Raw genomic sequence first — 44,181 nt, forward strand, 5'->3', positions numbered from 1 at the left:
CGGCATCAGCACCGCCAGTTCGGCCCGCGCGCGCGCGGCCAGTTCGACGCGCGCGCGCTGCTGCTCGGCGCGGTAGGCCGCCGCCGCCCTGGCCTGCAGGGCGGCGCGCAGCTGTTCTTCTTTTGCCTGGCGGTTCAGTTCCGCATCGGCCGCGCGCCGTGCCAGCAATTGCTGGCGCAGTGCTTCCTTGCGGTCGCGCTTGGCCGCGTCGACAATGGCGCGGTCGGCCTTTTCCTGCTCACGCCGTTCGCGCTGGCGCACCAGCTGGGCCGCCGCTTCCGCGTTCGCCTTGCGCTCGGCCGCCTCTCGTTGCTGCTGATGCTGCTGCTGCTGATGATACTGCTGCTGCTGCTGCTGATGATACTGCTGCTGCCTCTGGCGCATTTCTTCCTGCGAGCGCAGCGCCGCCTGCGCCGCGGCCGCCTCTTGCGGCGTCGGGCCGGCAGCAATGCCCAACTGGCCGAGCAGTTCGGCCACCGTGCCCGGTCGCATCCGCGCCTCATGGGCGAAGCCGCTCTTGAGCACCTCCCACTGGCGCTCCAGCAGCGCGCCCGGGCGCGAAGGCTCGTGCCCCGCCGTGCGCACGCCGTCGAACGGCATGCGCCCCTCGACCATCTGGTAAATCATCACCGCGACGGCGTACACGTCGAGCCCGCGCGCCGGTTCGCGCTGGTGGACGCCGGCCTCCGGCGCGCGGTAGCCGGCGGTGCCGGAATTGGCCGGGGCTTCCAGTCCGATGCTGCTGGCGCCCGATCGGGCGCGCGCGGCGATGCCGAAATCGAGCAGCTTGACCTCGCCTTTTTTAGTGACGAACACATTGGCCGGCTTGATGTCGCGGTGCACCAGCCGGTGTTTGTCCCATGCGTACTGCAAGGCCGCAGCGATCGGTTCGAGCAGCTGCGTCGCGCGCGTCAGCGTAATCGGGCCTTCGCGCGCCAGCAGGCTGTCGAGGTCCTCGCCATCAAGGCATTCCATGATGATGAAGTAGCTCATGGTTGCCGGGTCCTGCGCCCATTCGTAGACCCGCACGATATGTTCGTGCGCCAGCCGGCGCGCCTGGGTCGCTTCTTCGATCAGCAGCCGGGCGTGGGTCGCGCTCACGGTCAGCTGCGGCGGCAGGATCTTTAGCGCCACGCAGGCGCTGTGTCCCAGTTCGGCATGGGTCGCCAGGTCGGTCGCCTCCCACACCTGGCCCATGCCGCCCTGGGCGATCAGCCGCTCGAGCCGGTAGCGGCGGTTCTGCGGGCCGATTTCCATGCCGGTCATCAGGCCGAGCTCGGTCCCCTGGCGCGCCAAAATTCCACCCGGCATCGGCGCAACCGTGCCTGCCGGCGGCGCGTACTGCGCATCCAGGATGGCGTTCTTGCGGCTGTCGAATTCCTGCTCGCTCAACAGGCCGTCGTCAAGCAGGGCGCGCAGTTCGCGGATCTTGTCGCGTGCTGTCTGCATCTTTCCGGTCAAGGTGGCAAGGCTGCGCCGCACTGCGCGCAAAAGCGGCCGGCGGCCTGCCCCACGTGGCCGTTGGCGCATTGGCGCGGTGCTGCCGCCGCCGCCGCCGCGCCGGCGATTGCCGCGCCCACGCCCACACCGAGCTGCGATTGCGACGCCAGCGCCGCCTTGTTGACGTCGTTCTGCAGGCTCAACAGGTCGAGCTGGTGGCGCCGGTCCTTGTCGACCTCGAGGTCGCGCCGCGCCGCTTCACTCTGATGCCGTTCGTCGGCCATGCGCGCCGCCTCCTGCGGCGTGACGCCGTTCGATGCCGCCACCACGCCCGACAGCGCCGCCAGCTGCTGCGGGCTCATGGCGGCATGGACCTGGGTTTTCATGTAGTCGGCCAGCGCGGTGGCGTTCGGCGCTGGCGCCAACGCCACCTTGGCCGTGTCGCTCATGGCGCCGATCGTCTCGACCCGCGCCACGTCGATGCGCGCCATGTCGGCCAGGTGCGCGAGGTGGGCGAACTTGTCTTCGCGCTCGTGCTCCAGGCGGCGCAGCTGCTGCTGCCATTCGGCTTCGTGCGCCTGCCGTTTCATCGCGTGGCGGGCCTGTTCGCCGTCGAGCGCCAGTTGCTGCGCCTGGCGCGATTGCATGCCGTCGGCCTCGATCGTGCGCAGCAGCTTTTCGTACTGCGCGATCGACTCGGCCTGCGCACCTCCGCGCAGCAGCTCGCGCTGGCGTTCGAGGGCCGCCTGATCTTCCCATTCCTGCACCCGCTCGGCCTCGCGCTTGTGGGCCGCATTGACCAGCGCGATCGACTGCCACCCGGTCTTGTGCGCTTCGGCCTCGAGTTCGGACTGGCGCCTGGTCGCCGCCTGCTGGCTGGCGTGCAGGCCTTCCAGTTCGGAGCGCTTGCGGGCCTCATCTTCGATGAGCATCGCCTGGGCGACCTTGTTCTCGATCTGCTGCTGCAGCAAACGGTGCGAAAACCGCTGCTGCGCCATCTGGCGCGCTTCGAGCGATTCCTGCTGCGCGATTTCCAGTTCGGTGCGCATGCGGATTGCGGCCACTTCGCGCAGGTGGGCCCAATCGTTCGACTCGTCGCCGCGCGCCGCGCCTTTTTTCGCCAGTGCTTGTTCGAGTTCGGCCAGCACGTCGCCGGCGCCGCGTTCGATTGCCTGCTTGCGGTTCTTCGCCTCGACGATGCGGCCGTACAGGTCGATCTCGCGGGTGCGGATCGCCTGCACCCGCTCGGCATTTTGCAGCGACAGCTCGGCGCGCTCGATCGCCTCGTCCTGGCGCAGCTCCGCGCGGCGGTAGCGCAGCCGGCTATCGCGCTCCTCGCGGCCAATGCGCTGCCATTCGGCGGCGTCGTACAGCTCGTCGAGCTGTTTGGCGTGCTCGATCAGGGCGCGGCGCTCGTCCGCCACCAGCCACAGCGTGCCGATGCGCTCGCGGTTGGCGTCGAATTTATCGTGCCGCAGCGAGAGCGTATCGACCTGCGCCACCGCCAGGCCGTAGTGCGACAGCCGCAGCTTGAGCGCGCCCTGCAGCCGTTCGTCGAGTTGAAGGCGCAGTTCCGGGTTGCCCGTCATGTCGCGCAGCGACTGGCCGGCGACGAATTCGGCCGCCAGCTGGCGCACCGACGGCGCCAGCAGCTCACGCAGGTGCTCCACGGTGACGGTGCCGGGCAAGGTCATGAAATGGCGGGCGAAAGCGGCCACCTGCTCGATGCGCACGCTGACGGTAAAGTCGGCCGACAGTTTCAGGTATTCGGCGCTTTGCAGGTCGTCGAAGGCAAACACGACCGGCAGCGCGGCGCTGCGCGTGATCAGGATCTCGGCGTGGTCGTCGCGCAGCAGGTGATTGAGGCGGGTGAAAAATCCTTCAATTTCGTATTCGCCCTGCGGCACTTCGGTGGCCTTGTCGGCTTGCAGTATATAGGCGCGGGTGGTGGCCGGCACGCGCAGTGTCTTGACGAACAGGCCGGAAAGTTCGCGCACGCCGAAAAACACCGCCAGTTCGTCCGCGCCGGCAATCCAGCGGTTATCGCGCAGCACCGGCTCGTTGCGCGGCGCGCCCAGGGTCAGGCCGCACTGGGCGCAGTAAGCCGCTGCACCGCTATTGCTGTGCTCACAGCGCGGGCACCTGATGCCGCCAAATCCAAACATCTGGAACATATCGAACTCCTGGTTATTCAATCGTCACAGCTTTTTTTGGCGATAGCGCCCTGCCCGCTTCGATTTTAGCAGGGGGGCGCTCGCCACGATTGTTCAAATGATGCCGATCCGCTCGATGCAGGCCACGCTGGCGCCCTTTTCGGCCGCCGCCTGCACCAACGCTTCGATCGCGCCTGCCCATGCCGCCGGCAGCAGGATCCGGTCGCCCGCCACGGCGTGGCGCAACATCAGCGCGCACTTCGGCTCGCAGCAGTCGACCGGGTCAACCCGGCCGGCGTGCCAGGCCGACGAGCAGCCGGTGGCGATGATGCGCCCGCGCGGCATGAATTCGCGGCCGCGCGCCAGCCGGTCGGCCATCACCAGCGCCAGTTCAAACGAATTGCCATGGAAGCTGCGCTGGCCGAAGCGCACCACGCTGCGCCAGCGCCCCAGGCCGCGCGGATCGAAATGACGCGCGCCCACCAGCGCCCGGCGCACCGCCAGCTGCTGGGTGGAATCCAGGCCTGGCACTGCAATGGTGTCCTCTTCCTCGCCGCCCTCGCGTACCAAAGGATAGACGCTCACCTCAACCCAGCACAGGCTGTCGTTGATGCCGCCGCTATGCAACGGGAACCAGGCGCGCGCCGTTGCCACCGCCGCCGCCGCGTCGACCTGGCCGGTCAGCATGCCGAGATGGGCCAGTCCGTCCGGCCCGCCGAGCAGCGCATGCGGCGGCGCATCGATGGCGTCCCGGCCTGTGACGCGGCCAAGCTGCCATTCGTCGGACCAGCCGTTGGCCAGTACCGGCGCTTGCGGCCGGTAGACACCGCGCACCATGCGGTCGGCCAGCACCACGGCCAGTTCCCAGTCGCGTTCATGCGGGCCGGGCCGGCGGTCGATGCTGATGACGACCTGGTCGCGGCTGTCGAAGCACGCCTCGGTGAGGCGCGCCAGGCGCACTACGGTGAGCATGCGTTCGGCCAGCATGGGTGCGCCGGCCGCACCGCACTTGACGTCGGCGCGGTCGAGGCGCGGGCGCCGGGTGGCAGTCACCGTCAATCGCGAGCCGTCGGCCAGCAGGCTGCGGCATTGTGCAGTATCAGGCAGGCCGCTCATGCCGGCTGGTTTTCAGTTGCGACCATGCGCCGCTCGCCGAGGTCGTATTCCAGGTTGGCGACGATCCGCGCGCCATCGTCGAACAGCGCGTCGAGTTGCTGTGCGCCGGCGATCTGGACGCGTGCCAGCAGCGCCCAGGCTTCGTCGAGGGCGGCCACCGCGCGCCGGCTGTGGCCGATGCGACGCAGTTGCTCGTGCTTTGCCAACGCCACACCGGGAGCGGACAATTCGAGCGCCGGCATGGAGGACACCGCCAGGCTGACCAGGTCGAGCCGGCGCAACAAGTCCTGGTGGCGGCGAAACAGCAACTGGCCCGGCGGCAGCACCGCCAGGCGCAGCGCGCACATCACGCACGGCAGTTCGAGGAACAGGCGGCGCAGCGCGCGCGCGTCGGACAGCGGGTCGGAGGCTGCCGCAAGCGCACGGGGCAAGGGCAAGGACAGGGACAACTGCGCAACCGGGGCCTGTTCCAGCGTCCGCGCCATCAGCACAGCGGCGAAATCGACCGATTCGCCGAGGTCGACCGGCACGCATTCTTCCACCGTGACGCCGAAGCGCATGTACAGCAGCTGGTTGAAGCCGGCGCGAAAAGCGTTCCATTCGGTGAGTGACGTGCACGGCGGCAGCTCGAGATTGCCCTGCGCCAGCGCGCGCTGGAGGGCTGCCTCGACCGCCTGGCAAAAGTGCGCCAGCGCCAGCGGGCCGTGCGCTTCGCTCGCCAGGAACAGGTCGAAGCGCTGCTGCGCCACGCGCGGGTCGGCACTGTCGACGGCGAAGCCGACCCGCAGGCCAAGTTCGGGCGCGGCGCCAAACGGCACCAGGTCAACCGTGTAGGGGCCGGGATGGAACGCGTAGGCGGCTTCTCCCGGCGCCAGTTGCAGTCGGCTGCCCTCCTGGGCACGCCGGGTACGCCCGCCACTGTCGATCACCACCGCGACGCAAGCGGCGGGAACGGCGCAGCCCGAGTGCACCGGCATGGCGATGACGGCCGCGCCCAGCGCCGACATATCGGCCGGCGCGGCGCGCTCGGGCCACTTGAAGATGGCCTTCATCGTCGCCAATGTACTCATCGTTTGATTGCCCGATACCTTCACGCCCTCACCGCTTCGACCGCGAAGCTGGCGCCGCACAGCTGGAAGTGCGCCATTGGTGACAAGTCGAACGGCCAGGCGTTCTCGCATTCGCCGTCGGCGTCGAGGCGGCCTTGCAGGATGATGGCGCCGGCGCCGTCGCGCACCAGCAGCATCGGCTGCTCGCGCATCAGCGCTGGGGCGAACGGCGCGTCGGCCGCCAGCTTCAGGATCACCTGCCAGAGCGCGCCATCCTCATGCTGGACGAAATGCAAGGCCCAGTGGTTGTCGTCGGTGACCAGTTTTTCGAGCGCGGCGCCGGTGGCGGCCGCGCGCAGCATGCCGCCGCTCGCTTGCCAGGCGTGGGCCGACCGGGCGCGTTCGATCGACAATTGGCGCAGGCGCCGCATGGTCAGGGGCGAGCTGGCCAGCGCGGCGCGCTCATTGGGGTTCAAGGGGCGGCTGCCGTCAAGGGCGGCGGCCAGCACGTCGTCGGCCAGCATCATGCGGTCGCCATCGACGCGCTGTCGCAGCAGCAGTTGTTCGCGCAGCTTGTGCGCCAAACCGGATGGTGTCGTCAATTGATTCGCCGTCAAATCGTTCTCCTTCATGGCCGCGCCGCCGCCAGCAAGGCGGCGATCGCGGCATCGCGCCGTTTGCGCAGCGTCGGCAGCGATAGCTGGTCGAGCGCGGCCAGTTGCTGCATCGTGGGCAGCTCGCCGGTCGCCGGGTCCAGCCATTCGGCCGGGTAGCTGTCGTCCTGCGAGCCGAGCATCTTGAGGTACACGGCAAGGCGCACCGGCAGCGAGTCACCCGCCATTATGCGCGCGCTCCAGCTGCCCTGGTCCTGCGCGGCCCTCGCCAATTGCATGAAGCGGGGGGACAGTGAAACACTGGTGGCAATGCTTGCAAGCCGCTCGTCATCGGCGTCATCGTCATGGCAAACCTCCGGTTCGCCGTTTTCCAGGTCGTCCACGATAACCGGCAATATCCGGTCCGCCTCAACGCTTGCCTCCTGTGCGCCTTCCGGTTCAGATTCACCCAGCACGCGCGCCAGGTCGTCGAGCCACCCGGCAGCCTCAAAACCGTCCTGTTGCCAGTCGCAGTCGCGGTTGGCCGACAGTTCCTCGTAGTCGCCGATTTCGCGCAGCATGGCGCCGATTTTATCCGGATTGTTTTTTAAGCTGGCGAAGCGCTTGGAGCGCGTGTGCAGCGGCCCTGCCGTGCCAGTAAAACGTTGCTGCGATTCGCTCCAGCGGATCACCCACTCGGGCCGGCAGGTCGCGATCGACTTCATCTGGCGCACTTCGATGGGAGCGGCGGTCAGTTCGCGCGCGAGGATGGCGCCGACCTGGTCGGCGTTCTGCCGCCAGCCGTCGAACATGCGGGCGATGTCGCCGTAGGCGGTATCGAGCATGCGGTAGGCATAGATCTTGTTCGGACTGCACGCCCGGCCGCAGGCAACCTGGTAGTTGTCGGCATCGACCTTGTCGCGCAGGACGGCGAACATGTCGTTGACCTTCTTGCGCAGGATCGCCTCGCCGCCCGGCCTGGCCCAGAACGCCCCGGATTTCTGCTGCTCGCTGGCGACGGCAGTGGCGAACGCCGCCCAGTCGCCGCGCCTGGCCTGCAGTTCGAACAGCAGGGCGAGCGCCAGTTCGAGCACGCTTTCGCCATAGCTGTTGCCGGGCGCTTCGGCGCGCGGCGAGCGGCCGGCAACGCGCAGGTAGCCGCAAGCGAGGTCGACGAATTCATCCACCCCTTCCCACAGCCGCGCCGGGTCAAGCCGGGCGAACGCCGGCAGCGAGCACTGCCCCAGCAATTTGCGCACTTGTTCCCACCCGTGCTCTTGATACCGGGTTCCCGGCAGGCGCATACCTTTCCTCGTCGCGTTGATGGTGATGACCGGTCCGCCGCACAGCGGACCCATCAAAATGATGCCATACAACGGCGCGGGGAAGGCGCGCTGGAACGCCCTATTTACCCTTCTGTTCCCGATTCTGTTGATCCGGCCCATGCTGCCGCCCCTGGCTTGACGCCAACACCGCCGCCACAATTGGCGCGGCATGTTCGCCGCCGGTGCTCTCGGAATGACTGACAAACGCGGCAAGCGCCAGCCGGTGCGGTTGGCCAGGCAGGCTGCCCGGCTCGATCCAGCCGGTGAACCAGACGGTGGCAAGCTCGCTGGCCCCCTTGGCGCCCTTGGCGCCAAGGGGCGAGGTGCCGGTTTTGCCAAACAGGCCACGCCGCAAGGCGTCGAAGCGCGCGCCGCGGAAGGCGCCGGCGGCGGTGCCGACATCGATTACGCCCTTCATGCCGGCGCGGATGCGGTCGAGCCGCACGCCAAGCGGCGCCGTCAGGCCTGACGCTGCCGGGCGATTGTCAAGCGACAGCAGCAGGCGCGGCGCGATCACCTTGCCCTGGCCAACCGCGCCGGCCGCCAGCGCCATCTGCAGCGGCGTGGCCTGCATGCGCAATCCGATCGACATCTGGCGCAATTCGTGGCGGCTGTGGATCGGGTCGATGTTCGAGGCGCTTGCCTGCAACGCGTCCCACGCCGCCCATTGGTAGTCGGGCGGCAGCAGGCCGCCATCGAGCCGCAGCTTTTGGCCGAAGCCGAGCCGGTGCGCCATGCCGACGATCGGGCGCACGCTGTCGAGTGCTCCCGGCTCGAGCGGCTGCAGGTAGGGCGCGCCGCCCTCGGCGCGGCCGAACAAGGTAAGGTCGCTCAACTCGGCCGACCAGGCGAACCAGGTATTGAGGCTGTAGGTCAGCGCCTGCGCCAGGCCCAGCCTGCCGGCTTCGGCGCGCCGGTCGAGGTGCTGGCCCCGGTAATTGGTGATGTGCGCCAGCCCGGTTGCGGTGGCGCCGGCCGGGTAGCTCGACGAGCCGGTGCGAAACGCAAAACCCCGTTCGCGCGCCATGCCGTTGATCGCCGCCAGCGGCATCCCCCCAAGCAGCGCGTCGATCCGCGGATCGCGCAGGGCCGCCTGTTCGAGGCCCAGCGCGCTGATCACCTTGAAGGTCGAGCCGGGGCTGGAGTTGGCGCCGCCGTCGTGCTGGAAGGCCGGTAAGCGCAAGGGGCTGCGGGCCGGGTCCATGCGGTCGAAATTGCGTACCTCGTTCCAGTTGGCGGCGCTGACAGGGGCGCCGCCGGCGCCGGCGGCGGCCAGCACGTCACCGGTTTCAAGGTCGACAATGACGATGCCGGCGTGGCGCCCGCTTGGCGGCGCCACGCCGCCGCTGCAGGCCTTGCCGTCCCAGCGGCCGCGCCGCATGCCGATGCAGTCCAGCGCGCCCTGGCTGGCCGCCTGCAGTGCCAGGTCAAGCGTCAGCCTGGCCGCGTGCGGCGCGCCATCGGATGACGGCAGCCGTGCCAGCATGCCGGCGATACTGTTGGCGTGCTCGAGGCGAATGCCCAGCAGCGGCGCCAGGCCGGCGTCGATCGCTGCCGGCGTCGGCGCACCAAAGCGCCACAGCGGCACGCCGTTGCGGTCATCCAGCGTGACCTGGGAGCGCGCCGCCGGCCGCGCGCTAGTGGCCATGGTTGCTGCCGTTCCAGCCGTTCCAACCGTTCCAGCCATACCAACCGATACAAGCGGCTGCCAGTCGAGCCGCCCTTCAGCCACGTGCAAGTGGCGGTACTGCTGGTCGCCCGGCAATGCCAATACTGACATGTCGAGCGCGCCCGCTTCGAACGACACGCTGCGCGCGCCGGGCAGCAGCGCGAACGTCAGCACCTGGGCGGCGCCCCCATGGGCACAGGCGCGCCCGGTGCAGGCATCCCGCGCGTGCAGGATGCGGGCGCCCTGCACCGCGCCGGCGCGTCCGATCAGCATCAGCTGCAGCGTTTCGCCGCCGCGCGCCGGCTGCGCCAGGGCCAGCGTGAGGCGCGCGGACTCGGCAGCGTCGGGCCAGCTGTCGATCCGGCTCCATGGCGCCCAGCCCTGGCCGACGGCGGCAAACAGCCGGGATGCGGCGGCCGGCATCGCAGCGCTGCTCGATACAGCAGCCGCGCCCACGCTGGCCTGCCACTGCGGCTGCGGCTGCGGCTGCGGCTGCGATTGGCGGCCTTCTGGCGCGCGCCATGCCAGCAGGCGCTGTTCGTTATTAAAGACCCGCACCTGTTCGCGCACGTAGCCGCCGTCGGCCATGCGGTGCAATCGCTCGAGCAGTTTGACGGCGCCCGCGTCGAGCGTCACCTGGTCCCAGCCGGCGAGCTGGCCGGCGCGCCCTGGCGTTGGTGCCGCCCTCCAGGCCGGCAGGTCGCGCGGCGCCAGTTCGGCCAGGCCGCCTGGGCCAAGCCGCACCATGCCGCGTGCGCGCAGCGCCTGGAACAGCGCCTGGTCTTCGAGCTTGCCGCCGGCCTCCAGCGGCACCTGGTAACGGCCGGCGCCCAGCCACGCGCTGACCGGCTCGCCGCTGGACGGGTAGGCGCTGACGTATGCCTTGCGGTGCGCCCCACTTTGCCCGCTGGCGAGACTGCCCGGTACGCTGCGCACGACCCGCACCAGCAGTTCGCCCGCCTGCGGGCAGCCGGCGCTGGGGCGGCGCTGGATATGCAGGGCGGCGTCAGGCCGCCATACCAGCCAGCCGCCGCGGCGCAGCGCCGCCTGGCCTTGCGCGCCCTGCACGAGCTTGCCCCTGGCGCCGTCGCCGATCCAGCGCACCGTGGGGTCGGCGCCGTCCCAACGCAGCTGCAGCGGCGCCGGGGTACCGGCAGCGTCGGCGGCGAAATCGCCCGCCACATCACCGCTCACCAGTACCCGCGGCATGTCGCGCGTCCCGGGACCGCCGACCGCAACGGTGTGCGGCGCCGTTTTGCCGCGCGCCACCCAGCCGGCGACGTCGTCGAAACCGTCGCCGATCCGCAGCGGCAACAGGCGCCGGCCGCGCATCTGGCCGCACAGGTCGATTTTGACGGCCGGCGCACTTTGGGTGGCGGCGGCGATCAGCAGCGCGCCGCCGTCGACTTCGGCCAGCGTGATGCCGGTTTGGTCGGGGACGCTAAACACGGCGCCGGGCGCCAAAGCCGCCTGGAACTGCGCGGCCGGACGCGCGCCGGCGGCGCCTGCCGCCCGTACCAGGCCGCGCGCATGGCTGCCGATCAGCGTCGCCCCGGCGAGCGCCGCCACCACGCCGGCAACGGCAATCCAGCGCGCAGCCGGGGTGGACACGATGGACACGATGGACAAACCGGGCAACGCACGCGCCTGCAAGTTGCGCGCGCGCCGCCAGGCGGTGCGCTGCGCGCGGGCCGCTTCAACCACATGTCGGATCAAGCCTGGCATTGTTTCCCCGTCTGAAAATAACCGGCCGTGCCGGTGCGCAAGCCGCCTGCGCATCCTTAGCGGGGGGCAGCCGAAAAGCCGGGTCCGCTGTGACGTTTCGTCGTCTTTTTTTGCAGGCCGGTGCGCCGATCCTGCGCCTCGTCGCAATCGGCTCGCGATGGCGCGGGCCAATGGCTACAGTGCTTGCATCGGAACCCCACATTGAAAGGAAACAGCATGAACGTCCTGAAAAACTTTGAAGCCGTGTTCGTCATGGCCCTGGGTGTGGCGGCCGGCGCCAGCTACTTTGCACAGTCCGCCGACGCGGCAGCAAACCCGGCGGCAGCGGTCGCTGCCGCGACAGCGATGAATACAATGATGAGTACAACGATGAGTACGACAAACATCGCCACGCCGTCGACGATGGCGGTCGTTACCGTCGCCGGGAAACGCATGAACGCTATCGAAAAACAGCGTTCGCTGGAAGACGAGCGCCGGCTGGTGCAGGGAGCGCCGACGAGACGCTTCGGTAACGCGCTGTTTCGATAGGCGCCCAAGCGATTTCCATCACTTGTTTCAGTTGTAAGCAACTGCGTCAATTGTCCGGATCGACGGTTCAGCTTGATATATTGAACCGTTGGCTTTACGACGGAGAAAAAATGAAACGCACACTCACACTCGCTACCATGATCACGCTCGGCGCCGCAGCCTGGATGCCGTTGCCTTCGATGGCCCAGATCGGCCTAAATCTGGTCATCAACTCGGCCCCGCCGGCGCCCCGTTTTGAAACCGTGCCGGCAGCGCGCCATGGTTACGTCTGGGCGCCAGGCTACTGGAACTGGGATGGCCGCCGTCACGCCTGGCTCGCCGGTCACTGGGAAAATGCGCGCGACGGCTATCAGTACCAGGGCAGCGAATGGCAGCGCGACGGCGACGGCTACCGCCTGCGCGCCGGCAGCTGGCAGCCGGTGGCGACGCAAGTGCGCTACAACGACATCCGCATGGCGCCGCCGGCGCCGCGCTACGAGCGCATTCCGCGCTCGCGTGACAGCCACGTATGGCAGCCGGGCTTCTGGGACTGGCGCGGCAACCGCTACGAGTGGCGTTCCGGCATCTGGGTCGCCGAGCGTCCCGGCTACGTCTACTCGCAGCCGAACTGGCAGCAGCGCGATGGCCGCTGGTTCATGGAACCGTCGCGCTGGACGCCGCGCGGCGGCCGCGACCGCGACCATGACGGCGTGCCCGACCGCCTCAAGCACAACGGCCATCGCGACCACGACCGTGACGGCGATGGCGTGCGCAACCACCGCGACGACCGTCCCGACAATCCGCGCCGCAACTGACGCGGCATGAACAAGCGCCTTCGGGCGCTTTTTTTGGCCACGACATGGCCACGACATGACCACGACATCGCGCTGGCAATCCAGGCGCAATATCGGGTAAGCTGCCGCATGCCCGATTTCGCCCGCCTCCAGTCAGCCGCCCTCAAATCCGAACTGCGCGCCAGCTTGCGCCTGACCAGCCGCACCGGCTGCTCGCCCGAGGCGGCGCTGCGCACGACGCTTGCGGCCAGCGCCGGTGCCGGCGCAGGAGCCGACGCCGACACCGTCGATGCCGCACTGGTAAAAATGCTGGCCGCGCGCGACGCACTACGGCTAGCCGATTGCGCGCGCAGCGCCGCCATCGCGCGCAATCGGGCCGGCCCGCCGGCGGCGTGGCGCGGCTGGTTCGACGGCTCGGCCCAGCCGAATCCCGGCGCTTGCGGCATCGGAGCGCTGCTCAAGGGGCCGGCCGGCGAACATGTTGCGATTTCGCGCGCCGGCGGCTACGGCAACAGCAGCGAGGCGGAGTACCGCGCCTTGATTGCGCTGCTTGAAGCGGCGCTCGACTGCGGCGCCCATGACGTGACCATCTACGGCGACAGCAAAGTGGTGATCGACGACATCAACGGTCCGTTCGCCGGCGCCGTCGTCTCCTTGCTGGACTACCGCGCGGGGGCGCTGGCCCTGATGGCGCGGCTGCCCGCCGTCAGCGTGCGCTGGATCGCACGCCACAAGAACGGCGAAGCAGATGCCCTCTCACAGCGCGCCGGGCGCGCGCTTGCCTGCAGCGACCGCCCCGGTGCATCCTGACTTGCCAATGCGCTAATATATGGTCCTGACCGCTGCCTGATGCAATTCATCTTCATGCCGATGCCGAGCGCCATCAATGGGGCGTGCGTGCGGCGTGCGGAAAAGTACAACATCCCGGCTTGCCCCGTTATAATCGCGCATCGTCCAAGCCAGAGGCCTCACCGTGTCCGATCGCATCAAAGTTTTGCCGCAATATCTGCTGCCGAAGCAGGCCTTGACGACCTTCGCCGGCCGGGTCGCCGGCGCCAAGGGTGGGGTCTGGACTACCAACCTGATCCGTTGGTTCGTCGACAAATACGGCGTCAACATGGACGAGGCGGTAAATCCTGACATCGCCAGCTACAGCAGCTTCAACGAATTTTTCACGCGTCCGCTCAAACCCGACGCGCGTCCGCTGGCGCAGGCCGATTTCATCTGCCCGGTCGACGGCGCCATCAGCCAGTTCGGCCAGGTCGACGACCACCAGATCTTTCAGGCCAAGGGCCATAAATTCACCACCGCCGAACTGATCGGCGGCGACGCCAGCCTGGCGGCCCACTTCCAGCACGGCAGCTTTGCCAATCTGTACCTGAGCCCGAAGGACTACCACCGCCTGCACATGCCGTGCGATGGCCGGCTTGAGCGGATGATCTATGTGCCCGGTGCGCTGTTCTCGGTCAATCCGACCACTGCGCGCGGCATTCCCGGCCTGTTTGCCCGCAACGAGCGCGTGGTGTGCGTGTTCGAGTCGCCCGAACACGGCCCGTTCGTGCTGACCCTGGTCGGCGCGACCATCGTCGGCAGCATGGAAACGGTATGGCACGGCGCGGTCAATCCGACCCGCCCCGGCAAAGTGTGCGAATGGGATTACCGCGGCCAGGACATCGTGCTGAAAAAAGGCGCCGAGATGGGCCGCTTCCTGCTCGGCTCGACCATCATCATGCTGTTCAGGCAGGACACCATCGCCTTTAATGCCGACTGGGCGCCGCAACGCACCATCCGCCTCGGCGAGACAATGGGCAACTGCCCGCGATAACAATCGGCAGCGGGCGCCTACCCCAGGCGTTTCCTGACGTCTTCGCAGCACAGCACTTCCATCATATCGAGGAAGGCGCGCGTCTTGGCCGGCATCAGGCGCCGGCCGGGAAATACCGCCCAGCCCGTCACGGCCGGCAAGTCCCATTCGGGCAGTACCCGCACCAGCTCGCCTTTCTCCACGAACGGCGTTGCAAACAGGTCCGAGCTGGCGGCGATACCGGCGCCGCTGCAGGCAATGCGGGCCAAGAGGTCGGGCGAGTTGGCCGTCATGCGCACCGGCAGTTCGCGCGACCACTGCGTCTTGCCGCGGGCAAGCAGCCAGCCCTGCGCGCCGCCGTTGCGCGACAGCAGGCAAAGTAAATCATGGCGCAGCAGGTCGTCGGGCGTCTCGGGCAGGCCGCGCGCGGCGATGTACGACGGCGCCGCATACAAGCCCACTTTTTCAAACGCCACCCGGCGCGCCGCCAGCGATGCATCGTCCGGCAGGTCGCCCATGCGAATGGCGATGTCGAAGTTTTCCGCCACCAGGTCGACCCGGCGCGGCGACAGGTCGAGCTCCAGCGTAATGGCCGGATAGCGCGCCATGAATGCGGTGATCACGCTCGTGAGGCCCAGGTTGGCGAAGTCCGACGGCATCGACACCCGCAGCCGCCCGCTCGGTTCCTGCTGGCGGTGCTGGACCAGGGCGCCGGCCGCCTCGACTTCCTCCACCACCTTGCGCGCGTGCTCGAGCAGGCTGGTGCCGAACTCGGTGAGCATCAGTTTGCGCGTGGTCCGCTGGAGCAGCCGCTCGCCCAGTTTCGCTTCCAGCAGCGCAATGCGGCGCGACACGGTCGACTTCGGCAAATCCACCCGCTGCGCCGCCTTGCTGAAACTGCCGGTCTCGACAATTCGCGCAAACAGCAGCAGGTCATTCGGTTCGACATCCATTTGATTATCCCGCTGGTTGAATAATGTTATCCATTTTAGCGTCTTTCAAATTGATTTTGGAACTGCTAAAGTGTTCTTCATCCGGTTCCAGCACCTACCACACTCAACACCTTGGAGCGACACATGAACATCCTGCAAATCAATTCCAGCGCCCGCAGCACCGGTTCCGAGTCCACCCGCCTTGCCGACAAGATCGTTTCCGGCCTGACCGCCGACAACGCCGGCGCGCTCGTCACGCGCCGCGACCTGGCGTCGCAGCCGCATCCCGCCATCGACGAAGCGGCCCTCGGCGCGCTGTTTACGCCGGCGGACCAGCGTACGTCCGAACAGGCGGCGCGAGTCGCCCTCGACGACGCCTTGATCGCCCAAGTGCTAGCCGCCGACGTGATCGTGATCGGCGCGCCGATGTACAACTTCGGCATCACCACCCAGCTGAAAACCTGGTTCGACGCGATCGCCCGCGCCGGCGTGACGTTCCGTTACAGCGCGAGCGGCCCTGAAGGCCTGCTCAAGCACAAAAAAGTTTTCGTCACCCTATCGCGCGGCGGCGTGCACCGCAACGGCGCGAGCGATTCGCAAGTGCCGTACCTGATTACGTTCCTCGGCTTTTTGGGCCTGACCGACGTCAGTTTCGTGTACTCGGAAGGCCACGGCCTGGGTCCGGAAGCGGTCGCCAAGGCAAAAGCCCAGGCCGACGCCGACATCGAAGCAGCACTGGCGTAAGCTTCGCCAGCGCCGCTGCCACCGCTGCTGCCACAACGCTCACCAGGAGAACATCATGACAGCACAGTTAAACCTGAACTCGAGTGCCAACCGGGTTGCCAGCACGCGCGCAATCGAACGCCTGGTCACCGGGCAGTTCGTGACGGACGGCGCCGGCGTGCGGATCAACCGGGTGCTGACGCAAACGCTGCAGCGCCGGCTCGATCCGTTCTTGATGCTCGACGCCTTCGGCAGCGACAAGCCGGGCGACTACATCGCCGGCTTTCCGGAGCATCCGCACCGCGGCTTCGAGACCGTCTCGTACATGATCGCGGGGCGCATGCGGCACAAGGACAGCGCCGGCCACGAAGGCCTGATCACCGATGGCGGCGTGCAGTGGATGACGGCCGGGCGCGGCGTGGTGCACTCCGAAATGCCGGAGCAGAACGACGGCCTGATGGAGGGCTTCCAGCTGTGGCTCAACCTGCCCGCCAAGGACAAGATGCGCGCGCCGTGGTACCGCGACATCCCGAACGGCGAGATTCCGCGTTTTACCACCGATGCGGGGGTGACGGTGCAGGTAATCGCAGGCCGCAGCCATGGCGTCGAAGGGGCGATGCAGCGCGAGGGCACCGAGCCGTATTATCTCGACATCGAACTGCCCGCCGGCGCCAGCTTCGAACAGCACCTGCCGCCAGGGCACAATGCGTTCCTGTACGTGTTCCGCGGCGAAGTCACGGTCGATGGAAAGGCAGTGCCGAGCGCGCGCATGGCGATCCTGGCCAATTCGCCGGACGCCGAGGGCGTGCGCATGCAGGCGTCTGAAGCGAGCCGGGTGCTGCTGATCGCCGGCCGACCGCTGGGCGAGCCGATCGCGCAGCATGGGCCGTTCGTGATGAACACGCAGCAGGAGCTGCTGCAGGCGGTCGAGGATTTCAGGGCGGGACGGTTTACCGGGTGAGGGGTGAGGGGTGAAGGGTGAGGTGCCGGAGCTGGCCGCTAGCGTTTTCAGCTACACTACCGCCATGCTGATCCCCGCCCTCCTCAACGCCCTCGCCCACGTCAGCCGGGTCTGCGGATTCGACACCGTCGATTCCTTTCCGCCCGGCCACCAGTATGCGCGCACGCGCTGGAACCCGGCCTACTTCGACATTGCCTCCGACATGAAGCCCGAGGGCATCGAGCGCGCGCTGTGCGAGTCGATCGCCAATACCCCGCTGATCTTCGCCCACATCACCCATCCGACGCCGCGCATGCAGCGCGCGCTACTGGCGGTGATCGACACCCGGCTGCGCCGCTCGTGCGCCAATCCGCTCGACCTGGTGGGGTTGCTGGTGCACGCCTACCGCAGCCCGGCCACGCCTGACGCCATGCCGGGCCTGCGCGCCACGATCGAAAGCAGCCAGTTCGACGCCCATGCGGTGCTGGCTTTTCTCGGCGCGATGCCGACCACGTTCGACATCAGCGATATCGGCAATCTCAGTCAAATCAGTGCGCCTGCGCGCTAAGCGCGGCCGGCGGGCGCAGGCTTGTCGGCAGGTAGCGCTCGCGCAGCGCCATGAACGGCGTCTCGACCAGCCGGTACAGCAGCCACCCCGATACCAGCGACAGCGCCAGCGAAACGCCGATCGCCACCAGCGAATCCGGCCCGTAGCCGCGCGCCGCCAATGGCGCGCTCGCCAGGATGCAAACCTGCTTGTGGGTCAGGTACAGCGCATACGCCCACACGGCCAGGTTCTGGGCGCCGGGAATGCGCATGCTGCGCAGCAGCGAGCGCTCGCCCAGCGCGGCCACGATCAACAGCGCAAAGCCGAGCGCCAGCATCGGATAGCCGAACACCGTCATCGCGAAACTGTAGCGATGCGACAGCAACGATGCGAAGGCGATGGCAAGCACCGCGCTGCCGGCGCCGAGCGCCAGGTTGCCATGCGCGGTGAGGCGGCGCCACAGGCCGGCATGGTAGTTTTTCAGCAGCGCGAGGGCGATGCCGGCCACCAGTTCATCGAAGCGGCAGAACGTCGAGTAGTAGATATATTTGTAGTAGTGATTGATCGCTAGCGCATTGCCGTCCACCAGTTCGCGCCACAGCACGCCGCGCACCAGCATGCCGATGACGAAGGCGGCCGCGATGGCGGCCCAGGCGAGGCGCAGCGAACTTCGCCGCGACCCGCACAGCGCGATCAGCAGCGCGCAGGCCGGCAGCAGCAGGTAGAACTGCTCCTCGATGCACAGCGACCAGGCGTGCGAAAACGCCGTACCCGGCTGGAGGTTGATGTTTTGCGTGAAGGTGAGGAACTCCCACAGCGGCGGCAGCGCAAGATTGCCGCGAAATGCCGGCGACAGGAAATACAGCGCCAGCACAAAGTAATAGTTCGGCAAGGTACGCAACAGGCGGCGGCCGTAGAAAGACGTCAGCGACAAGCCTTGCCGGCTGCGCATCGCCGCAAAGATCTGGTTGCCGATCAGGTAGCCGGACAGCGCGAAGAACAGGTCGACACCGACCCAGCCGATCTTGCCGACCCAGCCGAAAGTGTCGGCGCCGCTGACGAACAGCACGTAATGGTGCAGCACGACCAGCACGATCGCCAACGCGCGCAAGGTGTCGAGGCCGTGGTTGCGCGAGGAAGAAGAATAAACGGTCATGCTGAGCCGGGCGAAAAGAAGCGCAAATCATGCCACGCCGGCCCTGCGCACGCCAGCGTTTCTTAATTAACTAAGCACCCCCTATTCGATAGCTTGCCTTTGGTCATTACTGCACCTGTTCAGGTAAGAAACAATCCTCATTTGTTTAATTCATACCGAGGAGGCAAAATGGCAATTGACGCATATCTGCAAATCGACGGAATTAAAGGCGAGTCGCAAGACGACGCGCACAAGGAATGGATCGAAGTGACGGGTGTTCACTGGGGCGTCCATCAGCCTAGAAGCGCGACGGCGTCGACCGGGTGGGCACATTGCCGAGCGCGCTGAACTGGCGGATATCTCATTCTCCAAACTGGCCGACCTGTCATCGCCCGTTCTCTTGCAAACATGCGCAATGGGCAAGACCCTTCCAAAGGCGAAAATTGAGCTATTTCGCGCTGACGGCAAAGGGTCGCGGGTGAGGTATTTCGAAATTGAATTAGAAAATGTACTCATCAGCTTGGTTAAACCGCATTTGGGAGGAGCCGATTCGTACCTGACCGAGAACGTCAATCTCACATACTCCAAAATCAAATGGAAATATACGCAGCAGAAAATCGGCGGCGGTCCTGGCGGTGCCACCGTGGGCGGCTGGGATTTGGCATCCAACAAAATCGCGTGAGGCAAATTATGACAGTCGATATCGCTAAATTTACAAAGGAGCTGTACCGCGCCGCCGACAAGAAAGGGTACGGCAAAAGGCGGTGTGGGGAATATGTCCGAAAGGCGCTACAAGCCGGTGGCGCGAACTTTAATGGCTCTTACCCGGAAACTGGCAAGAATTACGGCCCGAAACTGCTGACGCTGGGGTTCCATAAAATAACGGTTGAAGATCCCGACTCGTTCAACTTCATGCAGGGCGATGTGATGGTTATGGAACCGTACAAGGGCAGCACAGCGGGCCATGTGGCTGGGCGTTCTCAAAAACGATGGGCATCACTGGGTTTCCGATTTCGTCCAGCGCGATTTTTGGGCTGGACCAAGCTACCGCATACAAAGGCCAAAATATGCCGTTTACCGTTATTAAGCATGCGCTCGTTGCGGCGCTATTCGCACTCTCTAGTGCTGTTGCGGCGGGGGACAAGCTGCCGCGATACCTGAATGAGCCTGTTCTCGGCCTGCGGCTGGACGCTGGCGTAAAGCTCGACCGCCTGCCCGATGAAGTTCGCGCCCTGTGCTCGCGAATCGCCGATGACGAAAGCTCGACGGTCCATATGTGGATCTTCGCCCAAGCCTCCGATGCCGGCGTAGCATACTACGTAGCGTCCGGTTATTCCAAGATGCGCTATCCCGTTCCAGGCGAGCCGAAGTATGAGCTAATAGTACGCGGCGGCCTATACTTAGTAACAGGGAACAAGTGCGTAGACGATCCGGCCGACGAATCGTTCGAGGCGCGGGACTTCAAGCAAACGCCACTACCAATCCTGCAACAACTTTCCACAGATTTGGCGGCGCGACTCGTTCGGGCGGTGGGCGGCGCGGAGCGGTTGCGCACTGAAATTAAGAACCAACATATAGACTTTGACCAGCTTTCGCCGGAATTGCAAGTCGCATTCAAGCCATATGTTACTGCAACAAAATAGGCAATTTTCCGGCGCCAATGCCAGCAGCCATCAGCGATCAGCCATTAGCTGGGTTGACGCCGCCCAGCCGGTGGTGCCGCCGCAACTGACGAACAGCACGTCACCTGGCACCACTGCCACGCCGATGGTCACGCGGTTTCCGCGCACGCCAGCGTTTCCCGATAAAATGTCGCCACCGACATTTTAGAGGAATGGCCAGCCATGACAACCGCAACCGCACGCGACCTGCAGTTCAAATCGATCACTTATACTGGCTTGGGGCTTGGCCCGCGCCTGATCATCACCGGCGCCGTGCACGGCAACGAGACCTGCGGCACGGTGGCGATTGGCCGCATCATGGAAGAAATCGATAGCGGCAAACTCTTGATCGCCAACGGCAGCGTGACGTTCGTGCCGGTCACCAATCCCCTCGCCTACCGGCTGGTGCGACGCTCGGGCGAGCGCAACCTGAACCGCAACCTGTTCCCGAACCAGAACCCGCAAGACTTCGAAGACCAGGTCGCCAACTGGCTGTGCCCGCTGCTGGCGCAGCACGACGTGCTGCTCGACCTGCATTCGTTCAATGCCGACAGCGAGCCGTTCGTGATGGTCGGCCCGACCAACAACGATGGCCCGCTGCAGCCATTCCAGCATGCCGACAAGGAACGCGCGCTGGCGCGCCGGCTCGGCGTGCACCGCTTCGTCGATGGCTGGCTCGCCACCTATGGCCAGGGCGTGCAGCGGCGCATGAGCGACGCTTCGCAGCTCGAAACCGTGCTGCGCTACGGCGTCGGCACCACCGAATACATGCGCACCACCGGCGGCTACGCCCTGACGCTCGAATGCGGCCAGCACAACGACCCGGCGGCGTCCGGCGTCGCCTACCGCGCCATCATGAACACGCTGGCATTTTTAAAAGTGATCGACGGGCCCGAGCCGCAGCCGGTGGCCTTCGACCGGACGGAGGCGCTGTCGATGGTGGTGGTGCACGACAAGATGGACAAGGGCGACAGTTTTGTTCGCACGTGGGCCAGCTTCGATCCGGTGGCCAAGGGCCAGCAGATCGGCGTGCGCGCTGACGGCACGCCTGTCACGTCGGAGCTCGATGGCCGCATCCTGTTCCCGGACACCAATGCCGGCGCCAACCAGGAGTGGTATTACCTGACGCGCGCCAATCCGGATTTCGGACGCTGAAGCAGTCGGCGATCAGGCCTGGCCCCTGGCGCCGCGGATCAGGACCAGGTTGCGCAGGTAGATCGCCACCCCGAGCACCTGCCCGACGATGAACACCGCGTCGCGCCGGTAGACCGAATACGCCAGCAGCACCAGTGCGCCGGCAATGCTGAAATACCAGAACGACTCCGGGATCACGCTCTTGCGCTGGCGCTCGCTGTGCAGCCACTGGATCAAGAAGCGCAGCATGAACAGGGCCTGGCCGCCGAGGCCGAGCAGCAGCCACCACAGCTCATTTTTGTCCATCGAGTCCTCCTTTGAGTTCGCCTTTGGCAGGGCTCATGCGAGGCAACATCAGGTACATCTCGCAGGCGCCCCACGCCAGGCAGACCGCGCCAAGCGAGCGTTGCAGCGGCAATACCTCGGGGATGTGCACGTGGTGGCTGACCAGCAGCGCCGCCGCCACCAGCAGCAGCAACAGGGCGGCGAGAAAACCGCCGGTGCAGGCGGTTTTCCATTGATAGCGCGCGTACAGCGCCAGGCCCGACCATGCCGCCAGCCAGCCGCCCAGCATGCCCCACAGGATGTCGACCGGCCAATGCACGCCGACCATCACGCGCGACAGGCTCACCAGGACCGCCAGGGCCAGCAGCGCGCCGCGTATCAGCGTGCGCCCGGGCAAGGACATCACCCAGATGCCGGCGATGGCGAAAATTGCCGCGGCATGGCCGGAAGGGAAGGACACCGCGCGGAAGGCCGGCCCGCTCTGGAAGAACTGCTCGGGCGACAACACCGCCAGCGGCCGCGGCATGATGACCACCTGTTTGAATACCTGCACCCACAGTACGGCGAACACGGCGGCAATCAGCGCGGCCCAGAAACAGCGCGGCGAACGCCGGATCGACGGCAGCACCAGCGCCAGCGCAACGGCGCCGTCGCCCAGCAGGGTCAGGTTCAGCCACAGCGCGTCGTCGAACCGTTGGCCGAACCCGTTCAGCAGCACGAACAGGCTGCGGTTGGTGGCGCTGACGGCGAGCATGGTAATGAGCAGCAGCGCCACTGCGGGCGGCAGCCAGGTCCAGGGCGAGCGGCTGTCGGGAAACAGGTGGCGAGGCAAATGCGGCTGCATGGCGGCCTTACGGAAGTATCTTGATCAGTACGACGCCGCCCTTGCGGTACAGCACGTCCACCCGGCCGAGCGCGGCCAGCGCGCTCACGCGGGTGAGCACGACGTCACCCGGACGCAGCGCGACGGCGCGCTCGGTGACCTGGCCACGGTAGACGCTAAAGCTGGGCACGTTGAATTGCCAGGTGCGCACCGGCAAGCCGGCCTCGCGCGCAAACAGTGCCGCTTCCTTTACCGGCCCCTGCTGCAACTGTCCCAGCGCCGGCAACAGCAAGGTGCCGACCGCAACCGAACACAGAAAACCGCAGGCGACCAGTTTTTGCCAGGTCTCGTAGCGCGGCAGCGGCGCCAGGGCCAGCGCCAGCGCCGACAGCAGCAGCAGCGACGACGCCAGCCGGTAGCCATTACCGAATACGCCAGGCTGGGTCAACGCTTCGCGCATGTAGGGGTTGCGGACGCCGGGACCGAAAGCGTCCAGCGCCGCCGGCAGCGCGGCCACAGCGCCGAGCAGCAGCAGCGGCGGCACGAATGCCAGAACGCGCGAGGCCAGCAGGTGGCGTCGCATGGCCATCAGCACGAACAGCGGCGTCACGCCGTACAGCAGGTAGTGCGGCAGCTTGGTACTTGCCACCGAAAAGAACGCCAGCACGAACAGGAACCAGCACCACAGCAAGGTGTCGAGCGGCTTCGCACGCATGGTGAGGATGGAAGGCAGGATGCGCAACAACAGGCCGGTGTAGGGCAGCACCAGCAGCAGGCAGACCGGCAAGTAGTACAGCAGGTTGCCGCGGTGGCCATGCAGCGGCGCCATGAAGCGTAGGGCGTTGTGGCGCATGAAGAAGCCGGCCAGGAAGGCGTCGCCCTGGCGCAGGTATTCCAGCAGGTACCACGGACCGGCTACCGCCAGCAGGATCAGCCAGCCGACCGGATCAAACACGGCCTGGCGCCACTCGCGCAGCTTGCCGTGCAGCGCAAACGCCAGGCCGCTGGCGGCGAACGGGATCAGCAGTGCGACCGGCCCCTTGGTCAGCATGCCGAGCGCCATCCATAGCCACGCCCGGCGCCGGTAGCGCGCCAGCGGCTGCGCCGGTGGTTGCGCCATATAGCGGTAGATGTCGAACATGGCCAGCGCAAGAAACAAGTTGAGCAAGGCGTCGGCGGTGGCGCCGCGCCCGATCACGTTGACGCCGACGGTGGTAGCGGCGATCAGCGCGCAAGCGCAGGCAGTGTCGCGGTCGGCCTGCTGGCGGGTGAAGGCGAAAATCGCCCCGACCCAGCCGAGCGCCGCCAGCGCCGACGGCAGCCTGAAGGCGAACTCGTGCACGCCGAACAGCGTCACGGAGAGCGCCTGCAGCCAGTAGATCAGGATCGGTTTGTCGAACCTTGGCTGGCCATTGAGCCAGGTGGTGACGAAGTCGCCGCGCTCGAGCATCTCGCGGGTCGCTTCGCTGAAGGCGCCCTCGTCGACGTCGAACAGGGGAAAGCCGCCCAGCTGGTTGAAAAAGCCGAACCAGACGGCCAGCGCCAGCAACGCCGGCAGAGCCAAAGGCGCCGGCGTGCTGCGCGCCGCATGGCTGGTGGCCCGCGCTGCTGGTGTGCCGACCAGTGTGCCGACCAATACGGCAATCTTTTTCACCGCAGGTCCCTGGCGTGGATCGAAGGCTCGTTGATGGCAATGCTGCCTAACACTTCACGTACCGAATAGGTTTTGCTGTCGCCCGACTCGTAATAGGTGCGTGCCAGCATCTCGGTGACGATGCCGGTACAGGCGAACTGCACGCCGATGGCGATGAGCAGCACGCTGAGCATCAGCAGCGGCCGGCCGGCGATCGATTCGCCGCCCCACAGCTTGTGCCACGCCAGGTAGCCGAGGGCGGCGCCACCAACGCCGATGCAGGCAAGCCCGATGCGGCCGAAAAAATGACCCGGGCTGGCGCGGTAGCGAGTAAAGAAATACACCGACAGCAGATCGAGGATGACGTTGAAGGTGCGCCCAAGGCCGTATTTGGAGCGGCCGTGCACGCGCGCGAAATGGCTGACCGGCTCTTCGCGGATGCGCGCCGCCGAGGTGACGGTCGCCATCCAGGTTGGGATGAAGCGGTGCATTTCCCCGTACAGGCGGACCTGGCGGATCACCGAGCCGCGAAAGATCTTCAGCGAGCAGCCGTAGTCGTGCAGCCGGACCCCGGTGACGGCGACGATCAGGCGGTTGGCGCACCACGACGGCAGCTTGCGCAGCCACAGATTGTCGCGTCGCTGCTGGCGCCAGCCGACCACCAGGTCGAGGTCCTCGTCGATCAGGCGCCGTACCATGCGGGCGATGTCGGCCGGATTGTTTTGCAAATCGCCGTCCATGGTGGCGATGATGCTGCCCTGCGCCATGTCGATACCGGCCTGCATTGCCGCAGTCTGGCCGAAACGGCGCCGCAGGATGACCGCGCAGAGCTGGCCGGGGTTGGCGGACACCGCCTGCGCCACGCGCTCGGCAGTGCGGTCTTCGCTGCCGTCGTCGACCAGGATCAGCTGCCACGGCATCGCCTGCTGGCCAAGCGCGGCCTGCACCTGCGCCACCAGCGGCGCGACGTTGTCTTCTTCGTTAAACAGCGGCACCACCAGCGACAGGCGGTGGCTGGCGCGCGCTGCCCGCGGGCCGATAGTGGCGCTAGTGCCGGCAAATTCTTCCATTCGGAGCTTCCAATGCATTGTCGAACTTCGCCATCGCAGGTGCACAAGCTGCCATGTTCACCGCCCCCCGGACAGCGCGTGCGATCCACCTCAATCGAACGGCGGATTCGCCGAAATGTCGATGTTCGGCAAGCCGGCTGCGGCCGATTCATCCAAGAAAAATCGCCCGCGGCCTTATACAAAGATAACTAAAAAGAAGAATCATGGGATACGACGAATTTGCGCGCCGCGCGCGCTGGCTTGCGCACTGATTGTTGGCTGCGGCATCAACGCCGCTGCCGCTGACAATCACCGTGCTGGCGCAAGAAAGCATTGCGCCGAAATGGGTGATGGAAGACGGCACAGCGCAAGGGCTGTGCCCGGACCTGATGGCGGCGATCGAACGGATCGAGCCGCGCGTGCGCTTTGCCGGCTACCAGCAGGCGCGCTCGCTGCTGGTGATCGAGGATGCACTGGAAACCGGCAGGGCCGGCGCCGCCGCAGCGTGGCGGTGCGGCTCGAGGTGCCGCTGTACGAAGTGAGGCATCGCCTGGCGGCGGTTGGCGGCGACGCCCAGGCGGTCAACAATGTCGACGACCTGGTGCGGCTCAAGCCCTTGATCAATACGGCCCGCGGTTCGGCTTACATCCTGCAACTGAAAGCGCGCGGCATCGCCGTCGACGACAGCACCGGCGACAGCGTCGTCAACCTGCGCAAGATCATGGCTGGCCATGGCCGCTACACTTACATGAACGAACTAAGCCTGTTGCGCCTGATCCGCACCGAACGTCTCGAAGGCAAAATCAAGATGCTGCCGGCCGTGTTCAATGCCGAGCCGGTGTATTTGTGGGCCAGCCTGAAGTAAGCGCGATAACAGAAAACAGGAAAAACGCGCATCGCCATCAGGCCGGCGTCAGCACCTTCAAGCCGATGATGCCGGCCACGATCAGCCCGATCGACACCAGGCGCAAGAGACCGGCCGGCTCACCGAGCAGCATGATGCCGACGATGACGGTGCCGACGGTGCCGATGCCGGTCCACACGGCGTAGGCGGTGCCGAGCGGCAATTCGCGCAGCGCCAGTCCGAGCAGCGCTATGCTGGCGGCCATGGTCACTGCAGTAAACACCGACGGCCACAATTTGGTAAATCCGGCGGACTGCTTCAGCCCTATCGCCCACGCCACTTCGAGCAAACCGGCGAGTAACAGGATGATCCAACTCATGGACAACTCCTCGATGCTGGCAAGGCTTGCCTTACCAGCGGTAAAAGAGGAAAACTTACCACACCGGGCCGCAGCCAGCAAGGCGCGCCGATCTACGCCATAATTCGGGTCAAAATCGAACTCGACCATTACAGTGCCAGGGAAAACCGCATGAAGCAGACGATGACGGGCGCCGACATCATGATCGCGCTTGGCGTGGTGACCATCTGGGGCGTCAATTTTGTGGTGATCAAGATCGGCCTGCAAAACCTGCCGCCGATCCTGTTTTCAGCCTTGCGCTTCCTGTTCGCCGCGCTGCCGCTGGCGTTCTTCGTCAAGCGCCCGCAGACCTCGGTCAAGCTGGTGCTGGCCTACGGCCTGTTTCAGTTCGCGCTGCAATTCACGCTGCTGTTTACCGGCATCCAGCTTGGCCTGCCGGCGGGACTGGCGTCGCTGGTGATCCAGCTGCAGGCTTTTTTTACGATCGGCCTGGCCGTCCTGATGCTCGGCGAGCGGCCGAAAAGCGCGCAGCTGCTGGGCGCACTGGTGGCCTTCGGCGGCATGGCGCTGGTGGCCATCCACCTCGACGGCAAGGCGACCCTGGTCGGCTTCGTGCTGGTGGTGCTGGCCGGGATGTGCTGGGCGTTCGCCAATATCGTCACCAAGAAAATGGGCCAGGTCGACGCGCTGTCGCTGGTGGTGTGGAGCTCGCTGGTGGCGACGCCGCCGCTGCTGCTGGCGTCCTGGCTGATCGAAGGCGGCGCTGCCTGGCAACTGGCGTATCAGCACTTCAGCCTGAAGTCGCTGGCGACGGTGCTGTTCCAGTCCTATCCGAACACCATTCTCGGCTTCGGCATCTGGTCGATGCTGATGCGGCGCTATCCGACCGCCACCGTTGCGCCGTTCTCCTTGCTGGTACCGGTCGCCGGCATGCTCAGCGCGGCCGCGGTGCTGGGCGAACCCTTGCAGTGGTGGAAAGTGGCGGCCGGCGCGCTGGTACTGGGCGGGCTGGCGCTGAACCTGTTTGGCGGGCGCATCTGGGAAAGGGCGACCGCCCCGCGCTAGCCATCCGTACGCCATGTGCAGTGGACAAACGCTGCGCGCGGCGGCCCCGACTATTTCGCGCCGATTTAATCGACTGCCGCGGCCAGCACGCTTTCCGCACATATCGTAATATGACGATATTAGGTTCGCAGAAACCCGATACAAGGACTTTCACATGAACATCGACGCGATCCACAAGGCGCTGGCCAATCCCGTGCGCCGGCAGATTCTTGGCTGGCTCAAGGACCCGCACGAGCATTTCGCGCACCAGGACCACCCGCTCGACATCGGCGTCTGCGCCGGCCTGATCGATGCGCGCACCGGGCTGTCGCAGTCGACCGTGTCGGCCCACCTCGGCGCGCTGCAGCGCGCGGGGCTGATCACGTCGCGCCGCGTCGGCCAATGGATTTTTTACAAACGCAATGAGGAAACCATCCAGGCTTTCCTCACCCACATTCATCACGGACTCTAGGAGCATCACATGACCACCTTATTCGACCCGATCACGATTGGCGACATCGAACTGCCGAACCGCATCATCATGGCCCCGCTGACCCGCGCCCGCGCAGTTGGCGGCGAACGCGTGCCGAACGCGCTGATGGCGCAATACTACGTGCAGCGCGCCAGCGCCGGCCTGATCCTGTCGGAAGCGACCTCGGTCACCGCGCAAGGCGTTGGCTACGCCGACACGCCGGGCATCTGGTCGGATGCGCAGGTCGACGGCTGGAAAGAAGTGACCTCGGCCGTGCACGCGGCCGGCGGCCGGATCTTCATGCAACTGTGGCACGTCGGCCGTATTTCCGATCCCCAATTGCTCGGTGGCGAGGCGCCGGTCGCGCCAAGTGCGATTGCCGCCAAGGGCCATGTCAGCCTGCTGCGCCCCGAACGTGAATACGCCGTGCCGCGCGCGCTGACGCTCGACGAAATCGCCGGCGTCGTTGCAGCCTTCCGCAAGGGCGCGGAAAACGCCAAACTGGCCGGCTTCGACGGCGTGGAAGTTCACGGCGCCAACGGCTACCTGCTCGACCAGTTCCTGCAAGACAGCACCAACTTCCGCACCGACAATTACGGCGGCCCAGTCGAGAACCGCGCGCGCCTGATGCTCGAGATCACCGACGCCTGCATCGACGTGTGGGGCGCCGGCCGGGTCGGCATGCACCTGGCGCCGCGCCGCGATGCCCACGACATGGGCGACTCGGCTCCGGCGGCCACGTTCAGCTACGTCGCGCGCCAGCTGAAGCAGCGCGGCATCGCCTTCATCTGCGCCCGCGAGGCGGTCGGCGACGACAGCCTCGGTCCACTACTCAAGAAAGAATTCGGCGGCGTCTACATTGCCAACGAACAGCTGACGCGCGACAGCGCCGAGCAACTGCTGTCGTCGGGCAAAGCCGATGCGGTAGCGTTCGGCAAGCTGTTCATCGCCAACCCGGACCTGCCGCGCCGCCTGGAACTGAACGCCGAATTCAATCCGGCGCGTCCACAGCTGTTTTACGGGCCGGCGGCGGAAGGTTATACGGACTATCCGGCCTTGTCGGCGTAAAAGGCGTCAAAGTAGTTTGTCGTTTCTGCCACCGGTAGAAACGACTCCGCACCCTTCCCGCACGCTCTTCGAGCGTCTGTTCGGCTGCGACAGCAAGGTCAGCACCGTCTTGCCATCCTGCTCGGCGAGCGTGATGGTGTTGTGCAGTTCCAGCGGCCAGTTCGGGCTCATCGGGAAATCCACGTCGCTGGCGTCAGGATGGGTCATTGGCAGCCTCCTTCGACGTTGTTGAAGAGGCGTTTCCAGCCGGTCGCCGAGTTATTTAAATAACCACGCATATATATCAAGTCAAGATTTTCTTTCTGTTATCGCCGTGCTATTCTGCATCGCTTCAATGTCCGCGCCGCTTCCGGCACCGGCTTTCCAAAGGAACCTTCTTGAAACCTAGTGCCCGCCCTGTCCGCGTCCTCGCCCTCGTCCTCGCCATCAGCGCCGCCTTCGCAGGCAGTGCCGCCAGCGCAGGCAGTGCCGCCAACGCCGTACCGCGCGCCGAGAACACCTACCTGACGCAGACGGAAGCGGCGGCCCGCTCGGCACGCGTGGCCAACGTCGATTACGTGCTCGACTTCGCCTTGACGGGCAAGGAAACCTTCAGCGGCACCAGCGCGATCAGCTTCGACCTGCTGGATACGGCGGCGCCGCTGACGGTCGACCTCAACAAAGCTACCATCAGCGCGCTGGTGGTCAACGGCCGGCAGGTAGCGCCGCGCTACAACGGCTTTTTCATCACCCTCGCGCCGCAGGACCTGGTCAAGGGCCGCAACACGGTGTCGGTCAGTTACCAGCGAGCGCACAGCACCAACGGCGAAGGCTTGCACCGGATGGTCGACCCGGTCGACGGCAAGGTGTACACCTATTCGCATTTCGAGCCGGCTGCCGCCCACCAGATGTTCGCGCTGTTCGACCAGCCCGACCTGAAGGCGAGCTACCAGGTCAACGTCACCGCGCCGGCCGACTGGGTGGTGGTGTCGACCAAGCGTGAATCGGCCGTGGTAGCTGAAGGAGCCGATACGGCAGTCGCCGCCGACCCTGCGCTCAAGCGCTGGACCTTCCCGGCCACCAAAAAACTGAGCCCGTACAATTTTTCGCTGCACGCCGGCCCCTATAAAATCTGGGAAGACAACAGCGGCCCTTACCCGATGCGCCTGTTCGCCCGCCAGTCGGTGGCGTCCCAGGTGACGCCGGCCGACTGGTTCAGGTACACCAAGGCCGGCCTGGCGTTTTTCGACAACTACTTCGGCCTTCCCTACCAGTTCGAAAAATACGACCAGCTGCTGGTGCCGGACTTCCTGTACGGCGCGATGGAAAACGCCGGCGCCGTCACCTTCGGCGAGCGCGGCTTTTTGTACAAGGCCGAGATGACGGCGGCGCAGCGCCAAAGCCTGGCCGCGGTCATCATGCACGAGATGGCGCACCAGTGGTTCGGCGACCTGGTGACGATGACATGGTGGAACGGCTTGTGGCTCAACGAGAGCTTCGCGTCTTTCATGGGCACCCTGGCCACCGCCGAGTCGACCGAGTTCAAGAATGCGTGGCAGGAGTTCTATTCCGGCGCCAAGCAGGCTGCCTACACGACCGACCAGTCGCTGGCGACCCACCCGATCGAAGTGCCGGTGCCGTCGACCGCGAACGCCTTCGACAACATCGACGCGATCACCTATTCGAAAGGCGCGTCGGTGCTGATGCAACTACGCCACCTGCTCGGCGAGGACGTGTTCCGCAAGGGCGTGCACAACTACCTGGTCAAGTATGCGTACAAGAACGCGACCCTGATTGACTTTATCGGCAGTCTTGGGGACGCGGCCGGGCGCGATCTCGGGCCATGGACCAAACAATGGCTGTACAACGCCGGCGTCAACACCATCGCCGCCAAATACAGCTGCGCCGGCGGCAAGATCAACAGTTTTACGTTGCAGCAGAGCGCGCCGAGCGCGGCGCTGCCGACCCTGCGCGAACAGCGGGTGCAGGTAGCGACGTTCAAACTCGATGGCGCCAGGCTGGTGTTAAGAAACAACGTGGCGGTGACCTATTCGGGCGCCGCGACGAAGGTGCCGGCAATGATCGGCAGCGCCTGCCCGGACCTGGTCTACCCGAACTACCAGGACTGGGGCTTCGCCAAGGTCCAGCTCGACAAGCGTTCGTTCGCCACCGCCCAAACCAGCCTGTCGAAAGTCGACGACCCGCTGCTGCGCTCGATGTTGTGGGTCAGCCTGTGGGACGGCGTGCGCGACGGCCAGTTGCCGCTCAACGAATTCATCAAGACCGCGCTGGCCAACGCCGGCGCCGAGAAAGACTACACGCTGCTTGGCAAAGTGCTGGGCATGATCTCGCAATCGAAGTACTACCTCGATGCGATGCACGGCGACGCCGCCTACACGCGAGTGACCACGCGGGCGATCGAAGAGATGGCCTGGGCCGGCGTGCAGGCGAACAGCAACGACAACAATTTTCTGCGCAGCTGGTTCAACCATTACCTGGGCAGCGCCTCCAGCGGCGACGCGCTCGGGCGCCTTGCCGCCATCCTCGACGGCAAGCTGATAGTTGAAAACCTGGTCGTCAGCCAGGACTTGCGCTGGTCGATCATCGGCCGGCTGAACCGGTTTGCCTACCCCGGCAGCTTCGAGCTGATCGCCGCCGAACTGGCGCGTGACAAGTCCGACACCGGCCAATCGGCGGCGCTCGCCGCCACCGTCATCCGGCCTGATCCGGCTACCAAAGCCGAGTGGCTGTCCAAGGTGGAAGACCTTAACACCACGCTGCCGTTTTCGAAAGTGCGGGTCGCGATGGGCAACCTTTATCCGGTCGAGCAGGCCGCGCTCAGCGAAGCGAGCGCCAGCGAGCGGCTGGCCAGGCTGCCGGCAATGGACAAGGCGGCCGGTCCGGTCTTCATGCGCAGCTTTACCAACACGCTGCCGATGAACTGCACGCCGGCCAGCATCAAGCGGCTGGAAACGGCCGCCGCCCGGTACAAGGACCTGTCGGCCAGCACCCGCCGCTCCCTGCTCGGCATGCACCAGGAAGACAAGCGCTGCCTGATGATCCGGCAGACCATGACGGTGCCGAAGGCCTGATTTGCCCGTATGCCGGAAAGCGAAAGCGGCGGCATTTGCTGGTCGGATGCGGGGACGGTCGGCAATATCGCCGTCGCCGATTCTGGCGCCATGCTGCGCGGTGATGTCGGGAGCGGGCTGCTGGCCTGCGATTTTGCGTCGGCCGGCAAGTACCGCAATGGCGTCCCGCGCTGGTGGTGCCGTACGCACCAGGGGTATTGGGGCGTCAAGGCGGACCTGCTGGCGGTTGACAGGCTGGGTGTAAAGCGATGCAAGGCCGCCGGCGAACCGCTCGCGTTCGTACTCGATCCGCTGCTGCTCGACATGCGCCGCTTTGCCAGCGTGCGCGTTGTCGCCCGTGGCGAGGGAATGCATGTGCGCGCGGTGCCGGCGGCGACTGCCATCGGTGTCGATGCCTGCCTGCGCGCCATCGCGCTGACCGGCATCGACGGCATCTTCGCCCATCCCGACATCGTGCAGGTCAACGTCACGCCGCCGGCGCTGCGGGCGTTAAACGAAGCGCGCAGCGGCGCCCGTTTGCTCGGCTGCCTCGACTGCGCCCGTTGCCGCTATCCGCACCTCGACCTGGGCGCCTTCGCGCGCAACGAGCACCGGCGCCATTATTGCGGCAACTGCGGCAACGACAGCACCCACAGCAAGACCGCGATCGTGTCGAATCCGTTGTTCGCGCTGGGCGAGTATTTCGCCGGACGTCTCCGTTTCGACTGATCCGCCATGCTCAATTCTTCGCTTTCAGGGCCGCCATGTCCGGCATCAACGGCATGGTTGGCCTCAGTCGCGTACTTTTCAACAGCATTTGCAAGCGGTCCATGCTCTGCTTGAACGGCGGCGGATTCGTCTTCAATTCCGGCGCCGGTTCCATCGTGCGGCGACTCATCTCGACCAGGATGAAGGGCAGTACCGCCGATTCCCCCCGCCGGAGTAACCCGTCAACACGTTGTCGACTTCGAATGGCTCGCGTCCGCGGTTGCTGAGCCTGAGCGCGAACCCGCCCTGGGGAGCTCGGTGACGAACGCGCAGCCCTTGCCTCCCAGGCCAGGCGCCAGCCGTACCGTGCCTTTCATCCGCGCCGCCGCCTGCCTGACGATTGCCAGGCCCAGTCCCGAACCGGGCGCGTCAATTCCGCTGCCGCGCCGGAACCGCTCGAAAACCTCGCTGTGCTGCGCCGGCGCGATGCCGGGCCCGTCGTCGGCCACCGACAGCACAAGGATGTCACCGCGCACGCCAAGGCCAACCACCACCTGCGCGCCCTCGCCGGCATAGCTGATTGCATTGGCCAGCAGGTTTTGCACGATCGACTGCAGCGCCGGCACGTCGAGCGCGTGCATCAGCACGTCGGGCGAATCGAACGACAGTTCCACGCCGCGCGCCATCGCCGCCGGCGCCAGCAGCGCCAGTTCGTGGCGCACCGCCAGCGCGACGTCGACCAGGCGCGCTTCATGGGCCGGGGCGCTGTCGACTTGCGCCAGCGCCAGCAGTTGGTGGATCAGGCGCGAGGCGCGTTCGATTGCGCGGTCCATGTCGCGCTCCGCGTCAAAGCGCGCTGGGCCGCCGGGCGTGGCCGCCAGCACCCGGGCCTGGGCCGAAATAACCGCCAGCGGCGTGCGCAGTTCGTGGGCGGCGTCCTGCACGAAGCCACGCTCGGTTTCGAGCTTGCCGCGCAACTGGGCCAGCAACCGGTCGATGGCGCCGGCCAGCGGCGTCAATTCGGCATACACGGGATTGACGCCGAGCGGATGCAAATCGTCCGGCCCGCGGGCCGTGATCGCCTTCGACAGCTGGCGAAGCGGCCGCAAGCCGCGCGTCACCGCCAGCCGGATCGCCACCAGCACCAGCACGAAGGAGACCAGCAGGTAGCTGCCCATGTCGCGGCTGATTTTCAACAACAGCAGCCCGGCGCCGGGCTTTTCCTCGCCGATGGTGACGAGCCAGCGCGCCGAGGCGGCGCGCACCACGCGCAATGTGCGGCCCTCATGCAGGGCTTCGGCCGCAGCTTGAGCAACCGGCGCCGCATCGGCCAGCAGCACCAGCACGCCGCCCTGGCGCTGGGCGCGCGGATTGCCGGGCATGGTCACCGACCCGGTCGATGGATTCAGGATTGCGCGCACCGCCGCGGCGATCGCATGCGCCTCAGACGCACTGGCGGCGCCGTCGACCGCCGCCAGCAGCGTTTGCGCGCGGGCGCGCAGGCGGGCATCGACGCCGGCCTGGCCGGTGACCTGCCAGTAGATCGCCGCCAGGTTGAGCGCGAAAATGACGGCAAACGCCAGCAGCAGCGCCAGCACCACCCGCCGCGCCAATGTCGGCGGCGACGCTGTATTGCCTTTCACGCCGGCCCTCATGCGACCAGCATGTAGCCGATGCCGTGCACGGTGCGGATGCGCTGGGCGCCGATCTTGCGCCGAAGGTTGGAGACGTGCACTTCGAGCGCGCCGAAGTCGATGGCGTCGCCGAGCGGCTCGAGGCGCTGCGCCAGCACGCCCTTCGGCACCACGCTGCCCGGCCCGCGCGCCAGTTCCAGCAGCAGGTGGAATTCGCGCGGCGACAACTCGAGCGCCCGTCCTTCGAGCCAGGCCAAGTAGCTGCGCGGCTCGATCTCGATGTCGCCGATGGCCCAGCGCTCGCTGGCCTGGCGGGCATGGCGGCGCAGCACCGCACGAATGCGCGCCACCAATTCGGCGGTGGCGAACGGCTTGATGAGAAAATCGTCGGCGCCGCCATCGAGGCCGGCCAGGCGCTCGTCCAGGCTCGATCGCGCGGTGATGATCACGACCGGCAGCGCGACGCCGGCGCGGCGCCAGCGCGCCAGCAGCTCGAGCCCGCTGCCGTCGGGCAGCGAGACGTCGAGCAGCGCGCAGTCATAGACGTTATCGGTATCGTTGCCGAACCCGCCCGGCGCGTCGGCCACCCGGCGCAGCCATTCGCTGCTGATGCCCTCGGCCCTGAGCGCCTGTTGCAACGCGGTGCCGAGGTCAAGGTCGTCTTCGATGATCAGTATGTGCATGCGGCAAGTATATCGGGTCCGACCTTGGGTTAAGCCAAAGGTACGCTTACCTACAATTGGCGGTTCCGGCGGCATACGCGGCCGGACCTCGACTACCAGGGGCCGCCATGCAACTGCTTACGATTGACTTCATCACCACGCACTTCGCCACCCTGCACTTGCTGAACATCGGCTTTCATGTCGGCTCGGGCGTTGCCGCCATTGCGCTCGGCTTCGTCATCCTGGCCACCACCAAGGGCACCGAACGGCACCGCCGCCGCGGGCGCCGCTTCGGCTATCTGACCTTGGCCGTGTGCGCGTCGGCGGTGGCCGGCAACCTGCTGTTTCGCTTCATCCCGCTGTTTGCCATCCTGACCGTGCTGGTGCTGTACCAGTTCCTCGGCGCCTGGCGCGCGGTCGTCACCCGGGCGAACGGTCCCAGCCTAGTCGACGCCGCCTTGAGTACTTGCGCCGCCACCGCCGGCTTCATCCTCGCGCCAGTGGTGAGCGCCGCCCCGGGAGGGTCGTCCGCCGTCGTCCATTCGAGCCTGGCGACGCTGGCCGTGGTGATCGGCTACGACATCGCGCGCTGGCTGTTTCCGCCGCACTGGCACGGCGTGCTGTGGCGTTATGAACACGTCTACAAGTCGGTCGCTTCGCTGTTCGCCATGCTGTCGGCCGCCAGCGGCAATGCCATCCGCTTCGGCCAGCCGTACTCGCAACTGCTGCCGTCGGCGCTCGGCATCGGCACTATCGCCTGGCTGCTGTGGCGTACCTGGCGCCGCCAGCAGCGGCGGGCAATCGCCTAAGCTCGCACAGAAAGATGGCCGACAAGCCACCGCCGAGTTCTTTGCTGCCCTTGAAACCGAGGCGCGAACCGGCGCCCACTGCGCTGGTGACTTTCGTCAGCGATCCGTTCACGCCGCCGCCTTCCTGCACAATTGCGGTGTCGAGCAGGCCGTACACCGCGACCGCGCAACTGAGGGACCACGACTATTTGCGGTTGACCAGCCGCGCCGGTACGGTGAACACCAGCAGGCTGCCGATCATGAGGCAGACAGCCAGCACAAGCACGCCGGCGTTGGTGCTGGCAGTGACGGTCTTGACGACGCCAAGCAGGTAAGGCGCGATCAGCCCGGAGATGCTCCCCACCGAGTTGGCAATCGCCAGGCCCGCCGCGGCAGCCGCACCGGTGAGGATCGAAGGCGGCAGCACAAAGAATTGGGAGATGGTCGACATGATGCCCATCGTCGCCAGCGTCAGGGCGAACATCGCGACCGCGGTATTGTCCGCATACGCCACACTCCATGCCAGGCCGATGGCGCCGGCAAGACCGGGCAGCGCCAGGTGCCAGCGGCGCTCGCCTTTGGCATCGGAACTGCGCCCGGTTAAAATCATGGCGCCGGTGGCGAAGGCGTACGGAATCATCGTCAGCAGGCCGATATCGAGCGGGTCGGCCACGCCGCTGGCCTTGACGATCGACGGTAACCAGAAGCTCACCCCGTAGAGCCCCATCGTAAAGAACAGGTAGATGAAGCTGAGCAGCCAGACCCATGGGTTGGTGAAGCCGTCGCGCAGTGAATGCTTCTTGCCGTGCTGGTCCTGCGTCAGGTCGCGTTCGAGGATGGATTTTTCACGTGCGGTCAGCCACTTGGCATCGGCCACTTTGTCGTCGAGATAAAAGTAGGCGGCGAAGCCGATCACGACTGTCGGGATGGCCTCGAGCAGGAACAGCCACTGCCACGATGCCAGGCCTTGCACCTGGTCCATCCGGGACATGATCCAGCCGGACACCGGGCCGCCGATGACGCCGGACATCGGGATACCGGTCATGAACAGGGCCGTGACCTTGCCGCATTTCGAGGCCGGAAACCAGTAGGTGAGATATAAAATGATGGCCGGAATGAAGCCCGCTTCGGCCACGCCCAAGGCAAAGCGCAGGATGTAGAAGCTGGTCGGCGAATTGACGAACATCATCGCCCCGGACACCATGCCCCAGGTGATCATGATGCGGGCGATCCAGCGGCGCGCGCCGACCTTCAGCATGATCAGGTTGCTCGGCACTTCGAACAAAACGTAACCGACGAAAAACACGCCAGCGCCGAGGCCGTAGACGGCATCGCTGAAACCGAGGTCGCTCATCATCTTGAGCTTGGCGAAGCCGACGTTGACGCGGTCCAGGTAGGCGCAGACGTAACAGATAAATAGAAACGGGATGAGCCGCCAGGTGACTTTCGAATAGGCGGTAGCGGTCTCGTCGGGCGTGATGGCGCCGTCGACCAACGTGGTTGGGCTGTACATTGTTCGTCTCCTGATTATATTAAGAACCGCCACGTCGAGCGTTGTGTGGCTCGGAAGGCTGCCGGTGGCCGGCAGCCTGCAGCACTGCGTCTACTCGAACATGTCAGGCTGGGTTTTCGACAACTGGCTCCAGATGGTCTGGAAATGCAGCCAGCCGATATATTCGCTGCCGACGTGGTCGCGGCTGTAGCGCGAACGGTCTGGCGACACGAGAGTCGGCTTGATACCGGTGGCTTCGACCAGCAACTGCTGCCGGCAGCAGCGCTCGAGCGCAATGAACCAGAACGCTGCCGATTCGATGCTGTGGCGACTGGCCGTCAGCAAGCCATGGTTCTGGTGAATTGCAGCTTTGACGTCCTTGAACCAGTCGCACACCGCCAGGCCAGCCTTTTCTTCCAGCGCCACCTGGCCGGCTTCGTCCTTGATGACGATATGGTCCTCAAAAAACGCCGCTGCATCCTGGCTGATCGGGTCGAGTGGCCGCCCTAATGACGCGAATGCAGTGCCGTAGACAGTGTGGGCGTGGCACATCGCCATGATGTCCGGGTGCGCTTCATGCACAGCGGCGTGCAGCACGAAGCCGGCGCGGTTGATGGCGTAATCGCCTTCGACAACCCGGCCCTGGTGGTCTGCCAGGATCAGGTTCGATACCTTAACCTGCGAAAAATGCACGCACATCGGGTTGGTCCAGTACAGCTCCGGATGCTCCGGGTCGCGTACCGTCAGGTGGCCGGCGAAACCATAGTCGAAGCCGTGCTGGTCGAAGGCGCGGCAAGCGGCCACCAGACGTTCCTTGCGGTGCTGGCGCTCCTCTTCGACCGTGTCGAAGGACGGGATGTCGGGGAAGATGACGCCCGGTTGTTTTGGATAGTAGAGCGAGCGCTTGGCATCGAGCTGCAGCGCGGTGGGTGCGGCAGTCGCCGCTTTGTTGACTGTGTCCAGCATGTGATACTCCTCGGTGAATGCGATTTCGGGAACCACAAGATGCGTGCTGCCGGCCCGGTGGCGAGCACACTGCCGGTCGGCTGGTGCAAGGTCAAAGGGATGCTACAGGTCGAGTACCAGCACGCCGCTCGTCGCGCGTGATACGCACGCGGTCAGCCATTGGCCGTGCTCTTCATCGCTGAGAATGTAATCGCGGTGATCGACGTCGCCGTCGAGATAGCGGATCTTGCAGGTCGCGCACAGCCCCGCTTCGCACGACGTCTCGATGGGGACGCCCGCCTGCGCGAGAACGGCGGCGATGCTGCGCTCTTCCGGCACTTCCAGCATGGCGCCGGTACTGGCGATTTTAACCATGAAGCTGCCGGCGGCCAGTGCAACTGGCGCGCCGGCGGCCGGCTCCGGTGCCTTGAAGTGCTCGAAGTGAACCGTGCCGGCCGGCCAGTGGCTGACCGCCTCGGCGCAGGCCTTCATGAAGCCCGCCGGGCCGCAGTAAAACACATGCGTATCCGGCGCCGGAGCGCTGAGCAGGCCGATGATGTTCAGGCCATTGGCCGGATCGCCATGGTCGAAATGGAAGTGGAACTTGCCGTGCTCCCAGGTCGCATCGAGCTGCTCCTTGAAGGCGACACAGCCGGCATTGCGCGAACAGTAATGCATTTCGAACGGCACGCCCTCAGTCTCGAGCGCATGGGCCATCGACTTGAGTGGCGTCATGCCAATGCCGCCAGCCACGAGGATCACCTTTTTCGCTTCGGGCACCAGGGTGAAATTGTTGCGTGGGAGGCTAACGTTGACGATGTCCTGCACGTGCAGGCAATCGTGCAGGGCTATCGATCCGCCGCGGCCCTTTTCGTCGCGCAGCACCGCAATGACATAGCGGTGCCGCTCGGCCGGCGCGTTGCACAGCGAATACTGGCGCACGATCCCGTTCGGCAAATGGATATCGATATGGGCGCCGGCCGTGAACGCGGGAAGTTCGGCGCCGGCCGGATCGGCCAGTTCATACGAGTTGATGCCGTTCGCTTCGAAGCGGATCTGGCGCACCACCAGGGCCAACCCGGTCAGGGGCCGGCTGATACCGATAAAGTGTTGATTCATTTCCATGACTGTCTCCTGGTTACCCGGGTCAGCGCCAGGGTTGGTATGGCGCCTGCCGAGTTTCAGCTCCTGGTGGACTGCTCGAGCGCGTCGAAACGGTTGCGCACGAAGCTGTCGCGAGCATCGCCCTTGAGCGCGTCGCTCTCCGTCAGGATGGCGACGATCTGGCGCGCCACGTGGCGGCGCTGTTTCACTTCTTCTTCCAGGGTCGCCGCTTCCGGCACTTCCAGCACATTGCCGGTGCAGTAGCTGTTCGGCGCGGCGCTGTTTTCACGCAGCCAGGCAGCGAACTGCTCGGGGCCGGCAGCCTGGTTGGTGCCGCGGATCGCGTCGCGCAGCATCTTGCGGAACTGGAAGACGCCGGCGTCGAACTTGGTCGGATTTTCCAGCGCGTGAACGGCAATCGGGCGCTGGCTGATGATGGCTTCGTAATCGCCCGGCGCGTACTGGCAATCCTTGTAATTTTCGCGGGCACGGTGGTCCGACGGAATCGGTGGGTGGTCTTCGATCTTGTACTTGCCGAAGCGCTCGGGCCGGCGCATTGCCACTTGGCCTTCGAGGAAGTCGATCGATTCGTAACCCACCATCGATTTATCGCCCACGCCGCGCGTGTCGATGCCCGGCCCCATCACGCGCCAACCAATCATCTTGGCATTGACGTCGTCAACCGGGACCGTCCAGCGCACGATGTGGAAACGGCTGAACAGCTTCTTGCTGGAACCGTCTTCCGACGTGTAGGCGTGCAGGCTCAGGTTCGGCAGCACCTGGTGTTGCACACGGATGAACAGGCGATCCTTGTTGACGCGGCGCGCACCGGCGCAGGCCAGGCCGCGACCTTGGTGGATGGGAACGAACACCATGTCCGGTGCCACTTCCATCGAGGCAGCGCCGACTTCGTCGAACGTGGTGCCCTGGTACTGGCCCTTGACGACGTTTTTGGCCGAGTGCAGTGCCGTCGGGTGGAAATTATCCGCCGCGTTGTCCTGCACCTGCATCCAGTTACAGTGCTGGAAATTGCTGTACGGGACCAGCTCATCGCCTTCCGCAACCGTAAAATTGCCTTCCCATTCAGGGAATGGTGGCTCTTCGTCCGGCGGGCCCATGTAGGCGAACACCAGACCGTTGCGCTCGAAGGCCTTGTAAGCGCCCTGCTTGATCGAACAGGCGTATTTTTCGCCTTCCTTTTCTTCACCCTTTGGAAACGGGACGTGCAGACAGGTGCCGTCGATGTCGAACACCATGCCGTGATAACAGCACTTGATGCCTTTTTCCTGGATCGCGCCGTACTCGAGCGATGCGCCGCGGTGCACGCAGTGCGCATGCAGCAGGCCGATGCGCCCGGAGCCGTCGCGGAACGCCACCAGCTCTTCACACAGGATTTTCAGGAAATGCGGCGTATCCGTCAGTTCAGCCGACATACAGACGGGATGCCAGAAGCGGCGCATGTATTCGCCCATCGGCGTGCCCGGGCCGACTTCGGTCAGTTCGGGGTCATGGCCCGGAATCTTGTTCGTGTGATAGCCGCCGAACGGGATCAGCTTCTTGACGACAGGCGGATTGGCAAGTTCTGAGTTTTTGTCTCGGATGTTCATGGTGTCTCCTCTACTTTCTGTGAATGTCTACTGAACTCTGTATACAAAGTATGTGAAAAAATGTATCTCAGTTCTTGCTGCGGTCCACCAATTTGCCTTCGGCAATCCACGCCATCATCGCGCGCAGGTCAGCTCCGACCTTTTCAATCACATGATCCGCAGTCAGGCGGCGGCGGGCACCCAGGGTGGGAGCCCCGGCTTTGCTGTCAAGGATAAAACTTTTCGCCTATTCAGCGGTCCCGGTATCTTCAAGGCACTGGCGCATCGCCGCACGGGTATGGCCTGGCGCCTGGCCACAATCTTTATCGTAGAACACTTTCACTCGCCTATTTATCGTATTCTGTATACGGAGTACGATAATAGTCAGTTTCATATGGAAGTCAAGCGCTTTTCTCGCTTTCTGATGCGATGGTATACTGTATTCACGGAGGTTCCCATGCTCAGCGCACTAACAAAAATCCAGTCACGTCCCGATCTGGTCGACGAAGTCTATAAATCGCTGCTGGACGCCATCAGCGACGGCTCTCTTGCGCCCGGTACGCGCATCACGCAAGAAGAGATTGCCGAGAGCATGGCCGTGTCGCGTTCGCCGGTGTTGCAAGCCCTGCGCTTGCTGAAGAAGGATGGATTGGTGCAGGACGCACCCGGCCGCGGCATCGTGATCGCCGACATGGACGCCCAATGGATCGGCAACCTGTACCAGGTGCGGGGCGCACTTGACGCACTGGGTGCGCGCCTGGCGGCAGCGCGGAAAATCGACATCGGGACGGAGATCATCGCCGCCGGGCGCCTGGCGGTGCGCGGCAAGGATGTAAAGGCCATGATCGAAGCGGATATTGCCTTTCATGGCGCGATCTACCAGGCCTCCGGCAATTCGTTGATTGTAGCAACGACCCAAGTGCACTGGGCCCATCTGCGGCGTGTCATGGGTGCGGCGCTGCAGTCACCCGAGCGGCGCGAATCGATCTGGGATGATCACGAAGCCATTGCCGATGCGATTGCCGCCGGCCAGGTCGAGCTCGCTGGTGAACTGTGCGAACGCCATGCCAATTTCGCACGCGAGAACCTGATGGCGCGCATGCAGGAACTCAAGCCCGAGCCGATTGCCGTGCCCCGGCGCAAAACGCCATGGCAAGAGGGCTGATTGTTGGCCGTTACTGCATGTACGACATCAATCTCGACAGTGTGACGAGCGGCCACAGTGTCGGTCGACGAAGGACGTATGCACAGCTTGGCCCTTGCGAATCATGTGCATGAGCTCGACGCCGGCCAGAACGGAACGGAACGGAACGGAACGGAACGGGCAGCGTGGTACGCTTTGAAGTTCAACACCGGCTTGGTCACCCGCTTAGCGCCTATTCTTATTGAGGCAATTTTAAGGTCATTGTCCCGTCTAAGCTTGCTTTAAGGAGGCGAAAATGGCCAATAAGAATAGGCTCTAAGTACCTCAGGTCGCCACGGTCAGCAGCCGGTATCCCACCCCCGTTTCAGTCAGCAGGTACCGCGGCTGGGCCGGATCGTCCTCGAGCTTGTGGCGCAAGTGGCCCATGTAAATCAGCAAATAGTGTCCATCTTCGGCATGCGACGGCCCCCAAACGGAGCGCAGCAACTGGGGATTGGTCAGAACCCGGCCGGCACTTGCTACCATGACCGCCAGCAGGCGATATTCGGTTGGCGTCAGATGTACACTGGCGCCGCCTTTTGAAACGCGCCGGTCCTTCAGGTCGACGCTCACATCGCCGAATCGGACCTGGCCGGCATTGTCGATTCCCGGCTGCCGCTGGCGACGGATCGTCGCCCTCACCCGGGCTTGCAGTTCACCTACGCTAAACGGTTTGGTCAGATAATCGTCGGCACCGGCGTCGAGCGCGGCGATCTTGTGAGCTTCACCCGTTCGGGCCGAAAGCACAATGACGGGAACAGTCGACCATTTGCGAATATCGTTAAGAAAATCGATGCCGTCGCCGTCCGGCAAACCCAAGTCGAGAATGATCAGATCCGGACTGCGGGTGCCGGCGTCGCTCAGGCCGCGCTGGACGGTGGCGGCCTCGTGGACGTGCCAACCTTCTTCTTCAAGGGCGGCACGTACAAAGCGTCGAATTTGCGGTTCGTCTTCTACCAGCAATGCAAGCGGTGCAAGTTCGCTCATACAGTGTTCCGTGTGTCCATGTCGAGATCGGGCGTTGAAGGCGGCTGCCCCAAGGGAAGCGTGATGATGAATGCGGCGCCGCCAAGATCGGATCGGGCGTAACTGATCCTGCCGCCGTGCGCCTCGACGATGGCGCGACAGATCGCCAGGCCGAGGCCAACGCCGCTCCGTGCAGACTCGCGCTCGCCGCGTGTAAATTTTTCGAACATTTCTTCTTCCCGCCCTGGGGCGACGCCCGGGCCATTGTCAGCGATCGTCAACCTCACCCACGGTCCACGAAGGGCGGCGCAGATGTCGATGCTGGACCCCGGCACGGTATATTTCGCGGCATTTTCGAGCAGGCTGCACAATACCCGCTCCAGCAGGACAGCGTCGAAGCGTATCAGCGGCAAATCAACCGGGATGCTGGTTGTCACGATATGGTTGCTGAGCGACGATGAAGTCAGGCGCAGCGCGGTGCCAACCGCCTCTTCGAGAACCTGCCATTCCAGTTGCAGCTTGACCTCGCCACTTTGCAGGCGCGCCATGTCCAGCAAATTGGCCACCAGGGCACTCATGCGCAGCGCCTCGCCATGCAGCGCATGCGCCATGTTCAATTGGGCCACCGGCAGCACCGGTTTTGAGCGCGTCAGCGATTCGGACAAGCCGACCAGCAAGGTGAGCGGCGTACGCAGGTCGTGCGAGAGCGCAGCGAGCAGCGAATTTCGAAGGCGCTCCGTCTCCATGCTGACCAGGGCGCCTTGGGCGACGTCGATGTAATGCACGCGCTCGAGCGCGATCGCGGCCAGCGCCGCGAAAGTATCGAGTTGCTAGCGCTGTTCGGGAATCAGGATCCAGCGCTGCTGTTCAGGCTCGATGGCCAGCACGCCGCGCGTACGCATCGGGGCGACCAAGGGCAGGTAAAAAAACGGACTGGCCGGCAAGGTGGGTTCTGTCGCGTTAGCCAGACCATGGTTGCTGATCAGGTAGACTATGACGCCCGGATATTGGATGAATCGAGATGCTCAACTTCAAAGGGATGCGCTTCCCGATCGACGTGATCCTGGTTTGCATCCGCTGGTACGTGGCTTACCCGTTGAGCTACCGGCACCTCGCCCGGTTGGCACCAGCTGGCGCATGGATGAAACCTACATCAAGGTCAAGGGCATCTGGAAATACCTCTATCGCGCTGTCGACAAGCAGGGAAAGACCGTCGACTTCTGCTGACCGCAAAGCGCGA

General features: G+C 65.3%; 43 protein-coding genes and 4 pseudogenes. 21 read left to right on the plus strand and 26 right to left on the minus strand.

Annotated features, from left to right (window positions below; genetic code table 11):
- From CR103_RS17730 to CR103_RS17760, 7 genes are all read right to left on the minus strand, one after another.
- Window positions 1-1,449, minus strand: a 1,449-nt coding sequence (locus CR103_RS17730) for a serine/threonine-protein kinase (RefSeq protein ID WP_180279448.1), incomplete at its 3' end; no start/stop codon positions are given.
- Window positions 1,450-1,457: 8 nt separating this feature from the next.
- Window positions 1,458-3,614 carry a hypothetical protein gene (locus CR103_RS17735; protein ID WP_099917268.1) on the minus strand — a complete coding sequence of 719 codons (2,157 nt, stop codon included), beginning with the start codon at window positions 3,612-3,614 and terminating at the stop codon, window positions 1,458-1,460.
- Between the two features lie 93 nt (window positions 3,615-3,707).
- Window positions 3,708-4,709, minus strand: a complete 1,002-nt coding sequence (locus CR103_RS17740; protein ID WP_099917269.1) for a hypothetical protein — start codon at window positions 4,707-4,709, stop codon at window positions 3,708-3,710.
- Window positions 4,706-5,779, minus strand: coding sequence for a hypothetical protein (locus tag CR103_RS17745; RefSeq protein ID WP_229443581.1), 1,074 nt, complete (start codon window positions 5,777-5,779; stop codon window positions 4,706-4,708). The genes CR103_RS17740 and CR103_RS17745 overlap by 4 nt, the downstream gene beginning before the upstream one ends.
- 20 nt (window positions 5,780-5,799) lie before the next feature.
- Window positions 5,800-6,375, minus strand: a complete 576-nt coding sequence (locus CR103_RS17750) for a hypothetical protein (protein ID WP_307719724.1) — start codon at window positions 6,373-6,375, stop codon at window positions 5,800-5,802.
- 11 nt (window positions 6,376-6,386) lie between these two features.
- Complete coding sequence (locus CR103_RS17755) at window positions 6,387-7,709, minus strand: hypothetical protein (protein WP_229443583.1); 1,323 nt, start codon at window positions 7,707-7,709, stop codon at window positions 6,387-6,389.
- Between the two features lie 46 nt (window positions 7,710-7,755).
- On the minus strand, window positions 7,756-11,070 hold the full coding sequence (locus tag CR103_RS17760) for a penicillin-binding transpeptidase domain-containing protein (protein WP_099917272.1): 3,315 nt from the start codon (window positions 11,068-11,070) through the stop codon (window positions 7,756-7,758).
- A 216-nt stretch (window positions 11,071-11,286) separates the two neighbouring features.
- Here CR103_RS17760 and CR103_RS17765 point away from each other — a divergent pair, with 216 nt between their 5' ends.
- The 4 genes from CR103_RS17765 to asd all read left to right on the plus strand — a co-directional run bounded on the left by CR103_RS17765 (window position 11,287) and on the right by asd (window position 14,196).
- On the plus strand, window positions 11,287-11,598 hold the full coding sequence (locus tag CR103_RS17765; RefSeq protein WP_180279449.1) for a hypothetical protein: 312 nt from the start codon (window positions 11,287-11,289) through the stop codon (window positions 11,596-11,598).
- A 110-nt stretch (window positions 11,599-11,708) separates the two neighbouring features.
- Window positions 11,709-12,392: a YXWGXW repeat-containing protein gene (locus CR103_RS17770; RefSeq protein ID WP_099917301.1), complete on the plus strand. Its 684-nt coding sequence runs from the start codon at window positions 11,709-11,711 to the stop codon at window positions 12,390-12,392.
- A gap of 6 nt (window positions 12,393-12,398) precedes the next feature.
- Window positions 12,399-13,181, plus strand: coding sequence for a ribonuclease HI family protein (locus tag CR103_RS17775; RefSeq protein WP_229443585.1), 783 nt, complete (start codon window positions 12,399-12,401; stop codon window positions 13,179-13,181).
- A 163-nt stretch (window positions 13,182-13,344) separates the two neighbouring features.
- On the plus strand, window positions 13,345-14,196 hold the full coding sequence (gene asd, locus CR103_RS17780) for an archaetidylserine decarboxylase (RefSeq protein WP_099917273.1): 852 nt from the start codon (window positions 13,345-13,347) through the stop codon (window positions 14,194-14,196).
- Between the two features lie 17 nt (window positions 14,197-14,213).
- Here the strand turns inward: asd and CR103_RS17785 are convergent, their stop codons facing one another.
- Window positions 14,214-15,128 (minus strand): LysR family transcriptional regulator, encoded by a 915-nt coding sequence (locus tag CR103_RS17785; RefSeq protein WP_099917274.1) that lies wholly within the window; start codon window positions 15,126-15,128, stop codon window positions 14,214-14,216.
- A 123-nt stretch (window positions 15,129-15,251) separates the two neighbouring features.
- Here CR103_RS17785 and CR103_RS17790 point away from each other — a divergent pair, with 123 nt between their 5' ends.
- The 3 genes from CR103_RS17790 to CR103_RS17800 all read left to right on the plus strand — a co-directional run bounded on the left by CR103_RS17790 (window position 15,252) and on the right by CR103_RS17800 (window position 17,338).
- Window positions 15,252-15,851 (plus strand): FMN-dependent NADH-azoreductase, encoded by a 600-nt coding sequence (locus CR103_RS17790; RefSeq protein ID WP_099917275.1) that lies wholly within the window; start codon window positions 15,252-15,254, stop codon window positions 15,849-15,851.
- Window positions 15,852-15,906: 55 nt separating this feature from the next.
- Window positions 15,907-16,791 (plus strand): pirin family protein, encoded by an 885-nt coding sequence (locus CR103_RS17795; protein ID WP_099917276.1) that lies wholly within the window; start codon window positions 15,907-15,909, stop codon window positions 16,789-16,791.
- A gap of 64 nt (window positions 16,792-16,855) precedes the next feature.
- Window positions 16,856-17,338, plus strand: a complete 483-nt coding sequence (locus tag CR103_RS17800) for a hypothetical protein (protein ID WP_180279450.1) — start codon at window positions 16,856-16,858, stop codon at window positions 17,336-17,338.
- Here the strand turns inward: CR103_RS17800 and CR103_RS17805 are convergent.
- On the minus strand, window positions 17,319-18,473 hold the full coding sequence (locus CR103_RS17805; RefSeq protein WP_099917277.1) for an acyltransferase family protein: 1,155 nt from the start codon (window positions 18,471-18,473) through the stop codon (window positions 17,319-17,321). The two genes, CR103_RS17800 and CR103_RS17805, sit on opposite strands and share 20 nt — an antisense overlap.
- Window positions 18,474-18,641: 168 nt before the next feature.
- On the opposite strand from CR103_RS17805, the pseudogene CR103_RS17810 reads away from it, so the two are divergent.
- From CR103_RS17810 to CR103_RS17825, 4 genes and pseudogenes are all read left to right on the plus strand, one after another.
- A pseudogene (locus tag CR103_RS17810) lies at window positions 18,642-19,134 on the plus strand (Hcp family type VI secretion system effector).
- Between the two features lie 8 nt (window positions 19,135-19,142).
- Window positions 19,143-19,613, plus strand: coding sequence for a hypothetical protein (locus tag CR103_RS17815; protein ID WP_218968496.1), 471 nt, complete (start codon window positions 19,143-19,145; stop codon window positions 19,611-19,613).
- Window positions 19,520-20,095 (plus strand): hypothetical protein, encoded by a 576-nt coding sequence (locus CR103_RS17820; protein ID WP_099917278.1) that lies wholly within the window; start codon window positions 19,520-19,522, stop codon window positions 20,093-20,095. Before CR103_RS17815 ends, CR103_RS17820 begins: the two co-directional genes overlap by 94 nt.
- A 201-nt stretch (window positions 20,096-20,296) precedes the next feature.
- Window positions 20,297-21,268 (plus strand): M14 family metallopeptidase, encoded by a 972-nt coding sequence (locus CR103_RS17825; RefSeq protein ID WP_099917279.1) that lies wholly within the window; start codon window positions 20,297-20,299, stop codon window positions 21,266-21,268.
- Window positions 21,269-21,280: 12 nt separating this feature from the next.
- On the opposite strand, the gene CR103_RS17830 is transcribed toward CR103_RS17825, so the two are convergent.
- From CR103_RS17830 to CR103_RS17845, 4 genes are read right to left on the minus strand one after another with little or no spacing between them, the layout of a single operon-like run.
- Window positions 21,281-21,553 (minus strand): lipid-A-disaccharide synthase N-terminal domain-containing protein, encoded by a 273-nt coding sequence (locus CR103_RS17830; RefSeq protein WP_099917280.1) that lies wholly within the window; start codon window positions 21,551-21,553, stop codon window positions 21,281-21,283.
- Window positions 21,540-22,376 (minus strand): phosphatase PAP2 family protein, encoded by an 837-nt coding sequence (locus tag CR103_RS17835; protein WP_099917281.1) that lies wholly within the window; start codon window positions 22,374-22,376, stop codon window positions 21,540-21,542. The genes CR103_RS17830 and CR103_RS17835 overlap by 14 nt, the downstream gene beginning before the upstream one ends.
- Before the next feature lie 7 nt (window positions 22,377-22,383).
- Window positions 22,384-24,009: an ArnT family glycosyltransferase gene (locus tag CR103_RS17840; RefSeq protein ID WP_099917282.1), complete on the minus strand. Its 1,626-nt coding sequence runs from the start codon at window positions 24,007-24,009 to the stop codon at window positions 22,384-22,386.
- Window positions 24,006-25,058: a glycosyltransferase family 2 protein gene (locus CR103_RS17845; protein ID WP_099917283.1), complete on the minus strand. Its 1,053-nt coding sequence runs from the start codon at window positions 25,056-25,058 to the stop codon at window positions 24,006-24,008. The genes CR103_RS17840 and CR103_RS17845 overlap by 4 nt, the downstream gene beginning before the upstream one ends.
- Before the next feature lie 254 nt (window positions 25,059-25,312).
- Between CR103_RS17845 and CR103_RS17850 the strand changes: the two genes are divergently transcribed.
- Window positions 25,313-25,579, plus strand: coding sequence for a hypothetical protein (locus CR103_RS17850; RefSeq protein WP_143752664.1), 267 nt, complete (start codon window positions 25,313-25,315; stop codon window positions 25,577-25,579).
- Window positions 25,543-25,902 (plus strand): hypothetical protein, encoded by a 360-nt coding sequence (locus CR103_RS17855; RefSeq protein WP_099917285.1) that lies wholly within the window; start codon window positions 25,543-25,545, stop codon window positions 25,900-25,902. Before CR103_RS17850 ends, CR103_RS17855 begins: the two co-directional genes overlap by 37 nt.
- Before the next feature lie 37 nt (window positions 25,903-25,939).
- Here CR103_RS17855 and sugE read toward each other — a convergent pair whose 3' ends face one another.
- Window positions 25,940-26,260 carry a quaternary ammonium compound efflux SMR transporter SugE gene (gene sugE, locus CR103_RS17860; protein WP_099917304.1) on the minus strand — a complete coding sequence of 107 codons (321 nt, stop codon included), beginning with the start codon at window positions 26,258-26,260 and terminating at the stop codon, window positions 25,940-25,942.
- 162 nt (window positions 26,261-26,422) lie between these two features.
- Between sugE and CR103_RS17865 the strand changes: the two genes are divergently transcribed.
- From CR103_RS17865 to CR103_RS17875, 3 genes are all read left to right on the plus strand, one after another.
- Window positions 26,423-27,304 (plus strand): EamA family transporter, encoded by an 882-nt coding sequence (locus CR103_RS17865; protein ID WP_099917305.1) that lies wholly within the window; start codon window positions 26,423-26,425, stop codon window positions 27,302-27,304.
- A gap of 154 nt (window positions 27,305-27,458) precedes the next feature.
- A complete protein-coding gene (locus tag CR103_RS17870; protein ID WP_099917286.1) occupies window positions 27,459-27,755 on the plus strand; it encodes an ArsR/SmtB family transcription factor in 297 nt (98 codons plus the stop codon).
- 9 nt (window positions 27,756-27,764) lie between these two features.
- On the plus strand, window positions 27,765-28,823 hold the full coding sequence (locus tag CR103_RS17875) for an alkene reductase (protein WP_099917287.1): 1,059 nt from the start codon (window positions 27,765-27,767) through the stop codon (window positions 28,821-28,823).
- A 6-nt stretch (window positions 28,824-28,829) separates the two neighbouring features.
- Here the strand turns inward: CR103_RS17875 and CR103_RS17880 are convergent, their stop codons facing one another.
- A complete protein-coding gene (locus CR103_RS17880) occupies window positions 28,830-29,030 on the minus strand; it encodes a hypothetical protein (protein ID WP_099917288.1) in 201 nt (66 codons plus the stop codon).
- Window positions 29,031-29,200: 170 nt separating this feature from the next.
- Between CR103_RS17880 and pepN the strand changes: the two genes are divergently transcribed.
- Together pepN and CR103_RS17890 are read left to right on the plus strand one after the other, a co-directional pair.
- A complete protein-coding gene (gene pepN / locus CR103_RS17885) occupies window positions 29,201-31,894 on the plus strand; it encodes an aminopeptidase N (protein WP_099917289.1) in 2,694 nt (897 codons plus the stop codon).
- Window positions 31,895-31,903: 9 nt separating this feature from the next.
- A complete protein-coding gene (locus CR103_RS17890; protein ID WP_099917290.1) occupies window positions 31,904-32,602 on the plus strand; it encodes a hypothetical protein in 699 nt (232 codons plus the stop codon).
- Window positions 32,603-32,612: 10 nt separating this feature from the next.
- On the opposite strand, the gene CR103_RS22850 is transcribed toward CR103_RS17890, so the two are convergent.
- Genes CR103_RS22850 through CR103_RS17900 form a run of 3 tightly spaced genes read right to left on the minus strand, consistent with a single transcriptional unit; the run spans window position 32,613 to window position 34,898 of the window.
- Window positions 32,613-32,771: a hypothetical protein gene (locus CR103_RS22850; protein ID WP_180279451.1), complete on the minus strand. Its 159-nt coding sequence runs from the start codon at window positions 32,769-32,771 to the stop codon at window positions 32,613-32,615.
- Between the two features lie 52 nt (window positions 32,772-32,823).
- Window positions 32,824-34,224 (minus strand): sensor histidine kinase, encoded by a 1,401-nt coding sequence (locus tag CR103_RS17895; RefSeq protein WP_180279452.1) that lies wholly within the window; start codon window positions 34,222-34,224, stop codon window positions 32,824-32,826.
- An 8-nt stretch (window positions 34,225-34,232) separates the two neighbouring features.
- Window positions 34,233-34,898 carry a response regulator gene (locus CR103_RS17900; RefSeq protein WP_099917292.1) on the minus strand — a complete coding sequence of 222 codons (666 nt, stop codon included), beginning with the start codon at window positions 34,896-34,898 and terminating at the stop codon, window positions 34,233-34,235.
- A 107-nt stretch (window positions 34,899-35,005) separates the two neighbouring features.
- Here CR103_RS17900 and CR103_RS17905 point away from each other — a divergent pair, with 107 nt between their 5' ends.
- Entirely contained in the window at window positions 35,006-35,686 is a 681-nt protein-coding gene (locus tag CR103_RS17905) for a hypothetical protein (protein ID WP_099917293.1), read from the plus strand.
- Here the strand turns inward: CR103_RS17905 and CR103_RS24345 are convergent.
- The 6 genes and pseudogenes from CR103_RS24345 to CR103_RS17930 all read right to left on the minus strand — a co-directional run.
- Window positions 35,628-35,843 (minus strand): hypothetical protein, encoded by a 216-nt coding sequence (locus CR103_RS24345; protein WP_143752665.1) that lies wholly within the window; start codon window positions 35,841-35,843, stop codon window positions 35,628-35,630. The genes CR103_RS17905 and CR103_RS24345 overlap by 59 nt on opposite strands.
- 27 nt (window positions 35,844-35,870) lie before the next feature.
- Window positions 35,871-37,178, minus strand: a complete 1,308-nt coding sequence (locus tag CR103_RS17910; RefSeq protein ID WP_099917294.1) for an MFS transporter — start codon at window positions 37,176-37,178, stop codon at window positions 35,871-35,873.
- Window positions 37,179-37,268: 90 nt separating this feature from the next.
- Window positions 37,269-38,123, minus strand: a complete 855-nt coding sequence (locus CR103_RS17915) for a class II aldolase/adducin family protein (RefSeq protein WP_099917295.1) — start codon at window positions 38,121-38,123, stop codon at window positions 37,269-37,271.
- 102 nt (window positions 38,124-38,225) lie between these two features.
- Window positions 38,226-39,227 carry a PDR/VanB family oxidoreductase gene (locus tag CR103_RS17920; protein ID WP_229443590.1) on the minus strand — a complete coding sequence of 334 codons (1,002 nt, stop codon included), beginning with the start codon at window positions 39,225-39,227 and terminating at the stop codon, window positions 38,226-38,228.
- Window positions 39,228-39,283: 56 nt separating this feature from the next.
- Window positions 39,284-40,813: a Rieske 2Fe-2S domain-containing protein gene (locus CR103_RS17925; protein WP_099917297.1), complete on the minus strand. Its 1,530-nt coding sequence runs from the start codon at window positions 40,811-40,813 to the stop codon at window positions 39,284-39,286.
- 67 nt (window positions 40,814-40,880) lie between these two features.
- Window positions 40,881-41,090 (minus strand): annotated as a pseudogene (locus tag CR103_RS17930) (ketol-acid reductoisomerase); the annotation flags it as partial.
- Window positions 41,091-41,249: 159 nt separating this feature from the next.
- On the opposite strand from CR103_RS17930, the gene CR103_RS17935 reads away from it, so the two are divergent.
- Complete coding sequence (locus tag CR103_RS17935) at window positions 41,250-41,957, plus strand: GntR family transcriptional regulator (RefSeq protein WP_099917298.1); 708 nt, start codon at window positions 41,250-41,252, stop codon at window positions 41,955-41,957.
- Window positions 41,958-42,260: 303 nt separating this feature from the next.
- On the opposite strand, the gene kdpE is transcribed toward CR103_RS17935, so the two are convergent.
- Window positions 42,261-42,962 carry a two-component system response regulator KdpE gene (gene kdpE / locus CR103_RS17940; RefSeq protein ID WP_099917299.1) on the minus strand — a complete coding sequence of 234 codons (702 nt, stop codon included), beginning with the start codon at window positions 42,960-42,962 and terminating at the stop codon, window positions 42,261-42,263.
- A pseudogene (locus tag CR103_RS17945) lies at window positions 42,959-43,888 on the minus strand (ATP-binding protein); the annotation flags it as partial. The pseudogene CR103_RS17945 and the gene kdpE, both read right to left, overlap by 4 nt.
- A 74-nt stretch (window positions 43,889-43,962) precedes the next feature.
- On the opposite strand from CR103_RS17945, the pseudogene CR103_RS17950 reads away from it, so the two are divergent.
- A pseudogene (locus tag CR103_RS17950) lies at window positions 43,963-44,162 on the plus strand (DDE-type integrase/transposase/recombinase); the annotation flags it as partial.
- Window positions 44,163-44,181 lie beyond the last annotated feature (19 nt).

The sequence above is a fragment of the Massilia psychrophila genome, from assembly GCF_002760665.1.
Lineage (GTDB): Bacteria > Pseudomonadota > Gammaproteobacteria > Burkholderiales > Burkholderiaceae_D > JAFCUW01.

Excerpts from the sequence above, each read along its gene's own strand:
- CR103_RS17740 (WP_099917269.1), bottom strand. The coding sequence starts at position 4,709 with ATGAGCGGCCTGCCTGATACTGCACAATGCCGCAGCCTGCTGGCCGAC.
- CR103_RS17935 (WP_099917298.1), top strand. The coding sequence starts at position 41,250 with ATGCTCAGCGCACTAACAAAAATCCAGTCACGTCCCGATCTGGTCGAC.
- CR103_RS17825 (WP_099917279.1), top strand. The coding sequence starts at position 20,297 with ATGACAACCGCAACCGCACGCGACCTGCAGTTCAAATCGATCACTTAT.
- CR103_RS17880 (WP_099917288.1), bottom strand. The coding sequence starts at position 29,030 with ATGACCCATCCTGACGCCAGCGACGTGGATTTCCCGATGAGCCCGAAC.
- CR103_RS17790 (WP_099917275.1), top strand. The coding sequence starts at position 15,252 with ATGAACATCCTGCAAATCAATTCCAGCGCCCGCAGCACCGGTTCCGAG.
- CR103_RS17910 (WP_099917294.1), bottom strand. The coding sequence starts at position 37,178 with ATGTACAGCCCAACCACGTTGGTCGACGGCGCCATCACGCCCGACGAG.
- CR103_RS17830 (WP_099917280.1), bottom strand. The coding sequence starts at position 21,553 with ATGGACAAAAATGAGCTGTGGTGGCTGCTGCTCGGCCTCGGCGGCCAG.
- CR103_RS17845 (WP_099917283.1), bottom strand. The coding sequence starts at position 25,058 with ATGGAAGAATTTGCCGGCACTAGCGCCACTATCGGCCCGCGGGCAGCG.
- CR103_RS17805 (WP_099917277.1), bottom strand. The coding sequence starts at position 18,473 with ATGACCGTTTATTCTTCTTCCTCGCGCAACCACGGCCTCGACACCTTG.
- CR103_RS17925 (WP_099917297.1), bottom strand. The coding sequence starts at position 40,813 with ATGAACATCCGAGACAAAAACTCAGAACTTGCCAATCCGCCTGTCGTC.
- CR103_RS17770 (WP_099917301.1), top strand. The coding sequence starts at position 11,709 with ATGAAACGCACACTCACACTCGCTACCATGATCACGCTCGGCGCCGCA.
- CR103_RS17815 (WP_218968496.1), top strand. The coding sequence starts at position 19,143 with ATGACAGTCGATATCGCTAAATTTACAAAGGAGCTGTACCGCGCCGCC.
- CR103_RS17755 (WP_229443583.1), bottom strand. The coding sequence starts at position 7,709 with ATGGGTCCGCTGTGCGGCGGACCGGTCATCACCATCAACGCGACGAGG.
- CR103_RS17905 (WP_099917293.1), top strand. The coding sequence starts at position 35,006 with ATGCAACTGCTTACGATTGACTTCATCACCACGCACTTCGCCACCCTG.
- CR103_RS17915 (WP_099917295.1), bottom strand. The coding sequence starts at position 38,123 with ATGCTGGACACAGTCAACAAAGCGGCGACTGCCGCACCCACCGCGCTG.
- CR103_RS22850 (WP_180279451.1), bottom strand. The coding sequence starts at position 32,771 with ATGAGTCGCCGCACGATGGAACCGGCGCCGGAATTGAAGACGAATCCG.
- CR103_RS17735 (WP_099917268.1), bottom strand. The coding sequence starts at position 3,614 with ATGTTCCAGATGTTTGGATTTGGCGGCATCAGGTGCCCGCGCTGTGAG.
- CR103_RS17785 (WP_099917274.1), bottom strand. The coding sequence starts at position 15,128 with ATGGATGTCGAACCGAATGACCTGCTGCTGTTTGCGCGAATTGTCGAG.
- CR103_RS17795 (WP_099917276.1), top strand. The coding sequence starts at position 15,907 with ATGACAGCACAGTTAAACCTGAACTCGAGTGCCAACCGGGTTGCCAGC.
- CR103_RS17800 (WP_180279450.1), top strand. The coding sequence starts at position 16,856 with ATGCTGATCCCCGCCCTCCTCAACGCCCTCGCCCACGTCAGCCGGGTC.
- sugE (WP_099917304.1), bottom strand. The coding sequence starts at position 26,260 with ATGAGTTGGATCATCCTGTTACTCGCCGGTTTGCTCGAAGTGGCGTGG.
- kdpE (WP_099917299.1), bottom strand. The coding sequence starts at position 42,962 with ATGAGCGAACTTGCACCGCTTGCATTGCTGGTAGAAGACGAACCGCAA.
- CR103_RS17835 (WP_099917281.1), bottom strand. The coding sequence starts at position 22,376 with ATGCAGCCGCATTTGCCTCGCCACCTGTTTCCCGACAGCCGCTCGCCC.
- CR103_RS17875 (WP_099917287.1), top strand. The coding sequence starts at position 27,765 with ATGACCACCTTATTCGACCCGATCACGATTGGCGACATCGAACTGCCG.
- CR103_RS17870 (WP_099917286.1), top strand. The coding sequence starts at position 27,459 with ATGAACATCGACGCGATCCACAAGGCGCTGGCCAATCCCGTGCGCCGG.
- CR103_RS17765 (WP_180279449.1), top strand. The coding sequence starts at position 11,287 with ATGAACGTCCTGAAAAACTTTGAAGCCGTGTTCGTCATGGCCCTGGGT.
- CR103_RS17920 (WP_229443590.1), bottom strand. The coding sequence starts at position 39,227 with ATGGAAATGAATCAACACTTTATCGGTATCAGCCGGCCCCTGACCGGG.
- CR103_RS17760 (WP_099917272.1), bottom strand. The coding sequence starts at position 11,070 with ATGCCAGGCTTGATCCGACATGTGGTTGAAGCGGCCCGCGCGCAGCGC.
- CR103_RS17900 (WP_099917292.1), bottom strand. The coding sequence starts at position 34,898 with ATGCACATACTGATCATCGAAGACGACCTTGACCTCGGCACCGCGTTG.
- CR103_RS17745 (WP_229443581.1), bottom strand. The coding sequence starts at position 5,779 with ATGAGTACATTGGCGACGATGAAGGCCATCTTCAAGTGGCCCGAGCGC.
- CR103_RS17820 (WP_099917278.1), top strand. The coding sequence starts at position 19,520 with ATGCCGTTTACCGTTATTAAGCATGCGCTCGTTGCGGCGCTATTCGCA.
- CR103_RS17865 (WP_099917305.1), top strand. The coding sequence starts at position 26,423 with ATGACGGGCGCCGACATCATGATCGCGCTTGGCGTGGTGACCATCTGG.
- CR103_RS17775 (WP_229443585.1), top strand. The coding sequence starts at position 12,399 with ATGAACAAGCGCCTTCGGGCGCTTTTTTTGGCCACGACATGGCCACGA.
- CR103_RS17890 (WP_099917290.1), top strand. The coding sequence starts at position 31,904 with ATGCCGGAAAGCGAAAGCGGCGGCATTTGCTGGTCGGATGCGGGGACG.